The 53,144-nt window shown below is 69.9% G+C and carries 61 protein-coding genes (2 of these 61 only partly in view); 32 read left to right on the forward strand and 29 right to left on the reverse strand.

Annotated features, from left to right (window positions below):
* The 4 genes in view from rbbA to N8A90_RS02395 are tightly spaced (at most 41 nt apart) and all read left to right on the forward strand, a layout consistent with a single transcriptional unit that may run on beyond the window.
* On the forward strand, positions 1-273 hold the end of the coding sequence (gene rbbA, locus N8A90_RS02380) for a ribosome-associated ATPase/putative transporter RbbA (protein ID WP_262073036.1). Its footprint begins 2,484 nt before the window's first position; 273 of the gene's 2,757 nt are visible here — the last part of the coding sequence; its start codon lies off the left edge, out of view; it ends in the stop codon at positions 271-273.
* Entirely contained in the window at positions 270-1,397 is a 1,128-nt protein-coding gene (locus N8A90_RS02385; RefSeq protein WP_262073037.1) for an ABC transporter permease, read from the forward strand. The genes rbbA and N8A90_RS02385 overlap by 4 nt, the downstream gene beginning before the upstream one ends.
* A gap of 41 nt (positions 1,398-1,438) precedes the next feature.
* A complete protein-coding gene (locus N8A90_RS02390) occupies positions 1,439-2,845 on the forward strand; it encodes a bifunctional enoyl-CoA hydratase/phosphate acetyltransferase (protein ID WP_262073038.1) in 1,407 nt (468 codons plus the stop codon).
* 26 nt (positions 2,846-2,871) lie between these two features.
* Positions 2,872-4,158: an acetate/propionate family kinase gene (locus tag N8A90_RS02395; RefSeq protein WP_262073039.1), complete on the forward strand. Its 1,287-nt coding sequence runs from the start codon at positions 2,872-2,874 to the stop codon at positions 4,156-4,158.
* A gap of 31 nt (positions 4,159-4,189) precedes the next feature.
* Here the strand turns inward: N8A90_RS02395 and N8A90_RS02400 are convergent, their stop codons facing one another.
* Entirely contained in the window at positions 4,190-4,609 is a 420-nt protein-coding gene (locus N8A90_RS02400; RefSeq protein WP_410087619.1) for a winged helix-turn-helix transcriptional regulator, read from the reverse strand.
* 67 nt (positions 4,610-4,676) lie between these two features.
* Between N8A90_RS02400 and N8A90_RS02405 the strand changes: the two genes are divergently transcribed.
* Entirely contained in the window at positions 4,677-5,537 is an 861-nt protein-coding gene (locus tag N8A90_RS02405; protein WP_262073040.1) for an SDR family oxidoreductase, read from the forward strand.
* Here the strand turns inward: N8A90_RS02405 and N8A90_RS02410 are convergent.
* The gene (locus N8A90_RS02410; RefSeq protein WP_262073041.1) at positions 5,526-6,080 is read right to left on the reverse strand and encodes a DedA family protein; all 555 of its coding nucleotides are present in this window, start codon (positions 6,078-6,080) and stop codon (positions 5,526-5,528) included. The genes N8A90_RS02405 and N8A90_RS02410 overlap by 12 nt on opposite strands.
* A 163-nt stretch (positions 6,081-6,243) precedes the next feature.
* Between N8A90_RS02410 and N8A90_RS02415 the strand changes: the two genes are divergently transcribed.
* Positions 6,244-6,696, forward strand: a complete 453-nt coding sequence (locus tag N8A90_RS02415; RefSeq protein ID WP_262073042.1) for a universal stress protein — start codon at positions 6,244-6,246, stop codon at positions 6,694-6,696.
* A gap of 107 nt (positions 6,697-6,803) precedes the next feature.
* Entirely contained in the window at positions 6,804-8,126 is a 1,323-nt protein-coding gene (locus tag N8A90_RS02420; protein ID WP_262073043.1) for an NAD(P)/FAD-dependent oxidoreductase, read from the forward strand.
* 3 nt (positions 8,127-8,129) lie between these two features.
* On the opposite strand, the gene N8A90_RS02425 is transcribed toward N8A90_RS02420, so the two are convergent.
* From N8A90_RS02425 to N8A90_RS02450, 6 genes are all read right to left on the reverse strand, one after another.
* Positions 8,130-8,390 (reverse strand): copper-binding protein, encoded by a 261-nt coding sequence (locus tag N8A90_RS02425; protein WP_262073149.1) that lies wholly within the window; start codon positions 8,388-8,390, stop codon positions 8,130-8,132.
* Between the two features lie 83 nt (positions 8,391-8,473).
* Positions 8,474-8,968, reverse strand: a complete 495-nt coding sequence (locus tag N8A90_RS02430; RefSeq protein ID WP_262073044.1) for a cupredoxin family protein — start codon at positions 8,966-8,968, stop codon at positions 8,474-8,476.
* A 32-nt stretch (positions 8,969-9,000) separates the two neighbouring features.
* Positions 9,001-10,374: a multicopper oxidase family protein gene (locus tag N8A90_RS02435; RefSeq protein WP_262073045.1), complete on the reverse strand. Its 1,374-nt coding sequence runs from the start codon at positions 10,372-10,374 to the stop codon at positions 9,001-9,003.
* Positions 10,374-11,867, reverse strand: a complete 1,494-nt coding sequence (locus N8A90_RS02440; RefSeq protein ID WP_262073046.1) for a TolC family protein — start codon at positions 11,865-11,867, stop codon at positions 10,374-10,376. Before N8A90_RS02440 ends, N8A90_RS02435 begins: the two co-directional genes overlap by 1 nt.
* 78 nt (positions 11,868-11,945) lie before the next feature.
* Positions 11,946-12,356, reverse strand: a complete 411-nt coding sequence (locus N8A90_RS02445) for a hypothetical protein (protein ID WP_262073047.1) — start codon at positions 12,354-12,356, stop codon at positions 11,946-11,948.
* Between the two features lie 10 nt (positions 12,357-12,366).
* Positions 12,367-14,433, reverse strand: coding sequence for a heavy metal translocating P-type ATPase (locus N8A90_RS02450; protein ID WP_262073048.1), 2,067 nt, complete (start codon positions 14,431-14,433; stop codon positions 12,367-12,369).
* A gap of 73 nt (positions 14,434-14,506) precedes the next feature.
* Here N8A90_RS02450 and N8A90_RS02455 point away from each other — a divergent pair, with 73 nt between their 5' ends.
* Positions 14,507-14,980, forward strand: coding sequence for a Cd(II)/Pb(II)-responsive transcriptional regulator (locus N8A90_RS02455; RefSeq protein WP_262073049.1), 474 nt, complete (start codon positions 14,507-14,509; stop codon positions 14,978-14,980).
* Between the two features lie 6 nt (positions 14,981-14,986).
* On the opposite strand, the gene N8A90_RS02460 is transcribed toward N8A90_RS02455, so the two are convergent.
* The 10 genes from N8A90_RS02460 to N8A90_RS02505 form a co-directional block, all read right to left on the reverse strand.
* On the reverse strand, positions 14,987-15,520 hold the full coding sequence (locus N8A90_RS02460) for a glycerophosphodiester phosphodiesterase family protein (RefSeq protein ID WP_262073050.1): 534 nt from the start codon (positions 15,518-15,520) through the stop codon (positions 14,987-14,989).
* Between the two features lie 302 nt (positions 15,521-15,822).
* Positions 15,823-16,407, reverse strand: a complete 585-nt coding sequence (locus N8A90_RS02465) for a DUF1439 domain-containing protein (protein ID WP_262073051.1) — start codon at positions 16,405-16,407, stop codon at positions 15,823-15,825.
* A gap of 64 nt (positions 16,408-16,471) precedes the next feature.
* Positions 16,472-17,449, reverse strand: a complete 978-nt coding sequence (locus N8A90_RS02470) for a succinylglutamate desuccinylase/aspartoacylase family protein (protein WP_262073052.1) — start codon at positions 17,447-17,449, stop codon at positions 16,472-16,474.
* Entirely contained in the window at positions 17,446-18,423 is a 978-nt protein-coding gene (locus N8A90_RS02475) for a Bug family tripartite tricarboxylate transporter substrate binding protein (RefSeq protein ID WP_262073053.1), read from the reverse strand. The genes N8A90_RS02470 and N8A90_RS02475 overlap by 4 nt, the downstream gene beginning before the upstream one ends.
* Before the next feature lie 100 nt (positions 18,424-18,523).
* Positions 18,524-19,417 (reverse strand): LysR family transcriptional regulator, encoded by an 894-nt coding sequence (locus N8A90_RS02480; RefSeq protein WP_262073054.1) that lies wholly within the window; start codon positions 19,415-19,417, stop codon positions 18,524-18,526.
* Between the two features lie 45 nt (positions 19,418-19,462).
* Positions 19,463-20,287 carry an amino acid ABC transporter ATP-binding protein gene (locus N8A90_RS02485; RefSeq protein WP_316043997.1) on the reverse strand — a complete coding sequence of 275 codons (825 nt, stop codon included), beginning with the start codon at positions 20,285-20,287 and terminating at the stop codon, positions 19,463-19,465.
* Positions 20,271-20,924: an amino acid ABC transporter permease gene (locus N8A90_RS02490; RefSeq protein WP_262073055.1), complete on the reverse strand. Its 654-nt coding sequence runs from the start codon at positions 20,922-20,924 to the stop codon at positions 20,271-20,273. Before N8A90_RS02490 ends, N8A90_RS02485 begins: the two co-directional genes overlap by 17 nt.
* 159 nt (positions 20,925-21,083) lie before the next feature.
* A complete protein-coding gene (locus N8A90_RS02495; RefSeq protein WP_262073056.1) occupies positions 21,084-21,740 on the reverse strand; it encodes an amino acid ABC transporter permease in 657 nt (218 codons plus the stop codon).
* A gap of 143 nt (positions 21,741-21,883) precedes the next feature.
* The gene (locus N8A90_RS02500) at positions 21,884-22,690 is read right to left on the reverse strand and encodes a transporter substrate-binding domain-containing protein (protein ID WP_262073057.1); all 807 of its coding nucleotides are present in this window, start codon (positions 22,688-22,690) and stop codon (positions 21,884-21,886) included.
* Positions 22,687-23,496 carry a GntR family transcriptional regulator gene (locus N8A90_RS02505; protein WP_262073058.1) on the reverse strand — a complete coding sequence of 270 codons (810 nt, stop codon included), beginning with the start codon at positions 23,494-23,496 and terminating at the stop codon, positions 22,687-22,689. Before N8A90_RS02505 ends, N8A90_RS02500 begins: the two co-directional genes overlap by 4 nt.
* Before the next feature lie 203 nt (positions 23,497-23,699).
* On the opposite strand from N8A90_RS02505, the gene N8A90_RS02510 reads away from it, so the two are divergent.
* Positions 23,700-25,508 (forward strand): PAS-domain containing protein, encoded by a 1,809-nt coding sequence (locus N8A90_RS02510; RefSeq protein ID WP_262073059.1) that lies wholly within the window; start codon positions 23,700-23,702, stop codon positions 25,506-25,508.
* Here N8A90_RS02510 and N8A90_RS02515 read toward each other — a convergent pair.
* Positions 25,486-25,926: an OsmC family peroxiredoxin gene (locus N8A90_RS02515; protein WP_262073060.1), complete on the reverse strand. Its 441-nt coding sequence runs from the start codon at positions 25,924-25,926 to the stop codon at positions 25,486-25,488. The two genes, N8A90_RS02510 and N8A90_RS02515, sit on opposite strands and share 23 nt — an antisense overlap.
* A 208-nt stretch (positions 25,927-26,134) precedes the next feature.
* Between N8A90_RS02515 and N8A90_RS02520 the strand changes: the two genes are divergently transcribed.
* The 3 genes from N8A90_RS02520 to N8A90_RS02530 all read left to right on the forward strand — a co-directional run bounded on the left by N8A90_RS02520 (position 26,135) and on the right by N8A90_RS02530 (position 29,184).
* Positions 26,135-27,829, forward strand: coding sequence for a long-chain fatty acid--CoA ligase (locus N8A90_RS02520; protein ID WP_262073061.1), 1,695 nt, complete (start codon positions 26,135-26,137; stop codon positions 27,827-27,829).
* Between the two features lie 64 nt (positions 27,830-27,893).
* The gene (locus tag N8A90_RS02525; protein WP_262073062.1) at positions 27,894-28,151 is read left to right on the forward strand and encodes a hypothetical protein; all 258 of its coding nucleotides are present in this window, start codon (positions 27,894-27,896) and stop codon (positions 28,149-28,151) included.
* Positions 28,152-28,170: 19 nt separating this feature from the next.
* Complete coding sequence (locus N8A90_RS02530) at positions 28,171-29,184, forward strand: aldo/keto reductase (RefSeq protein ID WP_262073063.1); 1,014 nt, start codon at positions 28,171-28,173, stop codon at positions 29,182-29,184.
* Positions 29,185-29,226: 42 nt separating this feature from the next.
* Here the strand turns inward: N8A90_RS02530 and N8A90_RS02535 are convergent, their stop codons facing one another.
* Entirely contained in the window at positions 29,227-30,558 is a 1,332-nt protein-coding gene (locus N8A90_RS02535; RefSeq protein ID WP_262073064.1) for an NAD(P)/FAD-dependent oxidoreductase, read from the reverse strand.
* A 119-nt stretch (positions 30,559-30,677) separates the two neighbouring features.
* Here N8A90_RS02535 and egtB point away from each other — a divergent pair, with 119 nt between their 5' ends.
* The 5 genes from egtB to N8A90_RS02560 all read left to right on the forward strand — a co-directional run bounded on the left by egtB (position 30,678) and on the right by N8A90_RS02560 (position 34,539).
* Positions 30,678-31,928, forward strand: a complete 1,251-nt coding sequence (gene egtB, locus N8A90_RS02540) for an ergothioneine biosynthesis protein EgtB (protein ID WP_262073065.1) — start codon at positions 30,678-30,680, stop codon at positions 31,926-31,928.
* Positions 31,929-32,921: an L-histidine N(alpha)-methyltransferase gene (egtD, locus tag N8A90_RS02545; RefSeq protein WP_262073066.1), complete on the forward strand. Its 993-nt coding sequence runs from the start codon at positions 31,929-31,931 to the stop codon at positions 32,919-32,921.
* 47 nt (positions 32,922-32,968) lie between these two features.
* Entirely contained in the window at positions 32,969-33,250 is a 282-nt protein-coding gene (locus N8A90_RS02550) for a DUF427 domain-containing protein (RefSeq protein WP_262073067.1), read from the forward strand.
* Entirely contained in the window at positions 33,247-33,990 is a 744-nt protein-coding gene (locus N8A90_RS02555; RefSeq protein ID WP_262073068.1) for a 2OG-Fe dioxygenase family protein, read from the forward strand. The genes N8A90_RS02550 and N8A90_RS02555 overlap by 4 nt, the downstream gene beginning before the upstream one ends.
* Before the next feature lie 108 nt (positions 33,991-34,098).
* Positions 34,099-34,539: a universal stress protein gene (locus N8A90_RS02560; RefSeq protein WP_262073069.1), complete on the forward strand. Its 441-nt coding sequence runs from the start codon at positions 34,099-34,101 to the stop codon at positions 34,537-34,539.
* Here the strand turns inward: N8A90_RS02560 and N8A90_RS02565 are convergent, their stop codons facing one another.
* The gene (locus N8A90_RS02565) at positions 34,540-35,220 is read right to left on the reverse strand and encodes an RluA family pseudouridine synthase (protein ID WP_410087626.1); all 681 of its coding nucleotides are present in this window, start codon (positions 35,218-35,220) and stop codon (positions 34,540-34,542) included.
* A 96-nt stretch (positions 35,221-35,316) separates the two neighbouring features.
* Here N8A90_RS02565 and N8A90_RS02570 point away from each other — a divergent pair, with 96 nt between their 5' ends.
* Positions 35,317-36,489: an MFS transporter gene (locus tag N8A90_RS02570; RefSeq protein ID WP_410087627.1), complete on the forward strand. Its 1,173-nt coding sequence runs from the start codon at positions 35,317-35,319 to the stop codon at positions 36,487-36,489.
* Here the strand turns inward: N8A90_RS02570 and N8A90_RS02575 are convergent.
* From N8A90_RS02575 to N8A90_RS02585, 3 genes are read right to left on the reverse strand one after another with little or no spacing between them, the layout of a single operon-like run.
* A complete protein-coding gene (locus N8A90_RS02575; protein WP_262073072.1) occupies positions 36,486-36,773 on the reverse strand; it encodes a 2Fe-2S iron-sulfur cluster-binding protein in 288 nt (95 codons plus the stop codon). The genes N8A90_RS02570 and N8A90_RS02575 overlap by 4 nt on opposite strands.
* 5 nt (positions 36,774-36,778) lie before the next feature.
* The gene (locus N8A90_RS02580) at positions 36,779-37,057 is read right to left on the reverse strand and encodes a VF530 family protein (RefSeq protein WP_262073073.1); all 279 of its coding nucleotides are present in this window, start codon (positions 37,055-37,057) and stop codon (positions 36,779-36,781) included.
* Complete coding sequence (locus N8A90_RS02585; protein WP_262073074.1) at positions 37,054-37,203, reverse strand: hypothetical protein; 150 nt, start codon at positions 37,201-37,203, stop codon at positions 37,054-37,056. Before N8A90_RS02585 ends, N8A90_RS02580 begins: the two co-directional genes overlap by 4 nt.
* 88 nt (positions 37,204-37,291) lie before the next feature.
* On the opposite strand from N8A90_RS02585, the gene N8A90_RS02590 reads away from it, so the two are divergent.
* Together N8A90_RS02590 and N8A90_RS02595 are read left to right on the forward strand one after the other, a co-directional pair.
* Positions 37,292-37,810 (forward strand): GNAT family N-acetyltransferase, encoded by a 519-nt coding sequence (locus N8A90_RS02590; protein ID WP_262073075.1) that lies wholly within the window; start codon positions 37,292-37,294, stop codon positions 37,808-37,810.
* Positions 37,811-37,930: 120 nt separating this feature from the next.
* A complete protein-coding gene (locus N8A90_RS02595; protein WP_262073076.1) occupies positions 37,931-38,833 on the forward strand; it encodes a DUF808 domain-containing protein in 903 nt (300 codons plus the stop codon).
* Positions 38,834-38,840: 7 nt separating this feature from the next.
* Here the strand turns inward: N8A90_RS02595 and N8A90_RS02600 are convergent, their stop codons facing one another.
* On the reverse strand, positions 38,841-39,059 hold the full coding sequence (locus tag N8A90_RS02600; protein WP_262073077.1) for a hypothetical protein: 219 nt from the start codon (positions 39,057-39,059) through the stop codon (positions 38,841-38,843).
* Positions 39,060-39,099: 40 nt separating this feature from the next.
* Here N8A90_RS02600 and N8A90_RS02605 point away from each other — a divergent pair, with 40 nt between their 5' ends.
* Positions 39,100-39,501: a hypothetical protein gene (locus N8A90_RS02605; RefSeq protein WP_262073078.1), complete on the forward strand. Its 402-nt coding sequence runs from the start codon at positions 39,100-39,102 to the stop codon at positions 39,499-39,501.
* Positions 39,502-39,511: 10 nt separating this feature from the next.
* On the opposite strand, the gene N8A90_RS02610 is transcribed toward N8A90_RS02605, so the two are convergent.
* Together N8A90_RS02610 and N8A90_RS02615 are read right to left on the reverse strand one after the other, a co-directional pair.
* Positions 39,512-40,627, reverse strand: coding sequence for a M14 family metallopeptidase (locus tag N8A90_RS02610; RefSeq protein ID WP_262073079.1), 1,116 nt, complete (start codon positions 40,625-40,627; stop codon positions 39,512-39,514).
* 45 nt (positions 40,628-40,672) lie between these two features.
* Entirely contained in the window at positions 40,673-41,038 is a 366-nt protein-coding gene (locus N8A90_RS02615; protein WP_262073080.1) for a (2Fe-2S) ferredoxin domain-containing protein, read from the reverse strand.
* Positions 41,039-41,128: 90 nt separating this feature from the next.
* On the opposite strand from N8A90_RS02615, the gene N8A90_RS02620 reads away from it, so the two are divergent.
* The 5 genes from N8A90_RS02620 (at position 41,129) to N8A90_RS02640 (ending at position 45,939) form a co-directional block, all read left to right on the forward strand.
* Positions 41,129-41,794 carry an alpha/beta hydrolase gene (locus N8A90_RS02620; RefSeq protein ID WP_262073081.1) on the forward strand — a complete coding sequence of 222 codons (666 nt, stop codon included), beginning with the start codon at positions 41,129-41,131 and terminating at the stop codon, positions 41,792-41,794.
* A 96-nt stretch (positions 41,795-41,890) separates the two neighbouring features.
* A complete protein-coding gene (gshA, locus tag N8A90_RS02625; protein WP_262073082.1) occupies positions 41,891-43,447 on the forward strand; it encodes a glutamate--cysteine ligase in 1,557 nt (518 codons plus the stop codon).
* A 135-nt stretch (positions 43,448-43,582) separates the two neighbouring features.
* The gene (locus N8A90_RS02630; protein WP_262073083.1) at positions 43,583-43,969 is read left to right on the forward strand and encodes a response regulator transcription factor; all 387 of its coding nucleotides are present in this window, start codon (positions 43,583-43,585) and stop codon (positions 43,967-43,969) included.
* Positions 43,970-44,057: 88 nt separating this feature from the next.
* Entirely contained in the window at positions 44,058-44,978 is a 921-nt protein-coding gene (locus N8A90_RS02635) for an SDR family NAD(P)-dependent oxidoreductase (protein WP_262073084.1), read from the forward strand.
* 97 nt (positions 44,979-45,075) lie between these two features.
* Entirely contained in the window at positions 45,076-45,939 is an 864-nt protein-coding gene (locus tag N8A90_RS02640; RefSeq protein ID WP_262073085.1) for a D-amino acid aminotransferase, read from the forward strand.
* Here the strand turns inward: N8A90_RS02640 and N8A90_RS02645 are convergent, their stop codons facing one another.
* Positions 45,940-46,371: a CBS domain-containing protein gene (locus tag N8A90_RS02645; protein ID WP_262073086.1), complete on the reverse strand. Its 432-nt coding sequence runs from the start codon at positions 46,369-46,371 to the stop codon at positions 45,940-45,942. It lies immediately after the preceding gene.
* A gap of 212 nt (positions 46,372-46,583) precedes the next feature.
* Between N8A90_RS02645 and N8A90_RS02650 the strand changes: the two genes are divergently transcribed.
* Together N8A90_RS02650 and ylqF are read left to right on the forward strand one after the other, a co-directional pair.
* Entirely contained in the window at positions 46,584-47,393 is an 810-nt protein-coding gene (locus tag N8A90_RS02650) for an MBL fold metallo-hydrolase (RefSeq protein WP_262073087.1), read from the forward strand.
* Between the two features lie 64 nt (positions 47,394-47,457).
* Positions 47,458-48,411 carry a ribosome biogenesis GTPase YlqF gene (gene ylqF, locus N8A90_RS02655; RefSeq protein ID WP_262073088.1) on the forward strand — a complete coding sequence of 318 codons (954 nt, stop codon included), beginning with the start codon at positions 47,458-47,460 and terminating at the stop codon, positions 48,409-48,411.
* Positions 48,412-48,417: 6 nt separating this feature from the next.
* Here the strand turns inward: ylqF and N8A90_RS02660 are convergent, their stop codons facing one another.
* Positions 48,418-48,636, reverse strand: coding sequence for a hypothetical protein (locus N8A90_RS02660; RefSeq protein ID WP_262073089.1), 219 nt, complete (start codon positions 48,634-48,636; stop codon positions 48,418-48,420).
* A gap of 163 nt (positions 48,637-48,799) precedes the next feature.
* Between N8A90_RS02660 and N8A90_RS02665 the strand changes: the two genes are divergently transcribed.
* The 4 genes from N8A90_RS02665 to N8A90_RS02680 form a co-directional block, all read left to right on the forward strand.
* On the forward strand, positions 48,800-49,735 hold the full coding sequence (locus tag N8A90_RS02665) for a succinylglutamate desuccinylase/aspartoacylase family protein (RefSeq protein ID WP_262073090.1): 936 nt from the start codon (positions 48,800-48,802) through the stop codon (positions 49,733-49,735).
* 167 nt (positions 49,736-49,902) lie between these two features.
* A complete protein-coding gene (locus tag N8A90_RS02670) occupies positions 49,903-51,513 on the forward strand; it encodes an ABC transporter substrate-binding protein (protein ID WP_262073091.1) in 1,611 nt (536 codons plus the stop codon).
* A 3-nt stretch (positions 51,514-51,516) separates the two neighbouring features.
* Positions 51,517-52,494 carry an ABC transporter permease gene (locus tag N8A90_RS02675; protein ID WP_262073092.1) on the forward strand — a complete coding sequence of 326 codons (978 nt, stop codon included), beginning with the start codon at positions 51,517-51,519 and terminating at the stop codon, positions 52,492-52,494.
* A protein-coding gene (locus tag N8A90_RS02680; protein ID WP_410087620.1) for an ABC transporter permease crosses the window boundary here: on the forward strand, positions 52,491-53,144 show its 5' portion. It continues 288 nt past the right edge of the window; only the first 654 of its 942 coding nucleotides appear in the window; the start codon lies at positions 52,491-52,493; the stop codon falls past the right edge of the window. The genes N8A90_RS02675 and N8A90_RS02680 overlap by 4 nt, the downstream gene beginning before the upstream one ends.

Raw genomic sequence — 53,144 nt, forward strand, 5'->3', positions numbered from 1 at the left:
AGCCAGATCGCCGCGATGTTCTTCGCGATGATCGGCACGCTGATTCCGGCGACGCAGTTCGCCGGACTGATCCATCCGGTGTCATCGCTCGAAGGCGCCGGGCGCATCATCGGCGAGCTCTATCCGGCCAGCTACATGTTCACCATCAGCCGCGGGGTGTTCAGCAAGGCGCTCGGCCTGTCGGATCTGCGCGCGAGCTTCTGGCCGTTGCTGGCCTCGGTGCCGGTGATCCTCGGCGTTGCCGTCCTCCTCCTGAAGAAGCAGGAATCATGAAGCGTCACCTCGCCAACATCTACCGCCTGGGCGTCAAGGAGCTGTGGAGCCTGCTGCGCGACCCGGTCATGCTGATCCTGATCGGCTACACCTTCACGATCGCGGTCTACACCTCGGCCGCGGCGATGCCGGAGACGCTGAACAAGGCGGCGATCGCCGTGGTGGACGAGGACGCTTCGCCGCTGTCGGCGCGCATCGTGTCGGCCTTCTATCCACCGCTGTTCACGACGCCGCGGCTGATCACGCAGCGCGAGATGGACGCCGGCATGGACGCCGGCCGCTACACCTTCGTGCTGGTCATCCCCGCCGGGCTGCAGCGCGACGTGCTGGGCGGGCGCACGGCCGAACTGCAGCTCAACGTCGACGCGACGCGCATGAGCCAGGCCTTCAGCGGCAGCGGCTATGTGCAGCAGATGGTGCAGGGCGAGCTCAGCGAATTCGTGCAGCGCTACCGCGGCGGCACCACGCTGCCGGTGGACCTGGCGCTGCGGGCGCGCTTCAACCCGGGGCTGGAGCGGGCCTGGTTCGGCGCGCTGATGGAAATCATCAACAACGTGACAATGGTGTCGATCATCCTGGCCGGCGCCGCGATCATCCGCGAACGCGAGCACGGCACCATCGAGCACCTGCTGGTCATGCCGGTGACGCCGGCCGAGATCATGCTGGCGAAGATCTGGTCGATGGGCGCCGTGGTGCTGGTCGCGGCCGCGCTGTCGCTGCAGTTCGTGGTGCGCGGGCTGCTGCAGGTGCCGGTCGATGGCTCGGTGCCGCTCTTTCTGGCCGGTGCCGCGCTGTGCCTGTTCGCCACGACCTCGATGGGCATCTACCTTGCGACGCTGGCACGCAGCATGCCGCAGTTCGGTCTGCTGATGATCCTCACGATGATTCCGCTGGAGATGCTCTCGGGCGGCATGACGCCGCGCGAGAGCATGCCCGAGGCCGTGCAGACCGTGATGCTGCTGGCGCCGACCACCCACTTCGTCGAGCTGGGCCAGGCCATCCTGTACCGGGGCGCGGGCATCGAGGTCGTCTGGAAGCCGTTCGTCTGGCTGCTGGTCATCGGCGTCTCGCTGTTCGCGCTGTCCCTGCGGCGCTTCCGCAGGACCATCGCCCTGATGGCCTGAATGAATCCCCATCGTCGGCGCCGTGGCGCCCAGGAGTCCGCATGAGCCCTCAAGACCTTGCCATCGTCCGCAACCGCACCTTCGACGAGATCGCCGTGGGCGACAGCGCCAGCATCGAGCGCACGCTGACGGCCGAGGACATCCAGCTGTTCGCGGTGATGTCCGGTGACGTCAACCCGGCGCACCTCGATGCCGAGTACGCGGCATCGACCCGGTTCCACGGCGTGATCGCGCATGGCATGTGGGGCGGGGCGCTGATCTCGGCGGTCCTCGGCACGCGTCTGCCGGGGCCCGGTACGGTCTACCTGGCGCAGACGCTGAAGTTTCTGCGTCCTGTGCGGGTCGGCGACACGTTGACCGTCCGTGTGTGCGTGAGCACGCGCGACGAGGCGAAGAAGCGGCTCACGCTGGCCTGCAGCTGCACCAACCAGCAGGGCGAGGCCGTGATCGACGGGGAGGCCACGGTGCTCGCGCCGACCGAGCGCATCGAGCGCGCCGCCACCACCCTGCCCGAGGTGCGTTTGCGCACGGCCGACGGATTGCCGCGGCTGCTGGCGCATGTGCGGCCGCTGGCCGCGATCCGTGTCGCCGTGGTCCACCCCTGCGATGCGCTGAGCCTGGGCGGCGCGCTCGACGCCCGGGCCGCCGGCCTGATCGTGCCGGTGCTGGTGGGACCGCGCGCCCGGCTGCTGGCCGTGGCGGACGAGGCCGGCCTGGACCTCTCGGGCATCGACATCGACGACGTGCCGCACAGCCACGCGGCCGCCGCGCGCGCCGCCGAGATGGCCGGCAAGGGCGAGGTCGAGGCGCTGATGAAAGGCAGCCTGCACACCGACGAACTGATGAGCGCCGTGCTGGCCGCCGGCGCGGGGCTGCGCACCGCGCGGCGGCTGTCGCACTGCTACCTGATGCAGACGCCGGCCTACCCGCGGCCCTTCATCCTCACCGACGCGGCGATCAACATCGCGCCGACGCTCGCCGAGAAGGCCGACATCGTGCGCAATGCCATCGACCTGGCGCATGCCATCGGCGTGGCCGCGCCGCGCGTGGCCATCCTGGCGGCGGTGGAAACGGTCAACCCGGCCATGCCCGCCACGCTCGATGCCGCCGCGCTGTGCAAGATGGCCGACCGCGGGCAGATCGCCGGCGGCGTGCTCGACGGGCCGCTGGCGTTCGACAACGCGGTGTCGATCGCCGCCGCGCGCGTCAAGGGCATCCGCTCCGACGTGGCGGGCCAGGCCGACGTGCTGGTGGTGCCCGACCTGGAAAGCGGCAACATGCTGGCCAAGCAGCTCGAGTACATGGGCGATGCGGCGACGGCCGGCATCGTGATGGGCGCAAAGGTGCCCATCGTGCTGACCAGCCGCGCCGATTCGCGCGAAACGCGCATCGCCTCGTGCGCCATCGCGCTGCTGCTGGCGCATCGCTACCGCAGCGTGCGCCCCTGACGGCGCAACGGCAACGCAGGCAGATCATGAATCAACCCCTTCCACGCCTCCACCCCCTGTCCGGTCCGTCGCACGCGCAGGACGGCCAGGCCCGGGCGACCCCGCTGATCCTGGTGCTCAACTGCGGCTCGTCGAGCATCAAGTTCGCGCTGTTCGATGCCGGCGCGTCGCCGCTGCCGCGCGTGCCGGCCTGGAACGGCAAGGTGCAGGACATCGGCGGCCCGGCGCCGACCTATGGCGAGACCGGCATCGCGCCGGTGCCGGTCGCCCTGGACGCGCAGCAGCCCTATCACGCGGCACTGGCCCACATCCGCGAGCGCGTGGCGGCCCGGCTGGCCGGCCGCCCGCTTGCGGCGGTGGCGCACCGCGTGGTGCACGGCGGCCGCAAGTACGCGGCGCCGGTACGCATCGATGCCGCGGTGCTGGCCGACCTGCGGGCCTTCGTTCCCCTCGCGCCACTGCACCAGCCTTTCGCGCTGGAGGCGATGGCCGCGCTGCTGGCGTCGGAGCCGGCCCTGCCGCAGGTCGCCTGCTTCGACACGGCCTTCCACCACACGCTGCCCCGGGTCGAGCAGATGCTGCCGCTGCCCTACGCGGCGTGGGAGCGGGGGCTGCGCCGCTACGGCTTCCATGGCCTGTCCTACGAGTACCTGTCGGTGGCCTTGCCCGAGCGGCATGGCGAGCGCGCGCGCGGCCGCACGATCGCCGCGCACCTGGGCAGCGGCGCGAGCCTGTGCGCCATGCAGGGCCTGCGCAGCGTCGCCACGACGATGGGCTTCTCCGCGCTCGACGGGGTGATGATGGGCACGCGCACCGGGGCGCTGGACCCGGGCGTCGTGCTCTACCTGATGGAGGTCGAGCAGCTCACGCTGGCACAGGTCGGGCATCTGCTGTACCACGAGTCGGGCCTGTTGGGCGTGTCGGGCGTCTCGTCGGAGCCGCGCGTGCTGCTGGCCGCCGAAGACCGCGACGACGAGGTCGGCGAGCGCGTGCGTGCCGCCCTGGCGCTGTACGTTCGCCGCATCGTGCGCGAGATCGGTGCGCTGGTGGCGGTGCTCGGCGGGCTGGACCTGCTGGTCTTCACGGCGGGCGTGGGCGAGCACAGCGCGCCGATCCGCGAGCGCGTCTGTGCCGCGCTCGGCTACCTGGGCCTGGTGCTCGACGATCCGGCCAACGCGCGCCATGCACCCTGGATCGCTGCCGCGCAAAGCCGTGTGGGCGTGGCGGTGGAGCCGACCAACGAGGAGTGGATCGCCGCGCGCGATGCCGCGGCGCTGCTGTCCCTCGGCCGCGCGGACGGCGCCTCCGGCTGACGCCGCCGGCGTGCGGCGCCGCTTCGCCGCGCTAGGGGCGGCGGCTGGCCTGGGCCTGAAGAATCCGGGGCAGGCTGGTCTCGATCCAGTCGGCCAGGCCCCGGACCCTTTCCGCGGCCTCCAGGCCGAGCGGCGTGAGGCGGTACTCCACATGGGGCGGCACGACGTCGAAGGCGATGCGGTCGACCAGGCCGTCGCCCTCGAGCGATTGCAGCGTCTGGGCCAGCATGCGTTCGCTGACGCCGCCGATCGCCCGGCGCAGCGCGCTGAAGCGGTGCACGCGCGTTTCCAGGACCAGCAGGACCAGCACGCCCCACCGGCTCGTGAGGTGCTGGAGCACCTGCCGCGAGGGGCAGCTCGCCACCAGCAACTCGCCGCGACGCATGGCGCCCAGCAGCGCCGACGTGTCCTGGGTGGGGTGCCGCGGAACGGGCAGGGTACTTACCTTCATGTGCGTACTTACAAAAAGTTCGTGTCGATCCTACAGTGCCTGCTTTCACCACTTCACAGGACATCTCATGAAAGTCGCAGTCACCGGCGCCACCGGCCAACTCGGTCGCCTCGTCATCGAGGGACTTCGCGCCAAGCTGCCGGCGGCCGACATCGTCGCGCTGGTCCGCACACCCTCGAAGGCCGCCGACCTGGGCGTGGAAGCGCGTGAGGCCGACTACAGCCGCCCGGAAACGCTGAGCCGGGCGCTGGCCGGGGTGGAGACGCTGCTGCTCATCTCCTCCAGCGAAGTCGGCCAGCGCGTGGCGCAGCACCGCCATGTCATCGATGCGGCCAAGGCGGCGGGCGTCACGCGCGTGGTCTACACCAGCCTGCTCCATGCCGACCGTTCGACCTTGAGCCTGGCGACCGAGCACGTCGAGACGGAGGCGCTGATGCGCGCCTCGGGCCTGCGCGTCACGCTCCTGCGCAACGGCTGGTACACCGAGAACTACACGGGCTCCGTCGGCTCCGCCGTCGCCCACGGCGCGTTCATCGGCAGCGCGGGCGACGGCCGCATCGCTTCGGCCGCGCGTGCCGACTACGCCGCCGCCGCGGTGGCGGTGCTGACCACGCCGGGACACGAGGGAAAGACGTACGAACTCGCCGGCGACTCGGCCTACACCCTGGCCGAACTCGCCGCGGAAATCACGCGCCAGACGGGCAAGGACATTCCCTACAGGAACCTGCCGCCGGCGGACTTCGCCGCAGCGCTGCGCGGCGCCGGCCTCCCGGCACCGTGGCCGGAGGCGCTGGCGGCGATTGACGTCGAGGTGTCGAAGGGCGCGCTGTTCGACGACGGTCGTGCCCTGTCGTCGCTCATCGGACGCCCGACGACACCGCTGGCGGCGTCGGTCGCCGCGGCGCTGCCCGGGCGTTCATCGCCGTGATCGCCACTGCCGGGCCAGCGCGACCAGGAGCGCGATCGCCAGCGCCGCCAGGATCAGGACATGCTCGTACGGCCGCAGCTGGCCGACGAGCCCATGCAGCAGCTGCGTCAGCTTGAGGCCGAACAGGACGACGACAGCGGCCCACACGAGCGACGCGGGAATACTCAGCGCCGTGTAGACCGATGCCCGCATCGGCCCCAGGCCCAGGGTGGCCGGCAGCACGATCCGCAGGCCCCAGGCGAAACGCATCAGGAAGACGGTGGCGGCCGGATGGCGCGAGACGAAGCCGTTGACGCGCGCGATGTGCCGGGCCATCGTCGGGCGTTTCGCCAGCAGGGCGGCGCCCTGGCGCCGCCCGAGGTGGAAGTAGAACTGGTCGGCCAGGAAGGCCGCAGCGGCGCCGCAGGCGACGAGCGGCCACAGCGAGAGGTAGCCCTGGTGCACCGCATAGGCACCGAGCATCAGGATCGTCTCGCCCTCGAAAAGCCCCCCGATGAAGACCGCGAGGTAGCCGTAATGCTCGAGGAGCGCGGAAGCATGCATGGCGCCGATCATGCCGCAGCCTCGTGGCCGTTTCCCTCGCCCTGGACGCCGAGCGGGTGGACTTGATCGCCATCAAGCGCGCGCCGAGATGCCGCGCCTAGAGTGCAGGCGAACACCCGCCCTTTCATCCATCGCCGCACCCCGGCCTATCGAGTCCTCCGTCATGTACCGAAAGATCCTGGTCCCCATCGATGGCAGCACGACCTCGCAACGCGCGCTGACCGAGGCCGCGCAGCTGGCGCAGCTTTGCGGTGCGTCGCTCGTGCTGCTGCACATCGTCGACGACGCTGCGCACGTCAACGGCTTCGAGCGCCCGGGGGTCTACGTTCAGGAGATCCGCCCGCGCTTCCTCGCGGCCGGCCAGGCGCTGCTCGACACCGCGAAGGCCGGGCTGGCCGCCACGCCCGTCGCGGTCGAGACCGTGCTGGTGGAGTGCTGCGGCGACCGGGTGTCCGAACGCATCGTGGAGCACGCCGTGAAGTCCGGCGCCGACCTGATCGTGCTCGGCACGCACGGTCGGCGCGGGGTCGACCGCCTGCTCATCGGCAGCGATGCCGAACAGGTCGCGCGCCTGGCGTCGGTGCCTGTGCTGCTGGTGCGCGCGCCGCGCGACTGAGGTTCAGCGCACCGGTTCGATCGTCATCACCGTGAGTGCGCCGTCGACCGTCGCGTGAGGATCACGGCGCCGCCGGTGTGACGGTCGCGCCACGTACGATCGGCGTGATGCAGGTACGTGAACACCCAGAGAGCCTTCGATCCACGGAAGCTTGGCGCCATGTCGTCGTCATCGGCGCCGGCGCGGTCGGCAGTGCAACAGCCATCGAAGCCTTGCGCGCGGGGCTGCGCGTCACCGTGATCGAGCCCGGCGAACCCGGTGACGAGCACGCCACCAGCTACGGCAATGCCGGCTGGCTGTCGTCCCATTCGGTCGTGCCGCCGGCCTTGCCGGGCGCCTGGCGCAAGGTGCCGGGCTGGCTGGCCGACCCGCTCGGTCCGCTGGCGGTGCGTTGGCGCCACCTGCCGCGCGCTGCGCCCTGGCTGCTGCGCTATCTGCTGTCGGGGGGGACCGAGGCACGGGTGCAGCGCACCGCCGATGCGTTGCGCACCTTGCTCGTCGATGCGCCGCAGCTGCACCAGCAACTGGCGCGCGAGGCCGGCGTGCCGCAGCTGATCGAACACCGCGGGCTGCTGCATGTCTATCGCTCGCAGGCCGAGTTCATGGGCGATGCGCTGGGGTGGCGCGTGCGCGAGCGCACCGGGGTGCGCTGGGTGCAGTGGGATGCGGCGCAACTGCGCGCGCACGAGCCCGACCTCGACGAGCGCTACACGCTCGGCATCTTCGTGGCGGAGGCCGGGCACTGCCGGGATCCGGGCGCTTACGTGGCGGCACTCGCGCGTCATGCCGGGCGGCAGGGTGCACAGCGCGTGGTGGCGCGCGCCACGGGTTTTCGCATCGAGGGCGGCCGGCTGCGGGGCGTGCTGACCGACCACGGCGAGGTCGCTTGCGACGCGGCGGCCATCTGCGCCGGCGCGTACTCGGCCGGGCTGGCGCGTGCGGCGGGCTCGCCGGTGCCGCTCGAGTCGGAGCGCGGCTACCACGTGATGGTCGGCGCCCCTGGGGTCGGTCCGCGCACGCCGATGATGGCGGCCGACGGCAAGCTGATCGCGCACTGGATGGACGGCGGCCTGCGCGCCGCAGGCCAGGTGGAGATCGGCGGGCTCGATGCGGCGCCCGACTGGCGCCGTGCCGACATCCTGTACAGCCACCTGCGCTCGATGTTCCCCGCCTTGCCGCGCGATGCCCAGGGGGCCGGCGTGCGCCACTGGCTGGGCCACCGGCCGAGCATGCCCGACGGGCTGCCCTGCATCGGGCCGGCGGCTGCGACGCCCGACGTGGTGCTGGCCTTCGGCCATGGCCATGTCGGGCTGGGCGGTTCGGCCCGCACCGGCCGGCTGGCGGCGCAGCTGCTCGCCGGCCGGACGCCGGAGACGCCGCTTGCGCCCTTCGACCCGCAGCGCTTCGGCCGCCGGCGCGCCGCGGCCTGAGGCTCAGTTCGCCGGTTCGAGCGTCATCACCGTGAGCGCGCCGTCGACCTTGTCGGCGGTGAACCTCACCTTGTCGCCGGGCTTGACCTTCTGCAGCAGCGCCGGCTCCTGGACCCGGAACACCATGGTCATCGGCGGCATGTCGAGGTTGGCGATCTCGCCATGGCGCAGCGTGATCTTCTGCTGCTCGACGTCTACTTTGCGGACCTCACCGTCGACCACGGGCAGCGGCGCCTGGGCGAAGGCCGAGAGGGACACGGCCATCAGGCCGAAGGCGAGGAGAACGAAGGGTGTGTGGCGCAGCAGCGCGCGTCTTTTCATGAGGGACTCCATGTCGATCGGCGGGTTCATCGGGCCGGCAGCACACGCACGCGCCCGGCCATGCCGAGTTCGTAGTGGTCGCCGACCAGGCAGGCGAAGTCGAAGTCGCCGGGGCGGTTGAAGTGCCACACCAGCTCGCCGGTGCGGCCGGCCTTCACATGCGCCATCCACGGGTCGTCGTGCTCCATGGTCGGGTGCTTCTTCATCTGTTCGGCGTGCTCGTCGATGGTCGCGCGGGTGCCGAGCACCAGCTCGTGCAGTTCCTTGCCGCGGTTGCGCAGGCGCAGGCGAACGGTTTCGCCTTCGCGCACTTCGATCACCGACGGTGTGAAGCGCATTTCGTCGGTCATGGCGATGTCGATGGTGCGGCGCACGGCCCGGGCTTCGCCGGCGATGCCCCAGGCCTGCTGTTCGGGCGGCAGCGCGGCCTGCGCGGCACGGGGCGTGTGCGCTTCATGCGCGAGAACGAAGAGCGGCGCCGCGAGCAGGGCGCTCGCGATGAGGGTTCGGAAGAGCTTCATATGGAATCTTTCGAGAGGAACTGAGGAGGGGGTCAATGCGCGTGGCCGGACGGCTTGCGCACGCTGGCGTCGGGGGCACCCGTGGCGGGCGGCGTGGCAGGCGACGTCGCGGGCGGCGCGCTGTCGCCGGGCACCTCGTGCGCCACCGTGCCGGCCGGGTGCCTGAACCAGCCGGGGTCGCGGTAGTCGCCCGGCCGCTGGTCGCGCCGCACCTTGAGCAGCGTGAACATGCCGCCCATCTCGGCGGGGCCGAACGGACCCTGGCCGGCCATCATCGGCAGCGTGTTGTCGGGCAGCGGCATCTCCATCGCGCCCATGTCGGCCATGCCCTTGTCGCCCATCACCATGTAGTCGGGCACCAGCTTCTGGATCTTCTCGGCAATGCCGCGGTGGTCGACGCCGATCATGGTCGGCACCGCGTGCCCCATCGGCCCCATCGTGTGGTGGCTCTTGTGGCAGTGCAGCGCCCAGTCGCCTTCCTCGCCGGCGATGAACTCGACCTGGCGCATCTGGCCGACCGCGACATCGGTCGTCACCTCGGGCCAGCGCGCCGTCTTCGGCACCGGGCCGCCGTCGGTGCCGGTCACCTCGAACTCGTGGCCGTGCAGGTGGACCGGGTGGTTCGTCATCGTGAGGTTGCCCACGCGGATGCGCACCCGGTCGCCACGGCGCACGTTGAGCGAATCGATGCCCGGGAACACGCGGCTGTTGAAGGCCCAGGTGTTGAAGTCGGTCATGGTGTTGACCTTGGGTGTCGCGCTGCCGGGCTCGACGTCGAAGCTGCCGAGCAGGAAGCAGAAGTCGCGCTGCACCTCGGCGATCAGCGGATGCCGCGCCTTCGGATGCGTCACCCAGAAACCCATCATGCCCATCGCCATCTGCGTCATCTCGTCCGCATGCGGGTGGTACATGAAGGTGCCCGGCCGGCGCGCGACGAACTCGTAGACGAAGGTCTTGCCCGGCGGGATGTGCGGCTGCGTGATGCCGCCGACGCCGTCCATGCCGTTGGGCAGGCGCTGGCCGTGCCAGTGCACGGTGGTGTGCTCGGGCAGCCGGTTGGTCACGAAAATGCGCACGCGGTCGCCTTCGACCACCTCGATCGTCGGGCCCGGCGACTGGCCGTTGTAGCCCCACATGTTGACCTTGAAGCCGGGCGCCATCTCGCGCACGACCGTCTCGGCGACCAGGTGGAATTCCTTGACGTTGCCGTTCATGCGCCAGGGCAGCGTCCAGCCGTTGAGCGTGACGACCGGGTTGTAGGGGCGGCCGTCGGGCGGCAGCAGCGGCGCGGCCGTGGCGGTCGATGACTGCGTGTGCGCGTCGGGCAGCGCGGCGAGCGCGACGCGGCTGACGCTGGCGGCGGCCACGGCCGTGGCCGCGCCGGTGAAGAAGTGGCGGCGGTCCATCAATGGGCTCCTGCAGGGGTTGGGTTGGGGGCGGCGGCGTTGTCGCCGGCGGTTTGCAAGGCACTCAGCCCCGCGGGCGAACTGCCGGTGAGCGTGAGCTGCAGGTCGGTGTCGGCCAGCCAGAAGTCGCGCTGCGCGTCCATGGCCGCGTTCACGGCCCCCATGCTGGTGCGCGTTTCGGCGAGCAGTTCCCACACGCTCGCGAGCATGCCGTTGTAGCGCAGCAGCATCTCGTCGTTGACCGTCCGGCGCAGCGGCAGCACCTCGGTCTGGTAGCGATGCGCCACGTCCCACGCGCTGCGCCAGCCGCCGTAGGCTTCGCGTGCCTCGCTCGCGGCCTGCAGGCCGGTGGCGCGCACACGGGCGGCCGATTGGCCGTAGAGCGCCTCGGCGCGCGCGTTGCGGGCCAGTCCCCCGTCGAACAGCGGGATCGGCAGCGCCAGCTCGACACCGCGCTGCGTGCTGCGGCCACCGTCGGCGTCGTTCGAGAAGGTGGTGTTGCGCACCGCCCCGATCTCCAGCGCATCGACGAAGCGCGTGGCCTTCGTGAGGCCGAGCGAATCGGCGGTGGCCGAGGCTTGCGCCTGCGCTGCGCGCACGTCGAGCCGGTCGCGCAGCGCGCTGGCCTGCACGTCCGTCAGCGTGGGCATCGACACCGGCAGCGGTGGCAAGCGGTCGGGCAAACGGTACGTCGACTGCGCGCTCGTCAGGCCCATCAGGCGGGTCAGCTGTTCGCGGTTGGCGAGCGCGCTTTGCTCGGCGCGCGCGAGCTGGGCCGATGCGTCGGCCAGCAGCAGTTGTTCGCGCGTGCGCTGCAGCGCGCTCCAGTTGCCGACCTGCGCCATGCGCTGCGCCAGGTCGGCACCGGCCTCGGCGGCGGCCTGGGCATCGCGCAGGTAGACCGCCGCCTGCTGCGCCGCCACCGCGCGCACCCAGGCGCGGCGGGTGTCGGCGGCCAGTTGCAGCACGCTCTGCGCCGCCTGCAGCTTGGCGACTTCGTGGCGCTGACCGGCCCAGCGGGCCTGCCAGGGCAGGGTGAGCAGGCCCAGCACGTTGAAGCTCAGCGCGCGGTCCAGCTCCAGTTCGCGTCCTTGGCGCAGGCGGCCGAAGGCGAACACGGGGTTGGGCAGCGACGCGGCCTGCGCGCGGTCGGCATCGCTCAGTTGCAGCGTCGCGAAGGCCTCCTGCATGCGCGGGCCGTTCGCCAGCGCGATGCGCACGGCCGCCTGCGCGTCGAGCGGCCGCGCGAGCAACGCGTCGACCGCCTGGCGGCTGGCGTCGTCGGGTGCACGGCGTGGCGTGGCGTCGCCGACGATGGGGTTGCGCGCGACGAGCACCTGCACGTCGCGCTCGCCCCCGTCGGGCGAGACGCTGGCGCAACCGGCCAGCGTGAACGCGAGCGCGGCGGCAGCCGCACGATGCGTGAGAGGAAGACGGAGGCTGCCGTCAGAACGGCGCGGCCAGCCCCGGAAGGGGCGATGAAAAAGGGACACGATGGATCTCCACGAGCGAGGAAGCGGCCGCTTGCCACCCGGAACGGGCGAACAGCGGACGGACTGCGGGCAGGGAGATCAGGAAATGGGCGGCTTGAAGCCCTGAACGGCTTCGGCGCTGGCGAAGCGCATGGCCTCGGCGACCGGCGCGTGGGCCGGCGCCGTGACTGGCATCGGCACCTCGGGCCAGGCCGTCACCGCGACGGAATGGCAGAACTGGCAGGTGTCGCAGGTGGCGTGCGCGGCGTGGGTGCCCTCGGAGCCGTCATGCGTGGCGCCGGGGTCCATCGCGGCATGCATCGCATGCGCTTCGTTGTCGTCGGCCGAAGGCATGGCATGCATCCCATGCGCCTTCATGGCGCCGTCGGCCATGGCATGCATCGCGTGCCCGGCCGTGGACGGCTGCACCGGTGCGAGCATCATGGCGTCGCCCAGCCAGCCGCGCAGGGGCAGCAGGACGATGGCGAGGACGAGCACCAGCAGACGCATGGGGTCGATTCTAGAGCCGGGTGCGCAGCAGCCTCAAGCCGTTCGCCACCACCAGCAGGCTGGCCCCCATGTCCGCGAACACCGCCATCCACATGGTCGCGCTGCCGGCCACGGCGAGTGCGAAGAAAACGACCTTGATGCCCAGCGCGAGCGAGATGTTCTGCCACAGCACCGTGTGCGTGCGGCGCGACAGGCGGATGGTTTCGGCGATGCGGCCGAGGTCGTCGTTCATGATGACCACGTCGGCCGCCTCCATGGCGATGTCGGTGCCCGCGGCACCCATCGCGAAGCCGATGTCGGCCTGGGCCAGTGCGGGTGCGTCGTTGATGCCGTCGCCGGTCATGCCGGTCATGCCGTAGCGCTGGCGCATGGCCTGCACGGCCTTGAGCTTATCGTCGGGCAGCAGGTCGCCGCGCGCATCGTCGATGCCGGCGGCCTCGGCCACGGCGCGGGCCGTGAGCGCGTTGTCGCCGGTCAGCATGACGGGCGCCACGCCCATCGCCTTCAGGTCGGCCACCGCCTGGCGCGAGCCGGGCTTGACGGTGTCGGCGACCGCGAAGAGGCCGAGCACCGCGTGCTCGTCGGCCAGCAGCGTCACGGTGCGGCCTTGCCGTTCGTGCGCGGCCAGGGCCTGCGCCAGCGCGTCGGTGCGCAGGCCGCGTTCGTCGATCAGCCGCAGGTTGCCGAGCGCCAGTGGGCGTCCTCCGATGCGGCCTTCGGTGCCGCGCCCGGCCAGGGCACGCACATCCGTCACGTCTTCGCGCGGCAGGTCGATGCCCGCGGCGATCGCCTTCGACACCGGGTGATCGGAGCGCGCCGCAAGGCTGCCCGCCGCGCTGCGTGTCCGAGCTTCATCCGCATCGCCCCAGGCTTGGAAGGCCACCAGCGTGGGCTTGCCTTCGGTCAGCGTGCCGGTCTTGTCGAGCGCCACCGCGCGCAGATTGCGCGCGCCTTCCAGGTGGGTGCCGCCCTTGATGAGAATCCCGCGCCGTGCCGCAGCGGTCAGGCCACTCACGACCGTGACGGGCGTCGAGATCACCAGCGCGCACGGGCAGGCGATGACCAGCAGCACCAGCGCCTTGTAGATCGCGTCGAGCCATGCCCAGTCGAGCAGCAGCGGCGGCAGCACCGCGACGAGCACGGCCAGCGCGAACACGGTCGGCGTGTAGACCGCGGCGAAGCGCTCGACGAAGCGCTGCGTCGGCGCACGCGAAGCCTGCGCCTGCTCGACCGATTCGATGATGCGGTCGAGCGTGGTGTGCCCGGCCGCCGCCGTGACGCGCATCTCGAGCTCGCCGGTCTGGTTGACCGTGGCGGCGAAGACCGCATCGCCGATACCCTTGTCCACCGGGATGCTCTCGCCGGTGACGCTGGCCTGGTCGACCGCGCTGCTGCCGGCCGTCACCACGCCGTCGAGCGGCACGCGCTCGCCGGGGCGGATGCGCACCACCGCGTCGACCGCGACGCTGCGTGCCGCCACGCGCTGCCACGCGCCGTCGGCGCCGCGCACCTCGGCTTCGTCCGGCGCCAGCGCCATCAGGCCGCCGATCGCGTTGCGCGCGCGGTCGGCCGCCTTGTGCTCGATGAATTCGGCCAGCGCGTAGAGCGCCATCACCATCGCCGCCTCGGGCCACTGGCCGATCAGGAAGGCGCCCGTGACGGCCACCGCCATGAGCGCGTCGATGCCCAGCCTGCCGCGCAGCAGCGAGCTCAGGCCGTTGCGGTAGATGCCGGTGCCAGCCAGCGCGATGGCCAGCGCTGCGAGCACCATGCCGCCGAGGCGCCCCATGGTGGTGTCGGGCAGCAGCAGGTGGCTCAGCTCGGCCAGCACCGCGACGACCAGCGCGGCGACGATGCGCGGCAGCGCGGGCAGCGGGCCATGGTCGTGCCCGTCGTCGCCTGCGTCGGCATGCGTGTGGTCGTGGTCATGGTCGTGCCCCGCCTCGCCATGGGCGGGCGGCACTGGCGCGCTGGCCGGGCGCAGCCGCACCGGGGCGCCGCAGCAGCTGTCGCAACCGGCAGTGTCTTTGACCGGGCGCTGTGGCGGGGTCGTGGCGGCGGTGTGGTCCTGGGACATTCGGGGCGTGCGCTTTCTCATTTCTGAAGATGTGCCACGATTGGAAACGTTGAAGTCACTTGAAGGTCAAGCCATGTCTGTTGCAATGCCGCGCGCCGCGCAGGGTTTCCGCATCGGCGAGGCCGCGCACGCCAGCGGCGTGAGCGCCGCCAACATCCGCTACTACGAGAAGCAGGGCCTGATGGCGCCGCAGGGCCGCGGCGACAACAGCTACCGCCTCTACAGCGACGCCGACGTGCACACGCTGCGCTTCATTCGCCTGTGCCGGGCGATGGACATGTCGCTCGACGAGGTGCGCACCCTGCTCGGGCTCGACCTGCGCAGCAAGACCGATTGCGACGCGGCTTGCGTCGCGCTCGACGCGCACCTGGGCCATGTGCGCGAACGGCTGCGCGAACTGCGTGCGCTGGAGAAGGACCTGCTCGCGTTGCGCAATAGCTGCGACGGCAGCGATGCGCAGTGCCACATCATCGAGTCGCTGCACGCGCGGGCCGATGCGCAGCCGTTGCGCGGCGAGCGCGGCACCTCGGCCACGCGGCATGTCTGATCGACGTTAGTTAACCGGCGGCCCGGACGGCAGCGGCATTGGCAGGCCGCGCATGCGCACTTCCGTGCGCAGCAGGTCGGGGAAGTCGCTGATCAGCCCGTTGACACCCAGGTCGATCAGCTTCGCCATGTCGGCGCGCGTGTTGATCGTCCAGGGGATCACCTGGAAGCCCAGGGCCTGCGCTTGCTTCACCGCCGCGGCGGTCACCGTGCTGCCGGCGGGCGACCACACGACCGGGCCTGGCGTGGCGCCGGTCGCGGCCTTCACCAGCAGCGGCGTCGAGCCGAAGTCCGCCGCGTTCAGCCCGGCCGTCCACCGGCTGTCCTTGAGCGTGCGCGCCATCGTGAGGTAGGCCCGCGGCATCTGCGGCGCGAGCTCGCCGACGAGCGCGAGCGAACGCCAGTCGAAGCTCTGGATCGTCACGCGCTCCGCCATGCCGGCCTGGTCGATCTCGGCCAGCAGCGCGCGCACCATCGCCTCGGGCGACGCGCTGTCGTCCGGGCGCGTCGGGTCCAGCTTGGTCTCGATGTTGAAGCGCACCGCGTGGGCGCGGCGCGCCGCGTGATCGCCTGGTCGAAGGCGTGCAGCGTGTTCTCGGGCCACAGGCCCCGGCCGCCGCGGTGTGCCTGGAGGTCGAAGGCGTGTGCGGCGGTGGCTGCCAGCGACGTCAGCGCCATCAGCGCCGTACCGATCAGGGGGCGTGCGCGCGGCACTTCAAATTTCCATAGCGCTCCGCAGCGCATGAAACCGGCGCGGCCAAATGCCAGGGCACCCGCGGAACTGGCTCTGCCAGGCCGCTGGGTGCGCCCCTAGGGGGGAGGCGCCGTAGGCGCTTCGGGGGGTCATTTCAACCCTACCTTGATGTCGTCTTGCTGTACGGTGATGTCACCGATCTCGTAGGTCTTGCGGCCGACAGTCAGCTCTTCGGGCTTGAAGGTGCGCAGCGGGTAGTCGCGCAGCAGCTCCTGCGCCACCAGGCCGCCGATCTGCTGCAACCGTTCGGCATCGCGGCCGTTCAGGCCCTGCAGTTCGATGCGCTCGGCGCGCGGGTCGTGCAGCCGCAGCGTCAGCGCGGGCACGTCGTACTTCAGCGCACTGCTCACCGACACGATGCCCTCGACGCTCGACGGCTGCATCAGCGGGCTGCCGATGGTCATCAGCGCCGTGATCGCCGCGCGGTTGCCGGCCGCATCGAGCACCAGCTTCGGGTCGCGCAGGCTCACCGAGAACAGTTCGGCGTAGCGCTGGCGCACCGGGAAGCGCTTGGCGATCTGCGCCTGCAGCTCATCGCGGCCGATGGTGTATTCGCTGGTGAAGAAGTTGAAGCCGGCCAGGGCGGCGAGCGGCGTGCCGGCCGCGACCGCGCCCAGTGCGCGAAGAAGTCGACGGCGTTCAGGCGAAGCGGAGTGTCGAGAGCGTTTCTGCATAACGCTGGGAGCTTGCCACAGCCGAAAAGATCCCCGGTGTGCCGTTTGGCGTGACCCGTTGTCGTCAGAGTGCCCGTCGGCGGGCGTAGCGCACCACCGTCACACCTGCGCGTGCCTGGCGCGTGGAGGGCATCACCAGCACGCAGTCGTCGTAGGGCGTGGTAACCGGTTCGCCATCGTTCCAGCCGATCACGGTGCCGGCCTGTGCGATGACCTCGAGGCCGGTGAAGGGCTTCGCGAAGCGGAAATCCGCGCTGCGCGCGACCACCGGCCCGGTCACGTCCAGCGCCCACTGGCGCGGGGCGTCTGCTTGCACCCAACCGGCCAGCAACTGCGCAACCGTCGCTTCGTCGAGCGTGCCGGCGGCGCACAGGAACCGTGCGCACTGGTCCTGCGCCACGGTGCGGCTGGCCAGGGCGCCGTGGAAGCCGCATTCGACCAGCAGGGCCAGCGCATCGTTCGTCGAGTCGGCATCGGGCGCACCGAAGCGACCGAAGTCACGCATGCGAACGCCGTCCTGGTGGCCGGCGTCGATGACGACGTGCTCGGGGCTGCGCAACTGCCGCGCCAGCGCGAGGTTGCGCGGCATCGGGCCGGTGAGCGTCAGCGGCGGAGAGGGCTCGTGCATCGAATGCAGATCGAGCAGCCAGTCCGCCTGTTCGACATAGGGCTGCAGCGCGGCGGCACGGCGGCGCTCGCGCGTGCCGCCTTCGGCGATGCGATCGGCCGACCATTGGCGATTCAGGTCTTCATCGACGAAGCGCGACGCGTCGTGATCGGCGGGGTCGAAGCGATCGAAGGCTTCGAGGTTGCAGAAGGCCAGCGTCAGGCTGCCGCGTTGTGGCCGCACGCCGGCTTCGAGCAGGCCCTTCAAGGCCCAGGCGCCACAGACCTCGTTGCCGTGGACCAGTGCAGAGATCATCACGTGGCGACCGGGCGCGTCCGCGTCGAAGCGCCAGACGCCTTCGGTGCCGGTGTTGCCGGATCGCCAGGCCGACAGGTCGGGGGCAGGGAGATCGAAGGTCGACAGGGGCACGCTCACTCCTTGATGTTCGCGAACTGGACGATCTTCTTGTACTTGGCGGTCTCCGTGACCAGGAAACGGTCGAGGTCCACCGGCACCGTCGGGACGACCGAACTGCTGGCCTCCATCTTCTTGCGGAAGTCGGGCGATTGCAGGATGTCGGCCAGCGCCTTCTTGAGGCTCGCCTGCACCGGCTCGGGCAGCCTGGCCGGCCCCAGCAGGGCGAACCAGACGCTGATGTCCAGGCCCTTCAGGGTGGGGCTCTCGCCGAGCGCTGGCACGTCCGGCGTGATGGCCGAGCGCTTGGCCTCGGTGGTGCCCAGCGCCACCATCTTGCCGCTGCGGATGTAGGGCAGGGCGCTGGAGAGAACGAACATGCCGAACTCGATGTTGCCGCCCAGCAGGTCGTTGGTGAGCGGGGCCACGCCGCGGTAGGGCACATGCGTCATGAACACGCCGCCCTGTTGCTTGACCATTTCGCCCGCCAGGTGCAGCGAGGTGCCCACGCCGGAGCTGCCGTAGCTGAACTTGCCGGGGTTCTTCTTCAGCAGCGCCAGCAGGTCGTTGGCATTCTTCACGCCGGCCGCTGGCGAGGCGACCAGGACCAGGGGTTGGGAAGCGACCAGACCGATGGGCGTGAAGTCCTTCAGGTCGTAGCGCACGCTGGGATTGACCAGCCTGCTGATCGCCACCTCGTTGTTGGCGCCGACCAGCAGCGTGTAGCCGTCGGGCGCGGCATTGGCCACCTTCTGGGCGCCGATGGCGCCGCCGGCACCGCCCACGTTCTCGATGACGACCGGCACACCCAGGCGCTGCGACAGCTCGAGGCCCAGCGCGCGACCGGTCAGGTCGGTGGAGCCGCCGGGCGGGTAGCCGACCACCAGCGTGATGGGCTTGCTCGGGTACACGTCGGCCATGGCAGCGCCGGCCGACCAGGCCAGGCCGCACAGGGCCAGGGTGACGCAGGAAGAGAGGGTACGGGAAAGACGCATCGCGGTGGCCTCGGGTTGGGTGGGACTGCGCGAATTCTGCGAATCCCGGCCGCCGGCCGTGGTGCCGTCGCAGCACGATCTCATGCCGATTGGGACCTGGTCAGCGCGGCGTCATGGCGTGCCAGACGGCCTCGGCGAGTTCACCCAGCCGGCGCTTCGGCCGGTAGAGCCGCACCTCGAAGCGGATTTCCAGGCGTCGACCTCCCACCGCGATCAGGCGGCCGGCCTTGCAGTCCGCCTGCACCATCGACCAGGGCAGCCATGCCACGCCCAGGCCGCGGAGCACGTACTCATACAGCGCGTCGGCCGAATCGCATTCGATATGGCGCTTCAGGCGCGGCGCCTGCGTGTTGTTCACGAGCAGGTCTTCCACCATGCGGCCCATGGCCAGGGTGCGCGCATACGACAGGAAGGGCACGTCGCCAGGCACATCGAACCCATGAAGCGCGATGCCGCTGGCATCGGTGCGGGACACCGGCACCAGCTTGTCGGAGGCGACCGTCGCATGCGCGAACTGCCGCCCGTCGAGCCGGAAGGTGAGCGCGGCGTGATGAAAGATCAACGAGAAGTCGACCTCGTTGTGCTCGAGCATGCGAACGATCTCGGCCAGCGCGTTGGTCAGCACCCGGACCTCGCCTTGCCGCAGCACGGGTTGCAGCCGTACCAGCGCGTCGGCCAGCACCGTGCGTGCCAGCGTGCGGCCGGTGGCCACCGTCACCGTGCGCGCCTGGCGGCCGGCGACGCTGCGCATTTCCTCGCGCGAGCCTTCGACACCCCGCACCACCTGCGTGGCGTTTTCCAGGAAGCTGTCGCCCGCAGGCGTCAGCGCCACGGGCGAACTGCCCCGCTCGATCAGTGCCGTTCCGGCCCACGACTCCAGCGCGCGGATGCGGCGGCCGAAGGCCGGGTGCGTGACATGGCGAAGTTCGGCCGCGCGCGTGAAGCTGCGGGTCTGCGCCAGCACGATGAAGTCTTCCATCCACTTGAGTTGCATGGCGTGGATTCTCCGGCCAGCGACCGGAATGGGCGCAGCAGTGCGTCAGTCGTGCAGCGACGACAGGAACTGCTTCAACTCCGGCGTCTGCGGATTGCTGAACAGTTCGGCCGGCGGCCCCATCTCGTGGACGCGGCCCTGGTGCATGAAGATCACGCGGTCGCCCACCTTGCGGGCGAAGCTCATCTCGTGGGTGACCATCAAGAGCGTCATGCCCTCGTCGGCCAGCGACTCGACCACGCGCAGTACCTCGCCCACCAGTTCGGGGTCGAGCGCCGAGGTGATCTCGTCGCACAGCAGCACCGCCGGCTCCATCGCCAGCGCGCGGGCGATGGCCACGCGCTGCTGCTGGCCGCCCGAGAGCTGGTCCGGCATGGCGTCGAATTTCTCGGCCAGCCCGACGCGCGCGAGCAGCTGGCGCGCCTGCGCGGTGGCCTCGGCCTGGCCGCGCTTCTTCACCAGCGTGGGCGCGAGCATCACGTTCTTGCCGACCGTGAGGTGCGGGAAGAGGTTGAAGCCCTGGAAGATCATGCCCACGCGCTGGCGCAGCTCGCGCATGGCCATCGCGCTCTCGTGCAGCAGCGGCTTGTTGTCCACCGAGAGCGAGCCCTCCTGGAACACTTCGAGCCCGTTGATGCAGCGCAGCAGCGTGCTTTTGCCCGAGCCGCTCTTGCCGATGATGGCGATCACCTCGCCGCGCTTGACGGTCAGGTCGATGCCCTTGAGCACCTCGTTGGTCCCGTAGGACTTGCGCAGCGCCGTGATCTGCACGATGGGTGCGCCGGCGGCGACATGGGCGCCGCCTGCATCGGCCGCAGCGACGGTGGTGGACGTGGACGGCGAGGCGGACGGGTTAAGCACGGCGGACATGGGTCTTCCTCTCGAGATGTTTGGCGAACAGACTGATGGGGAAACACAGCGCGAAGTACATCAGCGCGACGCAGCTGAAGACCACGAAGGGCTTGAAGGTGGCATTGGAGATCATGCTGCCGGCCTTGGTGAGTTCCACGAAGCCGATCACCGAGGCCAGCGCGGTGCCCTTGACCACCTGCACCAGGAAGCCGACGGTGGGCGCGGTGGCGATCTTCACGGCCTGCGGCAGGATCACGTGGCGCATCTGCTCGCCGAAGGTGAGCGCGAGGCTTCCCGATGCCTCCCACTGCCCCTTGGGGATGGAGGCCACGCAGCCGCGCCAGATCTCGGTGAGGAAGGCGCTGGTGTAGAGCGTGAGCGCCACGGTGGCCGCGGTCCATGCCGACACCTCGATGCCCATCAACGCGATGCCGAAGTAGGCGAGGAAGAGTTGCATGAGCAGCGGCGTGCCCTGGAACAGCTGGACGTAGGCGCCGATCGCGCGGTCGAGCCACTTGCCCGCGCGCAGCCGCAGGAAGAGCAGCAGCCCGCCCACCAGCCCGCCGCCGACGAAGGCGATCAGCGAGAGCACCACGGTCCAGCGCAGGGCCAGCAGCAGGTTGCGCAGGATGTCCCAGAGAGAGAAGTCGTTCATGACGGTATTCCTCGAGTTTCTTGCGCTAAGCCTGGGCGCAGCCGATGAGACCGGCACGGCCGGAGGCCAGGGCACCCGCGGAACTGGCTTCGCCAGGCCGCTGGGTGCGCCCCCTTGAGGGGGAAGCGCCGCAGGCGCATCGGGGGTGGGTGTTCATTTTCAGCGGCCGAAGAAGAGTTTGGGGCCGGCCCAGTTGAGCAGGCGGCGCAGGCCGATCGACAGCGCCAGGTAGATCAGCGTGGCGATGATGAAGGCCTCGAACGCGCGGAAGTTGCGGCTCTGGATCAGGTTGGCCGCGTAGCTCAGGTCTTCGACCGAGATCTGGCTGCACACCGCCGAGCCGAGCATCACGATGATGATCTGGCTCACCATGGCGGGCCAGACCTTCTTGAGCGCGGGCGGCAGCACCACGCGCAGGAAGACCTGCATGCGGTTGAGCGCGAGGCTCACGGCGGCTTCGATCTGTCCCTTGGGCGTGGCCTCGATGCCGGCGCGGATGATCTCGGTCGCGTAGGCGCCGAGGTTGGCCACCATCGCGATGATCGAGGCCGTCTCCGGCGTGAGCTTGACGCCCGCGGCCGGCAGCCCGAAGAAGATGAAGAAGAGCTGGACGATGAAGGGCGTGTTGCGGATCAGCTCCACATAGGTGCCCACCACCCAGCGCAGCCATGCTGGCCCGCTGGAGCGGGCCCAGGCGCAGGCCACGCCCACCACCATGCCGATGACCGTGGCGATGGCCGTGAGGCCGATGGTCCACGCCACGCCCTTGGCGAGCAGCCGCCAGTCGACCAGAACGGCGCCGAAGTCGAATTCCATGTCAGCCTTTCAGCAGGTGTTGTGACGCCGCAGCGTTTCAAGTCCCTTCCAGGGACACCGCGGAACCGGCTTCGCCGGACCGCTGGTGTCTCCCCCTCGAGGGGGAGGCGGCTACACGAAGTGAGCCGCTTCGGGGGTGGGACTCATACAGGCAGGTCGCCGGCTGCTTTACCCAGCCACTTCATCGACATCTTGTCGAGCGTGCCGTCCTTCTTGGCGGCCGCGATGATCTCGTTGACCTTGGCCTTCAGGGCGGTTTCGTTCTTGGCGATGCCCACGAAGCACGGGCTGTCCTTGAGCAGCAGCTTGAATTCGGCGCTGACCTTCGGGTTCTTGGCCAGCATGTCGCTCGCCACCGCGGCGCTGGTCGCGACGGTTTGCGTCTGGCCGGCCACGAAGGCGGCGATGGTCGCGTTGTTGTCCTCGAAGCGGCGGTAGTCGACGTTCGGCGGCGCCACCTTGTTCAGTTCCTGGTCTTCCATCGCGCCGCGCGTCACGGCCACGGTCTTGCCGGCCATGTCGGCGAAGCTGGTGAGCTTCATGCTCTTGGCGGCGTACACGGCCTGGAAGAAGGGCGCGTAGGCGGAGGAGAAGTCGATGACCTTCTCGCGCTCGGCGTTCTTGCCCAGCGTGGAGATCACGAGGTCGGCCTTCCTGGTTTGCAGGTACGGGATGCGGTTGGCGCTGGTGACGGGCACCAGTTCGATCTTCACTCCCATCTTGGCGGCGATGAGCTGGGCCATCTCGATGTCCAGGCCGACGGGCGTCATGGTCTTGTCGACCGAGCCGTAGGGCGGGTAGTCGGTGGGCACGGCGACCTTCAGGGTCTTGGACTTCATGATGTTGTCCAGCGCGTTTTGGGCCTGCGCGCCGCCGGCGGCGAACAGGGCGGACGATGCCAGCGCGAGAAGGGCGAACCGGCGTTTGGAGAGAGTGAGAACGGACTTCATAGCAAGGCTCCTAGGTAAGTCGATGAATCGTCGGAAGGGGTGGCGGGCTTGGCGGGCGTCTTGCGCCCGGCCTTGCCTTTTTCGGCAGTGCTTGTATGCAAGAGTTGTGCCTTAGTCTTGTCGGCCGAAGGGGTGCCCCGAAGCGGGGCCAGTGCATCGCGCAGGTGCGCGAGCGGGTCGTTCTGGGTCTGCTGGCGCAGGGCGGAATGCACCGTTCCGATGTGCTCGGCCATCAAGGCTTCGGCCGCGGCGGCGTCGCCCCGGGCCAGTGCGTCGACGATGCGCACATGGTCGTCGCACGATTGCGCGGCGTCGTGCGTCGACTGGTAGAGCATGGCGATCAGCGTGGTGCGCGCGGTGAAGTCGCGCAGGGTGTCGGCCAGCAGGTTGTTGCCCAGGCACTCGGCCAGGCAGACGTGGAAGTCGCCCAGCAGGAAGCTGCGCGCGCCCACGTCGCTCTCCTTGATGGCGGCCTTCTCGCGCTGCAGGTGCTGCTTCAGGCGGCGCAGCGCCGCCTTGTCGACGCTGCCCGCGCTGCGGATCAGGCCGACCTCGATCACGCGGCGGGCCTCGAAGGCCTCCCGGGCTTCCTCCTCGGACGGCTCGATCACGAACCAGCCCCGGCGCGCCGACACGGTGACGATGCCGCGCGCCGCCAGGCGGGTGAGGGCCTCGCGCACGATGGTGCGGCTGCAGTCGAACAGCATGGCGAGCTGCTGCTCGCCCAGGCGCGAGCCGGGTGCCAGCTTGCGGGCCATCACCGCTTCGACGATGCGTGCACTGATTTCGGAGGCGGAGATGGACATGCCTGAGGCGTCAGCAGGTTCCGTGCCTGCTGGTATGCAAGATGTGTGCACCAAGCCGGTGAATGCGCCGGGTGGTGCATCGGCGCCGTTGGCGTGCGTCGCGCTGCACCGCACCGGTTCGTGCCGTGCGCAGGCGGCGTCGGAGCGCGGTGTTTTCCGCAGGCAGAATCCGAGCCAGCACAACAACAATCTCTCAGACCCGCATGTTCCCGCGTGATGGCCGCCCGACGAGCATCGACCTCCTGCCAGTGTCCGGGCGGTCGGACACCGTCGTGGCCGATGTGCTCAGACCCATCGGCGAGGCGCTCGACAGCCTGGGGATCGCCTGCTGCCTGTTCGACCCGAGCGACGCCACGCTGCTGTGGAACCGCACCTTCCTGCGTTTCTTCCCCGAGCACGCGGACGCCATCCATGTCGGCGAGCCCTATGCCGAGAACCTGCGCCGCTTCTACGGCAAGCGGCTCGATGCCCGCGAGAAGCCGGCGATCGAGCGCTACATCGCCGAGGGGATCGCGCGCCATCGCACGCAGCAGCAGCCGATCGTCTTCAGCCACGGAGGGCGTCAGCTGCGGGTCGCGTCCCTGCCGCTGCAGGGCGTCGGGCGCATCCGCCTGTGGCGCGAGGAGGCCCTGGAGGCCGGCGGGGGCCTGACGGCGTCGGGCAACGGTTGCCCGGAGTTCTCGAGCCTCGACGGCGCTTCGCTGTTCGACCATCTGGCGGATGGCTTCATGGTGACCGACCCCGACCACTGCATCGCGTGGGTCAACGAGCCTTTCGTTCACCTCTATGGACTGGCGGACCGCGATGCGGCCCGGGGCCTGCGCTTCGAGGCGGTCTACCGCCTGGCCTGGTCGGATGCCGCGCGGGAGGAGCACCCTCTGTTCGAGCAGGGCCTGGTCGTGCTCGAGGAGAACCTGCGCTTCGCCGGCGCGCCTTTCGAGGTGCCGCTGCCACAGGCGCGCTGGAGCCGTGTGGTGGTGCAGCACGGCCCCGATGGCCGAGGCTACTTCGCGCACGTCGACATCACGGTGCTCAAGCGCCAGCAGCAGCAGCTGGTGGCGGCCGAGCGCCGCGCGCGCGAGAGCGAAACCTTGCTGCGCCAGAAGTCGGCGCTGCTCGAGGCCACGCTCGAGCGGATGGAGCAGGGCATCATGATGGTCAATGCGCAGCGGGTGGTCGAGGTGTGCAACCGCCGGGCGATGCAGCTGCTCGACCTGCCGGAAGACCTGATGGCGTCGCGGCCCAGTTTCCAGTCGGTGCTCGACTACCAGACCGCGAAGGGCGAGTTCGCCAGCACCCCGGCGGACGTGCTGGACTTCATTCGCGAAGGCGGCATCCTCCAGACGTCCCAGCGCTACGAACGGCCGCGGCCCGACGGGCGTGTGATCGAGATCTTCAGCGTACCGATCGAGGGCGGCGGCGTGGTGCGGACCTACACCGACATCACTGACCGGCGTCGCAGCGAGGCGCGCATCCGCCACCTGGCGCGCCACGACGGATTGACGGCCCTGGTGAACCGCGATGCCTTTCTCGAAAGCCTGGTGGAGGCGGTCCGCGCGGCCCGCCTGGGCGCCGTGCCCTTCGCGGTGCACTACATCGACATCGACCGCTTCAAGCCGATCAACGACCGCTTCGGCCACGCCGTCGGCGACAAGGTGCTGGTGATGGTGGCCGATCGCATGCGGCAGACCGCCGTGGACGGCGAGGTCCTGGCGCGTCTGGGGGGCGACGAGTTCGCCGTGCTGCAGTACGGCGCGGGCAACGAACAGGCGGCGCGGTCGCTGGCCGACCGCCTGCTGGCGGCGCTGGCGCCGCCGATGCAGGTCGAAGGCCATCGCCTGACCGTGGGCGCATCGATCGGTATCGCGCTGTATCCCGACGCAGGCGACGACGCCGACCTGCTCATGCGGCACGCGGACAGCGCGATGTACGCCGCCAAGGTGCACGGCGCGGCCAGCGTGCAGCTCTACGCGCGCGGCGTGCCGGGACTCAGGCTTTCAGCGTCGCCTTGAGGGTGATCTCCGGCACGCTGGCCAGCGCCTTCGACAGGGGGCAGCCGGCCTTGGCGGCGGCGGCGATGGCCTGAAACTTCGCCTCGTCGATGCCGGGAATGCTGGCGTCGAGTTCCAGCGCGATGCGGTCGATCTTGAAGCCGGCGCCGTCCTTGGACAGGCGCACGGCGGCGCGCGTGTCGATCGCCGTGGCCGCGAGGCCTTCGGCCTCCAGCGCGAAGGCGAAGGCCATGGTGAGGCAGGCGGCGTGGGCCGCGCCCACGATCTCTTCCGGGTTGGTGCCGGTGCGGTCGTCGCCGAAGCGGCTCGCGAAACCGTAGGGGTAGTCCTTGAGCGCGCCGGTCTCGGTGCTGATGTGGCCTTGGCCGGTCTTGCCGGCGCCTTCCCAGTGAACGCTTGCCTTCTTGTCTGCTGCCATGAGGAACTCCTTGAGGGGGTGATGCGGTGAGTGGGCCTCTCTTGTAGGGTGGCGCCGGCCGCCCGTCTGTCGGCCTGAGGCGCGAACTGGCTCCCTCGTTGGGGGCGGGAGCGCGCTGTGGCGTCGCCTGTGCGACGGCTTCGGGGCTTCCCCCATGGGGTTCCCCCTCCGTGCGTCGTACCCTCGGGGGCTCTCGTCTGGAGACTTCATGGACCGCCCGCATCACAAGTTCTGGCCCAAGCGCCTGCCCCATGCCATCACCGTGCCGGCGACCTCGCTGTGGCACAACCTCGCCACCGCCGCCGCGCGCTACCCGGACAAGGCCGCGCTGGTCTTCTTCGGCACGGTCGTGACGTACCGCGAGCTGGTGGCGCGCGCGGAGCGGCTGGCCGGCACGCTGCACGCGCTGGGGGTGCGGCGCGGCGACCGTGTCGTGCTGGACATGCAGAACTGCCCGCAGCTGGTCGTCGCCCATTTCGCCATCCTTCGTGCCAACGCCGTGGTGGTGCCGGTCAACCCGATGAACCGGGCCGAGGAGCTCAAGCACTACATCGTCGACCCCGATGCCAAGGTCGCCCTCACCACCGGCGACCTCGCGCCCGAGCTGGCCAGGGCCAGCGACGCGCTCGAGCCCGCGCAGCGGCTGTCGCACCTGATCGTCACGCAGTTCACCGATGCCTTCGACCCCGCGGTGACCGGCGACGAGGCGCCCGCCCCGGCCTGGCGCGACTGGCTGCTGGCGCGCCACCCGCTGCCCGCGCTGGCGGGCGGCACCGTGCTGCACTGGCAGGACGCGCTCGACGCCGGCCACACGCCGCCCGCGCACGTGGTGGGCGCCGGCGACATGGCGCTGCTGCCCTACACCAGCGGCACCACCGGCCTGCCCAAGGGCTGCATCCATCACCATTCGAGCCTGATGCACAACGCGGTGGCCAGCCAGCTGTGGGGCTCGGTGTCGCACGAAGCGGTGGTGCTGGCGGTGGTGCCGATGTTCCACATCACCGGCGTGGTGAGCATGATGCACACCGCCATCTACTCGGGCGCCACGCTGGTCATCATGCCGCGCTGGGACCGCGAGGTGGCCGGGCGCCTGATCTCGCTGCGCAAGGTGACGAGCTGGACCAACATCCCGACGATGGTGATCGACCTGATGGCCAGCCCCAACTTCGCCAGCTTCGACCTGAGCAGCCTGAGCTACATCGGCGGCGGCGGCGCGGCGATGCCGCAGGCCGTGGCGCAGCGGCTGTTCGAGCAATACGGCCTGCGCTACCAGGAAGGCTACGGCCTGACCGAGACCGCTGCGCCCTCGCACGCGCAACCCTTCGAGCACCCGAAGCAGCAGTGCCTGGGCATCCCCTACATGAGCAGCGACTCGCGCGTGGTCGACCCCGAGACGCTGCAGGAAATGCCGATGGGCGAATCCGGCGAGATCATCACCTGCGGCCCGGAAGTGTTCCAGGGCTACTGGAAGCGCCCCGACGCCACGGCCGCGGCCTTCGTCGACTTCGACGGCAAGCGCTACTTCCGCACCGGCGACATGGGCCGCGTCGACGAGGACGGCTACTTCTTCATGACCGACCGCCTCAAGCGGATGATCAACGCCAGCGGCTTCAAGGTCTGGCCGGCCGAGGTCGAGCTGCTGATGTTCAAGAACCCGGCGATCCAGGAGGCCTGCATCATCGGCACCAAGGACGCCTACCGCGGCGAGTCGGTCAAGGCGGTGGTCGTGCTGCGGCCCACGCACAAGGACACGACCGAGCAGCAGATCATCGACTGGTGCCGCGAGCACATGGCGGTCTACAAGATTCCGCGCCAGGTGCAGTTCGTCGACGCACTGCCGAAGAGCGGGGCGGGCAAGGTGATGTGGCGCCTGCTGCAGGAGAAGGAAGCGGACCCGGCCTGATCGCACGGGCTCACCCTGAACGGGGGCGTTGTGCTTCGCGCCCAGGTCCGCAAGAATCGCGGGCATGAAACGCAAGATGGCACATGTGAAAAAGGCGCCCGCCGCAGCGACGGGCGCGCACGCCATCGGTACCGTGGCGTTGGGATCGCTCGCGACGGCCGCCCTGGCCGTCGGTACCGTGGCGATCGGCGCGTTGGCCATCGGCCGGCTCTCGGTGGGCCGGGCGCGCATCCGGCGGCTCGAGATCGACGAGCTGGTCGTGCGTCGGGTCCGTGTGGAAGATCCGCACGCTGATGCGGCTCGGGCAGAGGCCGAGCGCTAGCCAGTCTCAGGAGCACACCATGGCACTCAAGGATCTTCTTCCCGGCAAGCTGGGTTTCGGCACCGCGCCGCTCGGCAACATGTTCCGCGATATCCCGGAGGCCGAAGCGCGGGCGACCGTGGATGCCGCGTGGAACGACGGCATCCGCTACTTCGACAACGCGCCCTTCTATGGCGCGGGCCTGGCGGAAATCCGCATGGGCGAGGCGTTGGCCGATCGGCCCCGCGACGACTACGTGATCAGCACCAAGGTCGGCCGCCTCATCCTCGACGAGGTGGAGGACGTGAGCGCCCGCGACCTGGGCGAGAAGGGCGAGGTCTTCAAGCATGGGCGCCCCAACCGGATCGTCAACGACTATTCGGCGGATGCGACGCTGCGGTCGATCGAGGACAGCCTGAAGCGCCTGAAGACGGACCACATCGAGATCGTCTGGGTCCACGACGTCGCCCAGGACTTCTACGGCGACGAATGGCTGAGCGCGTTCGAGAGCGCACGCAAGGGTGCGTTCAAGACGCTCGACCGGCTGCGTGACGAAGGCGTGATCCAGGCCTGGGGCCTGGGCGTGAACCGGGTGGAGCCGATCGAGCTGCTGCTCGCCCTGGACGAGCCGCGCCCCGACGGCTTCCTGCTGGCCGGCCGCTACACCTTGCTCGACCACGAGCGCGCACTGCAGCGCGTGATGCCGCAGGTGGCTGCGCGCGGGCTGGGCATCGTCGTGGGCGGCCCCTACAGTTCCGGCGCGCTGGTCGGCGGCCCGAACTTCGAATACGCGCCGGCCACGCCGGCGATCCTGGGCAAGGTGGCGCGCATCAAGGCGATCGCCGATCGCCATGGCGTCAGCATGAAGGCGGCCGGCCTGCAGTTCGCGCTCGCCAATCCGGCGGTGGCGGCGGTCATTCCCGGTGCCAGTCAGCCAAGCCGCATCGCGGAAGACCGGTCGGCCCTCGACGAGGTGGTGCCGCTCGACTTCTGGCGCGAACTCCGGCAGGCGGCGCTGGTGCATCCGTCCGCGCCGCTGCCGGGCAACGCCTGACGTCTGTTCGGCCCGTTCGCTGCGGTGCCGGCATGCGTCGGCCTACGACTCGCCCTCGCCCGGACCATCCACATCCGCCACCACGCGCGCATAGCGCCGGAAGCTCCAGTACGCGCTGGCCCAGTCCATCAGCACGACCAGGCGGTTGCGAAAGCCGATCAGGAAGTAGACGTGCGCGAACAGCCAGAACAGCCAGGCCAGTTTGCCGCTGAAGCGCAGCGGGCCGAAGGGCGTGCCCAGGTCGACCACCGCCGAGTTGCGGCCGATGGTCGCGAGGTTGCCGTAGTCGCGGTAGCGGAACACCTCGGTCGGCGTGCCTGCGATGCGGTGCAGTACGTTGCCCGCGGCGGTGCGGCCCATCTGCTTGGCGCCGGGCGACACGCCGGGCACCGGCTTCGGTTCCTGGCCCGGGGCGTGGCTCATGGCGGCGGCGAGGTCGCCCACCACGCTGATCTCGGGATGGCCGGCCAGGCTCAGGTCGGGCTCGACGCGCACGCGCCCGGCGCGGTCGGTCTCGGCGCCGGTGGCCGCGGCGAGCAGCTTGCCGAGCGGCGAGGCGGCCACGCCGGCCGCCCACACCACGCAGTGGCTGGCGATGCGCTCGCTGCCGGCCGCGGTCGCGATGTCGAGCCCGGTCGCGTCGATGGACGTGACCTTGGCATCGAGCCGCACCTTGACGCCGAGCCGCTCAAGCTGTTCCTTCGCCTTCTGGCTCAAGCCCTCGGGCATGGCCTGCAGCACGCGCGGGCCGCCCTCGATCAGCAGCACCTCGGCGCTGGCCGGGTCGATGTGGCGGAACTCGCCCTCGAGCGTGTGGCGGGCGATCTCGGCCAGCGTGCCCGCCATCTCGACGCCGGTCGGCCCGCCGCCGATGACGGCGAAGGTCAGCAGGGCGCGGCGGCGCGCCGGGTCGGGTTCCTTCTCCGCCGCTTCGTAGGACATCAGCACGTGGCGGCGGATCGCGAAGGCGTCGGCCAGCGTCTTCAGGCCCGGCGCATGCGCGGCCCAGGCGTCGTTGCCGAAGTAGCTGTGGGTGGCGCCGGCGGCGACGATCAGGTGGTCGTAGCTGATGCGCAGGCCGTCGCGCAGCAGCACCGCGCGCTCGGCCGGGAGGATGTCGGTCACCTCGCCCATCAGGGTGGTGATGTTGCGCTCCCCGCGGAAGAGCAGGCGTGTCGGCGCGGCGATCGACGGCGCCGCCAGGCCGGCGGTGGCCACCTGGTAGAGCAGGGGCTGGAACAGGTGGTGGTTGGTCTTCTCGACCACCGTCACATCGACGTCTGCACGCTGGAGCCGCCGCGCGGCTTCGAGCCCGCCAAAACCACAGCCGACGATGAGGACATGGGGGCGGTGGGCGGAAGGGGGAGGGCTCATTCGCGCATTATGGTCAGCGGTTCGCGCGGATGGGGCGGGAGGCCTCGTGTGCGGGCTTGTCCTACGGACGCGCACCCGGCCCATCGACTACAACGACCGCTGCCAAATCTGGAGACCCCATGACGCTTTCCCGGCCGAGCCCGCAGGCTCCCCACGCCTTGCGCGACGCCTTCCGGACGGTACGCAGCGCCAGCCGCGAACTGGCCGCCCCGCTGTCTGCCGAAGACCAGTGCATCCAGTCGATGCCCGACGCCAGCCCGACCAAATGGCACCTGGCCCACACCACCTGGTTCTTCGAGACGGTGCTGCTGCAGCCGCATGCCGACGGCTACCGCGCCTTCGACCCGCGCTTCCAGTACCTGTTCAATTCCTACTACGAGGCGCTGGGTCCGCGCCATCCGCGCCCGCAGCGCGGCCTGCTCACGCGGCCGTCGATCGACGAGGTGCATGCCTACCGCGCACATGTCGACGCGGGGGTGGAGCGCCTGCTCGACACGGTCGACGACGCGGCCTGGGCCACGATCGAACCCATCCTCACGCTGGGCCTGCACCACGAGCAGCAGCACCAGGAACTGCTGCTCACCGACATCCTGCATGCCTTCTCGTGCAACCCGCTGCTGCCGGCCTACCGGCCCGTTGCGGCGCCCGCGCTGCGCCTGGCCACGGTGCCGCCCCCCATGCAATGGCGCGCGCAGCCGGGCGGGCACGTGGAGGTCGGGCATGGCGGCGCCGGCTTCGCCTTCGACAACGAAATGCCGCGCCATCGCGCGCTGCTGCGGCCCTTCGCCATCGCCGATCGGCTGGTGCGCTGTGGCGACTATGCGCAGTTCATCGCCGACGGCGGCTACCAGCGGCCCGAGCTGTGGCTGTCCGATGGCTGGGCGGCCGTGCAGGCGCAGGGCTGGCGGGCGCCGGCCTACTGGCTGGCGTCGGACGATCCGCGGCTCGCCCATCAAGGGGGAACCGCGGCGGGCTGGCAGGTCTTCGGCCTGCATGGCGTGCGGCCGATGGCGCCCGAGGCGCCGGTGTCGCAGCTGAGCTTCTATGAAGCGGCGGCCTACGCCGAATGGGCCGGCGCCCGGCTGCCGACGGAGTTCGAGTGGGAGGCCGCGTGCGCCGACGACGGCATGACCGACATGACCGGCCACGTCTGGCAATGGACGCGCTCGTCCTACGACCCGTACCCCGGCTTCCGCCCGCTGCCCGGCGTGGCCGCGGAATACAACGGCAAGTTCATGGTCGGCCAGCTGGTGCTGCGCGGCGGCAGCGTCGCCACGCCGGACGGCCACACGCGGCCGAGCTACCGCAATTTCTTTCCGCCGGCCGCGCGCTGGCAGTTTTCGGGGCTGCGGCTCGCGAAGGATCTCTGAATGCGCAATCCCGCCTCACTCCCGCTCGATCTTCAGCGCGACGACACGCGCACCACGCCCGCGCTCAGCGAGTTCGGCCGCGAACTGCATGCCGGCCTGTCGCGCCGCGCGAAAAGCATCTCGCCCAAGTTCTTCTACGACGTGGAGGGCTCGGCGCTGTTCGACCGCATCTGCGACCTGCCCGAGTACTACCCGACGCGCACCGAACTGCGCATCCTCACCGAGCGCGCCGGCGAGATCGCCGAACAGATCGGGCCGAACGCCGAGATCATCGAGTTCGGCGCCGGCTCGCTCACCAAGGTGCGGCTGCTGCTCGACGCGCTCGAGACGCCGCGGCGCTACGTGCCCATCGACATCTCCGGCGAGCACCTGGGCGCCGCGGCCGAGCGGCTGCGCGCCGACTACCCGCAGCTCACGGTGCAGCCGGTCGCGGCCGACTACACGATGCCGCTGGTGCTGCCGGCGCCGGGCGAGGGCGCCGGCCGCCGCGTCGGCTTCTTCCCCGGCTCCACGCTGGGCAACTTCACGCCCGACGAGGCGCTGGCCTTCCTGCAGCTGTCCGCCCGGTTGCTGCGTGGCGGCGGGCTGCTGCTGGGTGTCGATCTGGTGAAGAACCCGGCGGTGCTGCATGCCGCCTACAACGACGCGCAGGGCGTGACGGCCGCCTTCAACCTCAACCTGCTGCGCCGCGCCAATGCCGAGTTGCAGACCGATTTCGACCTCGACGGCTTCTCGCACGCCGCCTTCTACAACGCGCCGATGCAGCGCATCGAGATGCACCTGGTGAGCCGCCGCGCGCAGGCGGTGACGCTCGATGGCCGGCGCTTCCACGTCGCCGAAGGCGAGACCATTCACACCGAGTACTCGCACAAGTTCACCGTCGATGGCCTGCGTGCGCTGGCCGAGAAGGCCGGCTTCACGCCGACGGCCGTGTGGACCGACCCCGAGCGCCTGTTCAGCGTGCACTGGCTGCAGGCGCCGGCGGCACAATAGGGGGCTGCTGGCGCGCGACGTGCCGGCACGGACCCCGGAGATCTCCCATGAAAGCAACCTGGAACGGCGTCACGATCGCCGAGAGCGACGACACCGTGGTCGTCGAAGGTAACCACTACTTCCCGATGGACTCGCTCAAGCGCGAGCACGTCACCTTCAGCAACCACAAGACCACCTGCCCCTGGAAGGGCTCGGCCAGCTACTACTCGCTGCTGGTCAACGGCGAGCTCAACGCCGACGCCGCCTGGTACTACGCCGACCCCAAGCCCGAGGCCGAGGAGGTGAAGAACCGCGTCGCCTTCTGGAAGGGCGTGAAGGTCGAAGCGTGAGCGCGGCGGTTTTCGCGCCGTCGTTTGACCCTCCGTCCAGACTCGTCGACGCCCTGCGCCTGCAGGGCTACGCCGTGTTGAGCCCCGAGGGCGTGGCCGAATGGCTCGGCCTGCCGCTCGACGCGCTGGAGGCCCTGCGTGCCGACTGGGACGCGCTGCCACCCGACGAGTACCTCAAGGACGGCGGCCGCTACCGCCAGCGCCGGCATTCGTGCTTCACGGTCGATGGCGACGCGCTGGCCCAGGTGCCGCATCGCGCGCACTGGCAGCCGATCGAATACAACGCCCTGCATGGCGGTATGCAGCGCTGGTTCGCGCCGATGTCCGACGCCACCGTCGCCAATGCGGCCTGGCAGCGCCTGCTGGTGCGCATCGCCGATGCGGCCACGGGCCTGCGCGGGCGGCAGCGCTGGTTCGTCGAGGCGCACCAGTTCCGCATCGACACCACCGACGGCATCGGCCGGCCGACCCCCGAGGGTGCGCACCGCGACGGGGTGGACCTGGTGGCCGTGCTGCTGGTCGGGCGGCAGGGCATCAAGGGCGGCGAGACGCGCGTGTTCGAGGCCGACGGCCGCCGCGGCGAGCGCTTCACGCTGACCGAACCCTGGTCGCTGATGCTGGTCGACGACGCCCGCGTGATCCACGAGTCGACACCGATCCAGCCGCTGGTGGAGGGCCAGAGCGGCCACCGCGACACGCTGGTCGTCACCTGCCGGGCCGGCGGTTTCCAGGGCGACTGAACGGGGGATGGGGCGCGCCCGCGCGCGTCCTACAACCGGTAACAGGCGGCCGGGTTAAATTCCAGCCCCGGCTCCACCGCGAGCCCCGAGCACGCAGCGAGGGCATCCATGTTCAATCACATCCTGGTTCCGATCGATGGTTCCGAAACGTCGATGTATGCGGTCAGCAAGGCCAGCGGGCTGGCGCTCGCCTTCGGCAGCCGCATCACGCTGATCCACGTGATCGACAACTACCCCTTCATCGGCGTCGGCGCGGACTACGCGCTGGGCCAGAACGAATACCTGGCCGCAGCCACGTCGAGCGCCAATGCCGCGCTCGCCCGCGGCGTGGCGGCGCTCGCGGCCGAAGGCCTGCACAGCGACCAGCGCGTGATCGACGGCCATGTGGTGCACGAAGGCATCGTCGATACCGCCAACGCGCTCGGCGTGGACCTGATCGTGATGGGCTCGCACGGCCGCGCCGGCATCGAGAAGCTCCTGCTGGGCAGCGTGACGCAGCGCGTGCTGCAGGACGCCACCATGCCGGTGATGGTGGTCAAGGGACTCTGATCACGCGGCTTGGGCGTCGCCCCCGAAGCCCAGTGCATCGAAGCCCGGCGGGCTCTCGAAGCGCACCGCCTCGCCGGTCGCCGGGTGGCGTAGCTGCAGCACGCTGGCGTGCAGCATCAGCCGCGGCGCCCGGCGCTGGATGTCTTCATCGCCGTACAACGCATCGCCCAGGATCGTGTGCCCGATCGACGCCAGGTGTACCCGCAACTGGTGCGTGCGCCCGGTGCGCGGCTCCAGCAGCAGTCGGCTGGCACGCAGCGCCGGCCAGGCCTCCAGCACGCGCCAGCGCGTGAGGCTCGGCTTGCCGGCCGGGTCGATCTTCTGCAGCGGCCGGCGCGGCCAGTCGGCCATCAGCGGGGCGTCGATCACCGACCAGTGCGGGCTCTCGTCCAGCACGCCGTCGACCACCGCCTCGTAGCGCTTCCACACCTGCTGCGCGGCGAAGGCGTCGCCCAGCACCCGCTGCATCTCGGGGCTGCGCGCCATCAGCACCAGGCCGCTGGTGGCCATGTCGAGCCGGTGCACCACCCGTGCGTCGGGCCAGCGCGCCGCGGCGCGCGCGCTCAGGCAGTCCTGCTTGTCATCGCCGCGGCCCGGCACGCACAGCAGGCCGGCGGGTTTGTCGAGCACCAGCAGGTGGGCGTCTTCGTGGACGAGGGTCAGGGCGGGCGCGGGCAGCATGTTCATGGCTCGGCTATTCTCGAACGGATGTCCTCCGTGTCAGACGCCTCCCGCACCACCCCGAATTTTTCCGACCTGACGCGCGAGCGTCCCTTCATGCAGCTGTGGGTGGCGCGGCTCTTCGGCACCGCCGCCAGCCAGATGCTGCTGGTGGCCATCGGCTGGCACATGTACGACCTGACCGGCAGCGCCTGGGACCTCGGCCTGGTCGGGCTCTACCAGTTCGTGCCGGCGCTGGTGCTGGCGCTGTACGCGGGCCATGTGGTCGACCGCCACCACCGCGGGCGCATCGTGGCCGCCTGCTTCGCGGTGCAGGGCGTGGTCGGGCTGGCACTGCTGACGGCGCATCAGCTGCACCACGATTCGCGCGCGTTGCTGCTGGGCCTGTCGGTGGTGCTGGGCGCGGTGCGCGCCTTCCAGATGCCGGCGCAGCAGTCGCTCACGCCGATGCTGGTGCCGCCGCTGATGCTGCCGCGCGCGATGGCCTTCAGCTCGGCCGGCATGCAGGGCGCCATCATCGGTGGGCCGGCGCTGGGCGGCCTGCTGTTCGCGGCCGGCACCGGCGTGGTCTACGGTGCGAGCGTGGCGCTGTTCGTGGTCGGCGGCGTGCTGGTGGCGCGCCTGCGCTACCGGCAGCCGGCGCGGGTGCGCGAGCCGGTCACGCTGGCCACGGTGTTCGCGGGCGTGAACTTCATCTGGCGCCGCAAGCCGGTGCTCGGCGCCATCTCGCTCGACCTGTTCGCGGTGCTGCTGGGCGGCGCCGTGGCGCTGCTGCCGATCTACGCCAAGGACATCCTGCACACCGGCGCCTGGGGCATGGGCCTGCTGCGTAGCGCGCCGGCCGTGGGGGCGTTGCTCACGTCCGTCTGGCTCACGCGCCAGCCGATCGAGCGGCACGTGGGCCGCACGCTGCTGATCGCCGTGGCGGCCTTCGGCGTGTGCATGGTGGTGTTCGGCATCTCGCGCAGCTTCACGGTGTCGCTCATCGCGCTGGCGATCTCGGGCGGCGCGGACATGGTGAACGTGGTGATCCGCCAGACGCTGGTGCAGCTCGAGACGCCCGACGACATGCGCGGCCGCGTGAGCGCGGTCAGCTCGATCTTCATCGGCGCGAGCAACCAGCTCGGCGAGTTCGAGTCGGGCGCCACCGCGGCGCTGCTGGGGCCCGTGGGCTCGGTCGTGCTGGGCGGCGCGGGCACGGTCGCCGTGGCGCTCGCGTGGTTCAAGCTGTTCCCGTCGCTGGCGCGGCGCGACCGGATGGTGGGTTAGCCCCCGAACGCCGAGAACGCCGCCGGCACCTCGAGCACGACGTCCGACAGCGGCTCGGCCACGCAGGGCAGGATCCAGCCTTCGACCTTTTCCTCGGCGCTGAGGCCGGGCCAGTCGACGGTGTGGCGCACCTGGCCAGCGCGCAGCCGGCAGATGCAGGTGCGGCAGGTGCCGTTGCGGCAGGAACTGGGCAACTCGATGCCGGCGGCGTCGGCGGCGCGCAGCAGGGTCTGGCCGGGGGCGGCGTCGAACTCGAAACCGCGGGGGTCGATGCGCACCCGCATCCTGCTCAGCGCGGTGCCGCGCCCTGCGACTGGCGGCGCTGGTCGCGCAGCATGAAGAGGTAGAGGCTTTCGACCTTCTCGCGCGCCCAGGGCGTCTTGCGCAGGAACTTGAGGCTGGAGCCCACGCTCGGGTCCTGCCCGAAGCAGCGCAGCGGGATGCGTTCGTTCAGCCCGGCCCAGCCGTACTCCGCCTCCAGCGCCCGCACGATGGCTTCGAGCGTCAGGCCGTGCAGCGGGTTGCGCGGCTGGGGTGCAGGGGCCGGCGGGGCGGCGTCTTCGGTCACTTGTTCTTGAGCTTGCCGCGCGGGATCACGGCGGTGGTCATGGTGCGGATCGGCTCGTCAGGGGACGAAGACGGTGCCTTCGGTGGCGAGGTGTCCTTCTTGGGCTTCTTCGCCTCTTTGTTGGCGCGTTGCTGACCTTTGGCCATGATGGTCTCTCCGACGATGAATGGTGAATGTGCCGGGGAGTTTAGCGGGCGGCGACAATACACGGTTCCATCGAAGAACTCAGCATTCATGTCCCACTACGAAGTCCGTCCCGCCACGATGCGCGACGCCAAAGCCATCGCCGAAATCCACGCCGCCGCCGCCCGCGCGGCCTATGCGGACATCCTGCCCGAGGACCAGCTCCTGGCCCTGGCGCCGGCCACCCGTGAAGCCAAGTGGCGCGAGGCCATCGAATTCAGCGAGCCACAGGTGCAGGTGGCGGTGATCGACGGCGAAGTCGTCGGCTTCGTCGGCTACGACCGCTCGCGCGACCCCAAGACGCCCTCGACCACCGGCGAGATCTGGGCCATCTACCTCAAGCCCGAGCACTGGGGCAAGGGCGCCGGCGTGGCCCTCTGGGATGCCGCGCGCGACGGCCTCGAGGAAGAGGGCTGCACCACCGTCACCATCTGGGTGCCGCTGCGCAACGAGCGCGCCATGCGCTTTCACGAACTGGCCGGCTTCAAGCGCGAGATGAAGACCGCCAAGACCACCGCCATCGGCACGGTGAAGATCGAAGAAATCCGCCTCAAGCGCAGCGTGAGCTGATTTTTTTTGCCGGCGCCGCCTGTGCCGCTCGTGGCGCCGTAGGACGGTTGCGGGATTTCCCTGACCCGGGGCTGACCAGCGGCTAAGCTGCGCGGCTTCATCACTCCGACGTCCTGCACCATGGCCGCCAGTCTCTTTCTCCTGCTCGACGACATCGCGACCGTCCTCGACGATGTGTCGCTCCTCACCAAGGTCGCGGCCAAGAAGACCGCGGGGGTGCTGGGCGACGACCTGGCGCTCAACGCGCAGCAGGTCGCCGGCGTCAAGGCCGACCGCGAGCTGCCGGTGGTCTGGGCGGTGTGCAAGGGCTCCTTCCTCAACAAGCTGATCCTGGTGCCGGCCGCCTTGCTCATCGGCAGCGTCCTGCCGTGGGCGATCACGCCCTTGCTGATGATCGGCGGCGCCTTCCTGTGCTTCGAGGGCGTCGAGAAGCTGGCCCACAAGTTCCTGCACAAGGCCGAGCACGACGCCGAGGTGGCGCAGCACGTGCGGGCCGTGGCCGATCCGGCCGTCGACGTGGTCGCCGCCGAGAAGGCCAAGATCAAGGGCGCGGTGCGCACCGACTTCATCCTGTCGGCCGAGATCATCGTCATCACGCTCGGCACGGTGGGCGGCCAGCCCTTCGGCACCCAGGTCGCGGTGCTCTCGGGCATCGCGGTCATCATGACCATCGGTGTCTACGGGCTGGTGGCAGGCATCGTGAAGCTGGACGACGCCGGCCTCTGGCTGACCCGCCGCGCCAGCGCCGCGCAGCAGGCCTTCGGCCGCGGCATCCTGGCGGCGGCGCCCTGGCTGATGAAGGCGCTGTCGGTGGCCGGCACCGCCGCCATGTTCCTGGTCGGCGGCGGCATCCTGGTGCACGGCGTGCCGGCCTTCGGCCACGCGGTGGAGGCCTGGACCGCGGGCGCGGGGGCGTTGGGCACCGTGGGGTCGATGCTCGTCAACGCGGGCATCGGCATCGTGGCCGGCGCCCTCGTGCTCGGTGCCGTGGAGCTGGCGAAGAAGTTGCTCGGCAAGCGCTGAAAAAACGCTAGGGGCGCTTGCCCTTGGCCCGCTGCACCAGGTCGACCACGATCAGCGCCATGCCCAGCACCAGCGCGAACCAGCCGACGGTGGCGGCGCCCGCGATCATGTCGTGCCAGTGGGGCGACTGAAGGAAGTACGGCGCGACCAGCACGGCGATGCCGATCAGCAGACAGAGGACGCCGCGTTCGGCCATGCGCGGTGCGCGTGAAGGTTTGGATGCCATCGGGCGAGTGTAGGGGCGGCTCATAGGAGAATCGGAACCCATGACCACAGCCTTGCCGTCCCCGCGCGCTCTCCGGCGCCTTCTTGCGCTGGCCGCCTTCGCGGCCGGCGGTGCCGCAGCGCAGGATGCGGCCCAGTTTCCCGCGGCCGCCGTGCGGTTCCTCGACGGCGAACTGCCCCGGATGGAAAACGCCGTGAAGGAGCGCGACCGCGACTACTTCGAGGAGGCGATGGGCCGCACGGTGGCGTTTTCGGACGACTGGGGCTTCAAGAGCCACGCCAACCCGGCACTGGCGCCGTACCGCGGCTGCACCGAGGCCGTGTCCGATTTTGTCATCGTCGGCCTGTGCCGCCTGATGCCCAACGGCAGCGAGTGCGACGCGATGCTCGCCACCCGCTTCGACACCAACCTGCGCCAGTGCCGGCAAGCCGCCGGGCGCTGAGCGCTGGGGCTCAGGCGCCGGCCTTCTCGGCGTTCCCGGCCTTCTGCAGGCCCTGCAGGGTCTGCAGCATCACCACCCGGGCCTGGCCGAGCACCATGCCCTTCCATTCGTCGTTGTCGCAGTAGAAGGCGTCGCGCAGGTCGCGGCGGATGGCGTGCTGCTGCACGTCGGGCGCGTCCGGGTGGCGGCGCAGCCAGGTGTCGGCGCGCAGCCGGTCGAGCACCTCCTGGTCGGGCAGGGTGCCGAATTCCAGGCCCATCAGCGTGGCGTGGGCCTGCGGGCACTCGTCGTAGACGATGGTCACGACCGGCCCCGTCACGTCGGCCGAGGCGGACGTGCCCTCGAAGGGCGCGAACACGTCGGCGCCCCACCAGGCCAGCGCGCGTGGCAGGCCGTCGGGCCGGCCGGGGTAGATCTTCTCGCCGTGCCCGTAGGGGCCGAGGCCGGTGTGCACGTCGATCCAGGCGATGTGCCTGGCCGCCGCGCCGTGCCTGCGCAGGATGGCGCGCATGGTGCGGTTGCTCCACGAAGGCGCCTGGCCGCCGTAGAACACGCCGTCGGGTGCGGTGTACTGGCCGGTGGTCACGGCCGCGCGGTAGCCGCGCACGCCGTGCTTCCCGATGTAGGCAGCCATGGCGGCCCGGTCCGCCTCGGTGGGCGGCCACTGCGCGGGCAGCACGAAGGGCTCGACCTCGGCGTAGGCCGCGTTCACCGGCAGCGGTGCGTCGAAATCGATGTGGTTGCGGTTCAGGTCGATGTTGTCTTCGTTGGTGCGGTGCAGGTGCGAGAAGCCGTGTGGGTTGACCGCGTGCACCAGCAGCAGCGCGACGCCGGCCCGTTCGAGGCGAGCCATCAGGTCGGCGTCGTTCAGCAGGGCGACCTGGCAGCCCGAGCCGCAGAAGCCTTCGGGCCCGTGCGTGCCCGAGCTGACGATCAGCAGCTTGTCGGCGCCGGGCGCGCCGAGGAGGGCGGTGTCGGTGGCCAGCGCCTCGCCCAGGGCGCCGGTGTGGCCGTCGAGCGGGAAGGTGTCGATCGTGGCCTGGCGCTCGCGGGCGGCGTCGAGGAACTTGCGGCGGGCTTCGGCATAGCTGCCGGAGAAGTGGCGGGCGGCGTGGGTGCTGTACATGCCGCGAGTATTGCGCGCCGGCGGCGTTTGCGCTTCATCGCGCCTTCAGCCGCGGCGGCGCAGATGGTCGGCCACGGCCTGCACGTCGGATCTGCCGCGCACGGCGGCCAGTCGCAGCGGGCCGTCGCCCGTCGCGGCGGCCACGGCGGTGGCCTTCTTCGGGCACAGGCCCAGGCAGGACGATTCGACGATGCGAAAGCGCGGCCGTTCGGCCCCCAGCGCCTTCCTGAATTCGCCCGGCAGCTTCTTCGCCTTGCGCCTGGGCGGGCCGCTGCCGCGCTCGGCACAGCGGCCGCAGACCAGCAGCAGGGCGTCGAACCTGGGCGCCACGAAAGGCGAGGTCGGCCCGGCCGGGATCGACGCGGAAGGGGCGGGCGGCGTGTCCGTCGGCAGGATGGGCGTGCGGTTCATGCGGTTCCTCGGGGTGATCGAACAGGGTAGCCGCCCGCCGTGCGCTATCGTGTCGGTCTGCCACCCGTCACCCCACTCATCCTCTCCGCCATGTCCCTGCTGCCCACCTTCGAGATCGAAACCGCGCCCAACCCTACCGCCACCGTCATCGTGATGCACGGCCTGGGCGCCGACGGCAACGATTTCGTGCCGATCGCCAAGGAACTCGAACTCGGCGACGTCGGCCCGGTGCGCTTCGTGTTCCCCAGCGCGCCGTCGATGCCGGTGAGCATCAACGGCGGCTATCCGATGCCCGCCTGGTACGACATCTTCGCGCCCGACCTGGTGCGGCGCGAAGACGATGCCGGCCTGCGCCGCTCGCGCGACGCCATTGAGGCGCTGATCGCCCACGAGAAGTCGCGCGGCATCTCGGCCGGGCGCATCGTGCTGGCCGGCTTCTCGCAGGGCTGCGCCATGGCCCTCATGACCGGGCTGCGCCATCCCGAGCGACTGGCCGGCATCGTCGGCCTGTCGGGCTACCTGCCGCTGGCCGCCACGACCGAGGCCGAGCGCCATCCGGCGAACCAGTCGACGCCGGTGTTCCTGGCGCACGGCACGCAAGATGGCGTGGTGGTGCTGCCGCGCGCCCTCGACACCCGCGCGGCGCTGGAGCGGCTCGGCTACACCGTGGAATGGCACGACTACCCGATGGCGCATTCGGTCTGCCTGGAGGAAATCGCCGACCTCGGCGCCTTCCTGCGGCGTGTGCTGGGCTGAGCCCGGGCCGGACTCCGGGCAGTTTCCCCGTGCCAGCAGCCGTCTGCCGAAAGTGCTACCTTCCAGCCCCACCAAAGACGGACAAGCGATAAGAACATGAGCACATTGCAGGAGCGGCTCGCCGCGCTCTCGCCCGCACGCTTGAGGGGCGTGCGGCGGGGCATCGAGAAGGAAAGCCTGCGCGCGCGGCCCGACGGGCAGCTCGCGCTGACGCCGCACCCGGCGGCGCTGGGCTCGGCGCTCACGCACCCCCACATCACCACCGACTTCAGCGAATCGCAGCTGGAGCTGATCACCGGCGTGCACGGCGACGTCGAGGCGGCGCTCGCCGAACTCACGCAGGTGCACCAGTTCACCTACCGGGTGCTCAACGAGCTGGGCGATGAGCGCATGTGGGTGTCGAGCATGCCCTGCGGCCTGCCGACCGACGAGACCATTCCCATCGCCCGCTACGGCAGCTCGAACGTGGGCCGCGCCAAGAGCGTCTACCGCATGGGGCTGAGCCACCGCTACGGCCGGCGCATGCAGACCATTTCCGGCATCCACTACAACTGGTCGCTCCCCGAGGTGTCGAGCGAGCAGTACTTCGCGCTGATCCGCAACTTCCGCCGGCACGCCTTCCTGCTGCTGTACCTGTTCGGCGCGTCGCCGGCGCTGTGCTCGAGCTTCGTGGCCGGTCGGCCGCACGAGCTGCGTCCGATCGGCGAGGGCAGCATGCACATGCCCTTCGGCACCTCGCTGCGCATGGGGCGCCTGGGCTACCAGAGCGAGGCGCAGTCGTCGCTGCAGGTGAGCTACAACAGCCTCGAAGGCTACGGTGCGTCGCTGCAGGACGCGCTGACGCGGCCCTGGCCGGCCTACGAGAGCATCGGCATCCAGAACCCCGGCGGCGACTACAACCAGCTGGGCACCACGCTGCTGCAGATCGAGAACGAGTTCTACGGCACCATCCGCCCCAAGCGCGTGATCTATCCCGGCGAGCGCCCGCTGCATGCGCTGCGCGAGCGCGGCGTCGAATACGTCGAAGTGCGCCTGATGGACCTCGACCCCTTCGTGCCGGTCGGCATCACGGCGCAGACCATCCGCTTCCTCGACGTGTTCCTGCTGCACTGCCTGCTCAGCGACAGCCCCGACGACACGCCGCAGGAGATCGCCGAGCTGGCGCACAACCAGCACCTGACGGCGGCCCGCGGACGCGAGCCCGGCCTGCAGCTGCTGCGCGGCGGCCAGGAGATCGCGCTGACCGAGTGGGGTGCCGACCTGGTGGCGCAATGCCGGCCGATCGCCCAGGCGCTGGATGCTGCCCATGGCGGCAGCACCTACATGCAGTCGCTCGACGCGGCGGTGACCGGCCTGCGCGACGCGCACAGCCTGCCGTCGGCGCGCGTGCTCGCCGCGATGGCGGCCGACCATGGCCATTCCTTCACCGACTTCGCGCGCGCGCGCTCCGAGGCGGCGCGGCAGGCGCTGCTGACACAGCCCTTCGCGCCCGAGGACCAGGCCCGCTTCGTCCAGGCCAGCGCCGAATCGATCGAGGCGCAGAAGGCCATCGAAGCGGCCGACACCATGCCCTTCGAGATCTACCGACAGCAGTACGTGTCGCCGGCCCGCCTGGGCTTGGGCGCGCGGGCACGCAACGCGGTCGCGGTGTGAGGGGGCCGGGGGCGCACCCCGGCGCATGCGCCGGTAGGCGCGCACCTACCCGGATTGGCCGGCATGACCCACTGCCGGGCTGCGCGCGGCGCGGATGATGGTCTTCAACCAAGGCACCTCCGTACATCGCTCGCCGTGATTCGTTCTTCCAAGCCCTACAAGACCTACCTGGTCGAAGACAACCCCGTGATCCGAGAGAACCTCGTCGGTTTCCTCGAGGATGTGGCCGACACCACGGTCGTGGCTCATGCGAGCAGCGAGCAGGAAGCGGTGCAGTGGCTGGACGGCCACCGCGACGAGTGGGACATGGCCATCGTCGACCTGTTCCTGCAGGAGGGCAACGGCTTCGGTGTGGTCGATGCCTGCCGCAACCGCGCATCCCACCAGAAGGTCGTCGTGCTGAGCAACTACGCCACGGCCGACATGCGCGAGCGCTCCAGGGTGCTGGGCGCCGATGCCTTCTTCGACAAGTCCGCCGAGATCGACCAGCTGCTCGAGTACTTCGAGCACGCCCACCGCTAGGGTCTGGCCCGCGTTGTCGCATGCGTGGCCGGCGTTGCCGGGCCGCTGCGGTACAACCGCAGCCCTTGCAACCACGAATTTCAACGAGATGAACGCATCGATCGACTTCAAAGGCCGCGTCGCCATCGTCACGGGCGCCGGTGGCGGGCTGGGCCGCCAGCACGCCCTGGCCCTCGCGGCACGGGGCGCGCGGGTGGTGGTGAATGACCTGGGCGGTGCGCGCGATGGCTCCGGCGGCTCGGTCAGCGCGGCCGAGGCCGTCGTCGCCGAGATCCGTGCGGCCGGCGGCGAGGCGATCGCCAACGGCGCGTCGGTCACCGACTTCTCGGCCGTGCAGGCCATGGTGCAGCAGGCGGTCGACGCCTGGGGCCGGGTCGACGTGCTGGTCAACAACGCCGGCATCCTGCGCGACAAGAGCTTCGCGAAGATGGAACTGGCGGATTTCCGGCTGGTGATGGACGTGCACCTGATGGGCGCCGTGCATTGCACCAAGGCGGTGTGGCCGTTCATGACCGACCAGAAGTACGGCCGCATCGTGATGACCACCTCGTCGTCGGGCCTGTACGGCAACTTCGGCCAGAGCAACTACGGCGCGGCCAAGATGGCGCTGGTCGGCCTCATGCAGACGCTGAGCCTCGAAGGCGCCAAGCACGACATCCGTGTCAACTGCCTGGCGCCCACCGCCGCCACCCGCATGACCGAGGACCTGATGCCGCAGGCGGTGCTCGATGCGCTCAAGCCCGAGGCCGTGGTGCCGGCCATGCTGGTGCTGGCCTCGCAGGACGCGCCGAACCGCACCATCCTGTGCGCCGGTGCCGGCGGCTTCGAGGCCGCGCATGTCACGCTGACGCAGGGCGTGTTCGTGGGCCTCGGGGCCGACGCGCCGGAACGGCTGGCTGCGCGTCTGGCCGAGGTCGTCGATCGCCAGGGTGAGCAGGTGCCACAGAGTGGCGCGGCGCAGGGCACCGTCGAGATCGCCAAGGCGACGCAGGCCGCTGGCGGACGCTAGTTCTCAGGAATGGCGGGACGCCCGCCGTGGCGTTGCCGCGCACGGCGCGCATGCACTGCGGGGAGAATCGGGGGCTTCATCCCCTTTCGGTTTCCGCATGTCCGCTCTTCCCGATTCCCTCTGCTACCTCAACGGCGAGTTCACGGCGCTGGCCGACGCCAAGATCTCCGTGCTCGACCGCGGCTTCATCTTCGGCGACGGCATCTACGAGGTGGTGCCCGTGTACGGGCGCAAGTTCTTCCGTTTCGCGCAGCACATGGCGCGCCTGAACCGCAGCCTGGCCAGCGTGCGCATCCCCAACCCGCTGGACGAGGCCGGCTGGCTCGAGCGGGCGCGCCGCCTCGTCGCCGCGCATTCCGCCGACGACCAGATGCTCTACATCCAGGTGAGCCGCGGCGTGGCACCGCGCGACCATGTGATGCCCAAGGCGATCGTGCCCACGGTCTTCATCATGACCAACGCCATGAAGCCGCCGTCGGCCGCGCTGCTGGCCCAGGGCGTGGCGTGCGTCACGGCGCGCGACTTCCGCTGGGAGCGCGCCGACATCAAGAGCACCTCGCTGCTGGGCAACGTGCTGGCACGTCAGATCTCGGCGGACGTCGGCGCGGTCGAGACCATCCTGTTGCGCGACGGGCTGCTGACCGAGGCGTCGTCGTCGAACGTGTGGGTGGTGCAGGGCGGCGCCCTGTTCGGCGCGCCCAAGAGCGAGCATGTGCTCGAAGGCATCCGCTACGACCTGATCCGGGAGCTGTGCGAGGCCGAAGGCATCCCCTACGACCTGCGCCCCATCGCCGAGGCCGAGGTGCGTGGCGCCGACGAGCTGCTGCTGAGTTCGGCCAGCAAGGAAATCATGCCCGTCACCCAGCTCGACGGCCGGCCCATCGGCAGCGGCACGCCCGGCCCGGTCTTCGCGCGCCTGCACGCCGCGTACCAGCGCGCGAAGGAAGCGCAGTCGATCTGATCAGCTCTGGATGTAGCTCGTCAGTTGTTCGATCGTCTTTTCGTGGTCCGCGATGATGTCGTCCATCAGGTCGCGGATCGAGAGCATGCCAACCACCTTGCCGTTGTCGACCACCGGCAAGTGGCGGATGCGCTTCTGGCTCATGAGCGCCATGCAGGCGTGCGTGGGGGTGTTCGGCGTCACGGTGATGACATGGGCCGTCATGATCTCCGCCACCTGCATCGCCTTGGAGTTCTTGCCCAGCAGGGCCACCTTGCGCGTGTAGTCGCGCTCGGAAAACACGCCGACGAGGCGCTCGCCTTCGAGGACCACGAGCGCGCCGACTTCGTGGCGCGCCAGCAGGTGCAGCGCCTCGAAGACGGTGGTGTCGGGGCCGGTGTGCCAGAGGCCGGCATTGCGGCGCTGGCCAAGCAGGGCGGATACGGGTTTCATGGTCACTCCCTCGGGCAGGTTGCGGACGATGCGTCGGGTACGCGCTGCATTCATCATAGGGGCGCAGCGTGGTCCGTGGCTAGTGCGACGAATGGATGCGTCGCGCCGGCGACGGCATAGCCGTGTCCGCCGCGCTTGATCCGCGTCAAGCGCCGCAGCGCCGTGTCTCCCTACAGTCGGGCCTCCTTCATCCGACCCTCCGGACCTGCCCCGTGCCGATCGAGCTCTACCGCGACCCGCAGCATGCCTGCCTGATGTTCACCGACCTGGTCGGCGCGGATGGACAGGCAGTGCAGGCGAACCAGTTCCTCATCGTCGATCACGGCACCGGCGCGGTCATCGATCCGGGCGGCAACCTCGCCTTCAACGAGCTGTACCTGGGCATGACGCGCCACTTCAGCCCGCACAAGCTGTCGTACATCATCGCCTCGCATGCCGACCCGGACATCATTGCGTCGCTCGACCGCTGGCTGACGTCGACCCGCGCGCAGCTCGTGATCTCGCGCGTGTGGGAACGCTTCGTGCCGCACTTCACCAAGGTCGGCAAGACCGAGGAACGGATCATCGGCGTGCCCGACCTCGGCGGGCGCCTGCCGCTGGGCGCCAGCGAGCTGTGGCTGCTGCCGGCGCATTTCCTGCACGCCGAGGGCAACTTCCATTTCTACGACCCGGTCAGCCGCATCCTCTTCACCGGCGACCTCGGCGTGTCGATGACCAGCGGCCGCGAGGCCCAGACACCCGTGCGTGACCTGGCGCCGCACATCCCGCGCATGGAAGCCTTCCACCGCCGCTACATGGTGTCGAACAAGATCCTGCGGCTGTGGGCGCGCATGGCGCGCACGCTCGACATCGCGATGCTGGTGCCGCAGCACGGCGCGCCCATCGAAGGGCGGGCGGCCATCTCGGACTTCTTCGACTGGGTGGAGTCGCTGATGTGCGGCATCGACCTGTTCGACGACCGGGCCTATCAGGTGCCGCAGGCGCTGATCGACCCGCGCGTGCACCGCACCGACATGTCCTGAGTTCGCGCCTTCCCGCACAATGCGTGCCCCACCACGCATCAGCAGACGAAAAGGAAAGCGCCCCATGGCCATTCAGTGGTTCCCCGGCCACATGCACCTGACCCGCAAGGCCATCGGGGAACGCATCAAGGACATCGACGTGGTGATCGAACTGCTCGACGCCCGCTTGCCGGCCTCCAGTGCCAACCCGATGCTGGCCGAGCTCACCGGTCACAAGCCGGGCCTGAAGGTGCTCAACAAGCAGGACCTGGCCGACCCCGGGCGTACCGTGCAATGGCTGGCGCACTACAACGCGCTGCCCGACACGCGCGCCATCGGCCTGGACGCCAGCCAGACGACGCCGGCCCGGCAACTGGTCGAGGCCTGCCATGCGCTGGCGCCCAACCGCGGCGGCATGGCCAAGCCGATGCGGGTGCTGATCTGCGGCATCCCGAACGTGGGCAAGTCGACGCTGATCAACACGCTGGCGGGCGGGCGCAAGGCCAAGACCGGCGACGAGGCCGGCATCACCAAGCTCGAGCAGCGCATCACGCTGGCCGACGACTTCTACCTGTGGGACACGCCGGGCATGCTGTGGCCGCGCATCATCGTGGCCAAGAGCGGCTACAACCTGGCGGCGAGCGGCGCGGTCGGCCGCAATGCCTTCGACGACGAGGAGGTCGCGCTGGAACTGCTCGACTACGTCAAGCGGCACTACGCACCGGTGCTCTCGGCGCGCTTCAAGCTCGACCTCGATGCGGCCACGGTGGCGGACATGCAGGACGAAGAACTGCTCGAGGCCATCGGCCGCAAGCGCGGTGCGCTGCTGGGCAAGGGCCGCGTCAATCTGCAGAAGGCGGCGGAGATCGTGATGCACGCCTTCCGCGACGGCAGCCTCGGTCGCATCACGCTCGAGACGCCGGAGGAATTCGCGGCCTGGCTGGCGGAGGGCGAGCAGCTCGACGCGGAGCGCCGCGCCAAGAAGGAGGCGCGGGGTGGCAAGGGCAGGCGTGCACCCGCGGCGGACGCGGGCGCGTAGGGCCCGTCAGTCCTTCAGGACGATCTTCCCGGCCTCGACGTACTCGTCGTACTGCATCCGCGGAATGGCCGTGAGGCCGACCACGCCCTTCTCGGCCTCCCAGCTGAGGGTGGCGCTGTCCGGTGCAAGCACCACTTCGACGAGGGTGCCGACCGGGATGATCAGCGGCACGCCGTCCCCCGGCGAATAGCTGACGTGGCCCTGGATGGTGGCGAACTGGCTCATTCTCGGATCCTCCTTCATGGATAAACGTCGATTGGACGCGATCCGGCGTGCCGCGCCTGTCGGAGAAATGGCCGCCTTGACCATGCAACGTCCGCACTTGTAGCAAACTTGCGACGCACGCTCCGGCGCGCATCGCGAAAAACCTCCACCTTCCTCCCATCCCATGACGCAAGCCCCTCCCGTTCTCGAAGTCCTGCCGCGCGACATCGCGGCCTACCGCGAAGGCAACACCGGCATCGACTATGTGCATCGCTTCGAGTCCGGCAAGCCCGGCCCGCACGTGCTGATCAACGCCCTGACGCACGGCAACGAGATCTGCGGCATGGTCGCCGCCACGCACCTGCTCGACACCGGCGTGCGGCCGAAGATCGGGACGCTGACCGTGAGCTTCTCGCACATCGAGGCCTACAACGCCTTCGACGCCGACAAGCCCTTCGACAACCGGCAGATCGTGCACAACCTCAACCGCATCTGGTCGGCCGAGATGCTCGACGGCACCGAGGACAGCCCCGAGCTGCGCCGTGCCCGCGCGCTGCGGCCGGTGATCGACGCGGCCGACTACATCCTCGATATCCACTCCACCAGCCAGGACGTGGTGCCTTTTTGGGTCTACCCGGCCTACGAGCGCAACGCCGAGGTGGCGCTGGCCGTGGGCCTGCCCGCGGTGCACCTGGTCATGCCCAACGGCCTGGGCTCGGGCACGCCGCTGATCCAGTACGGCCGCCATGGCGAGACGGACGGCAAGGGCGCGGCCATGGTGGTCGAATGCGGCCAGCACTTCAAGCAATCGGCCGCCGACCTGGCGACCGCGGTGACGCTGCGTTTCCTCGCGCACTTCGGCCTGATCGACCGGGACCCGGCGGCGCCGGCGCCCGCGCCGCAGCGCCGATTCGAGCTGCTGCAGACGCACATGATCAAGGACGCCGGCTTCCACTTCGTGCGCCCGCTGATCGGCTTCGAGACCTTCGCCAAGGGCGAACTCATCGCCACCAATGGCGACGAGGAGATCCGCTCGCCCTGCGACGACTGCACCATCTTCATGCCGGCGCAGCGCGCGGTCGTCGGACGCGAGGCGGTCTACCTCACCCGGCCGCTCTGAACGACGGCGCCCGCGCGGGTGTCGAGCGGGTTATCACGGGTGCATCACCCTGGTGCGCGCGCCTATCCTGACCCAGCCGGCACCTGCAAAGTGGTGCGCTTCTTGCATGCTCCTCCGCAACGCGCCGAGGCGCTTTTTTTATGACCCTGCCCTGGAGAGAACCACACATGCGAGGCATTGCTTCAACCGCTTCCCTTCGGCCTCGTGCGCGACGCCTGCTGGTCGCCGCCGTCGTTGCCGGTGCCGCGTTCTCGGGTGCCGCCTTCGCGCGCGACCTGGTCGTCGCCCTGAAGACCGAGCCCACGTCGATGGACCCGCAGTACCACGCGCTCACGCCGAACATCCAGCTGTCGCAGACGCTGTTCGACCCGCTGGTGTGCGGCGACGCCGAACTCAAGGTCGAGCCGTGCCTGGCCGAATCGTGGAAAGCGGACGGCAATGTCTGGACCTTCAAGCTGCGGCCGAACGTCAAGTTCTCCGATGGCTCGCCCATGACCTCGGCCGACGTGCTGTTCACCATGGACCGCGTGGCCAAGGTGCCCAACAGCCCTTCGTCCTTCAAGGTGTACCTGCAGAAGGTCGAGAAAATCGAGGCGCCCGACGCCCTGACGGTGCGCATCACCACGTCGGAGCCGTACCCGCTGCTGGCGATCAACATGGTGGGCCTGCCGATCATGTCGGCCAAGGCCGCGGCCGGCCCGGCGCCCGAAGGCAAGACCACCACCGAACTCAACGCCGGCAACGGCCTGGTGGGCACCGGCCCGTACCGCTTCGTCTCGTGGAAGCGCGGCTCGGAAATCATCTTCGAGCGCAACCCGAACTACTGGGGCAAGGCGCCCGCGTGGGACAAGGTCATCTACCGCCCGATCAGCAACCCGGCCGCCCGCGTGGCCGCGCTGCTCGCCGGTGACGTCGACCTGGTCGAAGACCCGCCGACCGACGACCTCGAGCGCCTCAAGAAAGACCCGAAGCTCACGGTCGAGACCAAGGCCTCGAACCGCATCATCTACGTCGCGCTCGACCAGAACGGCGAGACCACGCCGGGCATCACCGACACCAACGGCAAGAACCCGCTGCTCGACAAGCGCGTGCGCGAAGCGCTGTCGCTGGCGATCGACCGTTCGGCGCTGGTGTCGCGCACCATGGGTGGTGTCGCGACGCCTGCGGCACAACTGCTGCCGTACCCGATGTTCGGCGCCAGCAAGAACCTGGTGACCGCCGCCAAGCCGAACCCCGAAAAGGCCAAGGCGCTGCTGAAGGAAGCCGGCTACCCCAACGGCTTCACGCTGGTGCTGGGCACGCCCAATGGCCGCTACATCAACGACAGCAAGGTCGCGCAGACGCTGGCCGCCATGTGGACGCGCATCGGCGTGAAGACCTCGATCGACGCCAATGCGCCGGCCGTGTTCTTCAAGAACCGCGACAGCTATGCCTACAGCGCCTACCTGGCGGGCTGGGGCACCTCGACCGGCGAGATGTCGAACACGCTGAACTCGCTGCTGGTCACGCCCAACAAGGAGAAGGGCGTGGGCACCACCAACCGCAGCCGCTACTCGAACCCGGCGATGGACAAGCTGGTGGCCGAGTCGGCCACGCAGATGGACGACGCCGCGCGCGCCGCCACGCTGGCCAAGGCCAGCGAGGTGGCGATGGCCGACTTCGCGATGCTGCCGATCCACTTCGAGCACTCGGTGTGGGCGATGAAGAAGGACGTGAGCTTCAAGGGCCGCGCCGACCAGCAGACCATGGTCCAGTACGCGGTGCCCGCCAAGAAGTAGCCGGTGCTGGCCTTCATCATTCGCCGCCTGCTGCAGGCGGTGCTCGTCATGGCCGTGATGTCGGGCCTGGTCTTCGTCGGCCTCTACGTCGTCGGCGACCCCGTGTCGATGATGGCGAGCGCCGAGGCCACCGACCTCGAACGCGACGAGATCCGCGCCAACTTCGGGCTCGACAAGCCGCTGTGGCAGCAGTACGGCATCTTCATGTCGCACGCGCTGCAGCTGGACTTCGGCAAGAGCTTTCTCACCGGCCAGTCGGCCATGGGGCTGATCCTGGAGCGCATGCCGGCCACGCTCGAACTCGCCATCGTGTCGATGGGCCTGTCGATGCTCATCGGCGTGCCGCTGGGCATCTGGGCCGGGCTGCGGCCGAACGCGATCAGCACGCGCGGCATCATGACCGGCTCGGTGCTCGGCTTCTCGCTGCCCAACTTCTGGGTCGGGCTGATGCTGATCATGGTGTTCGCCGTGTACCTGGGTTGGCTGCCGGCCAGCGGGCGCGGCGCGACCGTCAACATCGGGCCGCTCGACCTGAGCGTGCTCACGCTCGACGGCTGGTCGCGCCTGCTGCTGCCGGCCGTGACCATCGCGCTGGCCAAGGCCGCGCTCATCATCCGCGTGACCCGTGCCGCCACGCGCGAGGCGCTGCCGATGGACTACATCAAGTTCGCGCGCGCCAAGGGCCTGGGCTGGAGCCGTATCCTGCGGGTGCACCTGCTCAAGAACATCATGATCCCGATCATCACGGTCGGCGGGCTGGAGTTCGGCCAGGTGGTCGCCTTCGCGGTGGTCACCGAGACCATCTTCGCGTGGCCCGGCATGGGCAAGCTGCTGCTCGACTCCATCATCACGCTCGACCGCCCGGTGGTCGTGGCGTACCTCCTCCTCATCGTGTTCTTCCTCGTGATGCTCAATCTCGCGGTGGACATCCTCTATTCGGTGCTCGACCCGCGCGTGCGGCTGCAGGGAGCCAAGGCATGAACGACACGACCCAGGTCGCACCGGCTATCGTGGCCGAGGGGCCGGTGGCGAAGCTGCCGCCGCCCGAGACGCCGTGGCAGCGCTTCCGCCGCGAGTTCATGGCCAACAAGCTGGCGATGTTCGGCCTGGTGCTGCTCGCGCTGGCGGTGTTCGTCGCGGTGTTCGCGCCGTGGATCTCGCCGCAGAACCCCTACGACATCGGCAAGCTCGACATCTTCGATTCCAAGCTGCCGCCGGGCAGCCAGGATGCGGCCGGCACCATGACCTACTGGCTGGGCACCGACGGCCAGGCGCGGGACCTGCTCTCGGCCATCTTCTACGGCCTGCGCACCAGCCTGATGGTGGGCGGCATCTCGGTGGCGGCAGCGCTCGCCATCGGCAGCGTGGTCGGCTTGGCGGCGGCCTACTTCGGTGGCTGGATCGATGCGCTGCTGATGCGCATCGTCGACATCCAGCTGTCGTTCCCGGCCATCCTCGTCGCGCTGATCCTGCTGGCCATTCTCGGCAAGGGCGTCGACAAGGTGATCATCGCGCTCATCATCGTGCAGTGGGCCTACTTCGCGCGGGCCGCGCGCGGTGCCGCGCTGGTCGAGCGCGCCAAGGAATACGTCGAGGCCGCGCAGTGCATGTCGCTCGGCTGGCCGCGCGTG

Origin of the sequence: Variovorax sp. N23 (assembly GCF_025486315.1) — a bacterium.
Lineage (GTDB): Bacteria > Pseudomonadota > Gammaproteobacteria > Burkholderiales > Burkholderiaceae_C > Variovorax.

What these genes read in the sequence shown, in the direction of transcription:
- N8A90_RS02420 (WP_262073043.1), top strand. Translation starts at nt 6,804, where the DNA reads ATGCAGGTACGTGAACACCCAGAGAGCCTTCGATCCACGGAAGCTTGG.
- N8A90_RS02450 (WP_262073048.1), bottom strand. Translation starts at nt 14,433, where the DNA reads ATGTCCCAGGACCACACCGCCGCCACGACCCCGCCACAGCGCCCGGTC.
- N8A90_RS02475 (WP_262073053.1), bottom strand. Translation starts at nt 18,423, where the DNA reads ATGCGTCTTTCCCGTACCCTCTCTTCCTGCGTCACCCTGGCCCTGTGC.
- N8A90_RS02590 (WP_262073075.1), top strand. Translation starts at nt 37,292, where the DNA reads ATGTCCCACTACGAAGTCCGTCCCGCCACGATGCGCGACGCCAAAGCC.
- N8A90_RS02410 (WP_262073041.1), bottom strand. Translation starts at nt 6,080, where the DNA reads ATGCATGCTTCCGCGCTCCTCGAGCATTACGGCTACCTCGCGGTCTTC.
- N8A90_RS02660 (WP_262073089.1), bottom strand. Translation starts at nt 48,636, where the DNA reads ATGAGCCAGTTCGCCACCATCCAGGGCCACGTCAGCTATTCGCCGGGG.
- N8A90_RS02490 (WP_262073055.1), bottom strand. Translation starts at nt 20,924, where the DNA reads ATGAACGACTTCTCTCTCTGGGACATCCTGCGCAACCTGCTGCTGGCC.
- N8A90_RS02515 (WP_262073060.1), bottom strand. Translation starts at nt 25,926, where the DNA reads ATGGCAGCAGACAAGAAGGCAAGCGTTCACTGGGAAGGCGCCGGCAAG.
- N8A90_RS02640 (WP_262073085.1), top strand. Translation starts at nt 45,076, where the DNA reads ATGTCCGCTCTTCCCGATTCCCTCTGCTACCTCAACGGCGAGTTCACG.
- N8A90_RS02550 (WP_262073067.1), top strand. Translation starts at nt 32,969, where the DNA reads ATGAAAGCAACCTGGAACGGCGTCACGATCGCCGAGAGCGACGACACC.
- N8A90_RS02480 (WP_262073054.1), bottom strand. Translation starts at nt 19,417, where the DNA reads ATGCAACTCAAGTGGATGGAAGACTTCATCGTGCTGGCGCAGACCCGC.
- N8A90_RS02430 (WP_262073044.1), bottom strand. Translation starts at nt 8,968, where the DNA reads ATGAAGCTCTTCCGAACCCTCATCGCGAGCGCCCTGCTCGCGGCGCCG.
- N8A90_RS02415 (WP_262073042.1), top strand. Translation starts at nt 6,244, where the DNA reads ATGTACCGAAAGATCCTGGTCCCCATCGATGGCAGCACGACCTCGCAA.
- N8A90_RS02585 (WP_262073074.1), bottom strand. Translation starts at nt 37,203, where the DNA reads ATGGCCAAAGGTCAGCAACGCGCCAACAAAGAGGCGAAGAAGCCCAAG.
- N8A90_RS02645 (WP_262073086.1), bottom strand. Translation starts at nt 46,371, where the DNA reads ATGAAACCCGTATCCGCCCTGCTTGGCCAGCGCCGCAATGCCGGCCTC.
- N8A90_RS02520 (WP_262073061.1), top strand. Translation starts at nt 26,135, where the DNA reads ATGGACCGCCCGCATCACAAGTTCTGGCCCAAGCGCCTGCCCCATGCC.
- N8A90_RS02390 (WP_262073038.1), top strand. Translation starts at nt 1,439, where the DNA reads ATGAGCCCTCAAGACCTTGCCATCGTCCGCAACCGCACCTTCGACGAG.
- N8A90_RS02635 (WP_262073084.1), top strand. Translation starts at nt 44,058, where the DNA reads ATGAACGCATCGATCGACTTCAAAGGCCGCGTCGCCATCGTCACGGGC.
- N8A90_RS02575 (WP_262073072.1), bottom strand. Translation starts at nt 36,773, where the DNA reads ATGCGGGTGCGCATCGACCCCCGCGGTTTCGAGTTCGACGCCGCCCCC.
- N8A90_RS02525 (WP_262073062.1), top strand. Translation starts at nt 27,894, where the DNA reads ATGAAACGCAAGATGGCACATGTGAAAAAGGCGCCCGCCGCAGCGACG.
- N8A90_RS02610 (WP_262073079.1), bottom strand. Translation starts at nt 40,627, where the DNA reads ATGTACAGCACCCACGCCGCCCGCCACTTCTCCGGCAGCTATGCCGAA.
- N8A90_RS02465 (WP_262073051.1), bottom strand. Translation starts at nt 16,407, where the DNA reads ATGCAGAAACGCTCTCGACACTCCGCTTCGCCTGAACGCCGTCGACTT.
- N8A90_RS02605 (WP_262073078.1), top strand. Translation starts at nt 39,100, where the DNA reads ATGACCACAGCCTTGCCGTCCCCGCGCGCTCTCCGGCGCCTTCTTGCG.
- N8A90_RS02600 (WP_262073077.1), bottom strand. Translation starts at nt 39,059, where the DNA reads ATGGCATCCAAACCTTCACGCGCACCGCGCATGGCCGAACGCGGCGTC.
- N8A90_RS02665 (WP_262073090.1), top strand. Translation starts at nt 48,800, where the DNA reads ATGACGCAAGCCCCTCCCGTTCTCGAAGTCCTGCCGCGCGACATCGCG.
- N8A90_RS02595 (WP_262073076.1), top strand. Translation starts at nt 37,931, where the DNA reads ATGGCCGCCAGTCTCTTTCTCCTGCTCGACGACATCGCGACCGTCCTC.
- N8A90_RS02445 (WP_262073047.1), bottom strand. Translation starts at nt 12,356, where the DNA reads ATGCGTCTGCTGGTGCTCGTCCTCGCCATCGTCCTGCTGCCCCTGCGC.
- N8A90_RS02505 (WP_262073058.1), bottom strand. Translation starts at nt 23,496, where the DNA reads ATGTCCATCTCCGCCTCCGAAATCAGTGCACGCATCGTCGAAGCGGTG.
- N8A90_RS02560 (WP_262073069.1), top strand. Translation starts at nt 34,099, where the DNA reads ATGTTCAATCACATCCTGGTTCCGATCGATGGTTCCGAAACGTCGATG.
- N8A90_RS02530 (WP_262073063.1), top strand. Translation starts at nt 28,171, where the DNA reads ATGGCACTCAAGGATCTTCTTCCCGGCAAGCTGGGTTTCGGCACCGCG.
- N8A90_RS02400 (WP_410087619.1), bottom strand. Translation starts at nt 4,609, where the DNA reads ATGAAGGTAAGTACCCTGCCCGTTCCGCGGCACCCCACCCAGGACACG.
- N8A90_RS02510 (WP_262073059.1), top strand. Translation starts at nt 23,700, where the DNA reads ATGTTCCCGCGTGATGGCCGCCCGACGAGCATCGACCTCCTGCCAGTG.
- N8A90_RS02535 (WP_262073064.1), bottom strand. Translation starts at nt 30,558, where the DNA reads ATGAGCCCTCCCCCTTCCGCCCACCGCCCCCATGTCCTCATCGTCGGC.
- N8A90_RS02565 (WP_410087626.1), bottom strand. Translation starts at nt 35,220, where the DNA reads ATGCTGCCCGCGCCCGCCCTGACCCTCGTCCACGAAGACGCCCACCTG.
- N8A90_RS02485 (WP_316043997.1), bottom strand. Translation starts at nt 20,287, where the DNA reads ATGTCCGCCGTGCTTAACCCGTCCGCCTCGCCGTCCACGTCCACCACC.
- N8A90_RS02435 (WP_262073045.1), bottom strand. Translation starts at nt 10,374, where the DNA reads ATGGACCGCCGCCACTTCTTCACCGGCGCGGCCACGGCCGTGGCCGCC.
- ylqF (WP_262073088.1), top strand. Translation starts at nt 47,458, where the DNA reads ATGGCCATTCAGTGGTTCCCCGGCCACATGCACCTGACCCGCAAGGCC.
- N8A90_RS02615 (WP_262073080.1), bottom strand. Translation starts at nt 41,038, where the DNA reads ATGAACCGCACGCCCATCCTGCCGACGGACACGCCGCCCGCCCCTTCC.
- N8A90_RS02500 (WP_262073057.1), bottom strand. Translation starts at nt 22,690, where the DNA reads ATGAAGTCCGTTCTCACTCTCTCCAAACGCCGGTTCGCCCTTCTCGCG.
- egtB (WP_262073065.1), top strand. Translation starts at nt 30,678, where the DNA reads ATGACGCTTTCCCGGCCGAGCCCGCAGGCTCCCCACGCCTTGCGCGAC.
- N8A90_RS02425 (WP_262073149.1), bottom strand. Translation starts at nt 8,390, where the DNA reads ATGGCCGTGTCCCTCTCGGCCTTCGCCCAGGCGCCGCTGCCCGTGGTC.
- egtD (WP_262073066.1), top strand. Translation starts at nt 31,929, where the DNA reads ATGCGCAATCCCGCCTCACTCCCGCTCGATCTTCAGCGCGACGACACG.
- N8A90_RS02570 (WP_410087627.1), top strand. Translation starts at nt 35,317, where the DNA reads ATGCAGCTGTGGGTGGCGCGGCTCTTCGGCACCGCCGCCAGCCAGATG.
- gshA (WP_262073082.1), top strand. Translation starts at nt 41,891, where the DNA reads ATGAGCACATTGCAGGAGCGGCTCGCCGCGCTCTCGCCCGCACGCTTG.
- N8A90_RS02395 (WP_262073039.1), top strand. Translation starts at nt 2,872, where the DNA reads ATGAATCAACCCCTTCCACGCCTCCACCCCCTGTCCGGTCCGTCGCAC.
- N8A90_RS02620 (WP_262073081.1), top strand. Translation starts at nt 41,129, where the DNA reads ATGTCCCTGCTGCCCACCTTCGAGATCGAAACCGCGCCCAACCCTACC.
- N8A90_RS02455 (WP_262073049.1), top strand. Translation starts at nt 14,507, where the DNA reads ATGTCTGTTGCAATGCCGCGCGCCGCGCAGGGTTTCCGCATCGGCGAG.
- N8A90_RS02495 (WP_262073056.1), bottom strand. Translation starts at nt 21,740, where the DNA reads ATGGAATTCGACTTCGGCGCCGTTCTGGTCGACTGGCGGCTGCTCGCC.
- N8A90_RS02405 (WP_262073040.1), top strand. Translation starts at nt 4,677, where the DNA reads ATGAAAGTCGCAGTCACCGGCGCCACCGGCCAACTCGGTCGCCTCGTC.
- N8A90_RS02385 (WP_262073037.1), top strand. Translation starts at nt 270, where the DNA reads ATGAAGCGTCACCTCGCCAACATCTACCGCCTGGGCGTCAAGGAGCTG.
- N8A90_RS02670 (WP_262073091.1), top strand. Translation starts at nt 49,903, where the DNA reads ATGCGAGGCATTGCTTCAACCGCTTCCCTTCGGCCTCGTGCGCGACGC.